74 protein-coding genes and 3 tRNA genes (2 of these 77 running past the window's edge) are annotated in these 50,403 nt (G+C 56.3%); 17 read left to right on the forward strand and 60 right to left on the reverse strand.

What is annotated here, in order from left to right; genetic code table 11:
• The 47 genes from A3L10_RS05340 to A3L10_RS05570 all read right to left on the reverse strand — a co-directional run.
• Positions 1 to 52, reverse strand: partial view of a DNA-directed RNA polymerase subunit K gene (locus tag A3L10_RS05340; RefSeq protein WP_055430129.1) — the start only. It extends 122 nt beyond the left edge of the window; 52 of the gene's 174 nt are visible here — the first part of the coding sequence; it begins with the start codon at positions 50 to 52; its stop codon lies beyond the left edge, outside the window.
• 21 nt (positions 53 to 73) lie between these two features.
• Positions 74 to 151 (reverse strand) — tRNA-Pro (locus A3L10_RS05345).
• A 16-nt stretch (positions 152 to 167) separates the two neighbouring features.
• Positions 168 to 365, reverse strand: a complete 198-nt coding sequence (locus A3L10_RS05350) for a DNA-directed RNA polymerase subunit N (protein ID WP_055430130.1) — start codon at positions 363 to 365, stop codon at positions 168 to 170.
• 38 nt (positions 366 to 403) lie between these two features.
• Positions 404 to 811, reverse strand: a complete 408-nt coding sequence (locus tag A3L10_RS05355; RefSeq protein ID WP_055430131.1) for a 30S ribosomal protein S9 — start codon at positions 809 to 811, stop codon at positions 404 to 406.
• Positions 812 to 822: 11 nt separating this feature from the next.
• The gene (rplM, locus tag A3L10_RS05360) at positions 823 to 1,251 is read right to left on the reverse strand and encodes a 50S ribosomal protein L13 (RefSeq protein WP_088179877.1); all 429 of its coding nucleotides are present in this window, start codon (positions 1,249 to 1,251) and stop codon (positions 823 to 825) included.
• Positions 1,252 to 1,257: 6 nt separating this feature from the next.
• Positions 1,258 to 1,623: a 50S ribosomal protein L18e gene (locus A3L10_RS05365; RefSeq protein WP_088179876.1), complete on the reverse strand. Its 366-nt coding sequence runs from the start codon at positions 1,621 to 1,623 to the stop codon at positions 1,258 to 1,260.
• A 68-nt stretch (positions 1,624 to 1,691) separates the two neighbouring features.
• Positions 1,692 to 1,779, reverse strand: a tRNA-Leu gene (locus tag A3L10_RS05370).
• Position 1,780: 1 nt separating this feature from the next.
• Positions 1,781 to 2,566 (reverse strand): DNA-directed RNA polymerase subunit D, encoded by a 786-nt coding sequence (locus tag A3L10_RS05375; protein ID WP_088866703.1) that lies wholly within the window; start codon positions 2,564 to 2,566, stop codon positions 1,781 to 1,783.
• Positions 2,567 to 2,596: 30 nt separating this feature from the next.
• Complete coding sequence (locus tag A3L10_RS05380; protein WP_088179874.1) at positions 2,597 to 3,019, reverse strand: 30S ribosomal protein S11; 423 nt, start codon at positions 3,017 to 3,019, stop codon at positions 2,597 to 2,599.
• A complete protein-coding gene (locus A3L10_RS05385; protein ID WP_088179873.1) occupies positions 3,016 to 3,558 on the reverse strand; it encodes a 30S ribosomal protein S4 in 543 nt (180 codons plus the stop codon). The genes A3L10_RS05380 and A3L10_RS05385 overlap by 4 nt, the downstream gene beginning before the upstream one ends.
• Before the next feature lie 10 nt (positions 3,559 to 3,568).
• Complete coding sequence (locus A3L10_RS05390; protein ID WP_088179872.1) at positions 3,569 to 4,018, reverse strand: 30S ribosomal protein S13; 450 nt, start codon at positions 4,016 to 4,018, stop codon at positions 3,569 to 3,571.
• Between the two features lie 39 nt (positions 4,019 to 4,057).
• Positions 4,058 to 4,144, reverse strand: a tRNA-Ser gene (locus A3L10_RS05395).
• Positions 4,130 to 4,717 (reverse strand): class I SAM-dependent methyltransferase, encoded by a 588-nt coding sequence (locus A3L10_RS05400; RefSeq protein ID WP_088866704.1) that lies wholly within the window; start codon positions 4,715 to 4,717, stop codon positions 4,130 to 4,132. Before A3L10_RS05400 ends, A3L10_RS05395 begins: the two co-directional genes overlap by 15 nt.
• Before the next feature lie 22 nt (positions 4,718 to 4,739).
• Positions 4,740 to 5,366, reverse strand: coding sequence for a hypothetical protein (locus A3L10_RS05405; RefSeq protein WP_232460946.1), 627 nt, complete (start codon positions 5,364 to 5,366; stop codon positions 4,740 to 4,742).
• A gap of 74 nt (positions 5,367 to 5,440) precedes the next feature.
• The gene (locus A3L10_RS05410; protein WP_088866706.1) at positions 5,441 to 6,445 is read right to left on the reverse strand and encodes an RNA-guided pseudouridylation complex pseudouridine synthase subunit Cbf5; all 1,005 of its coding nucleotides are present in this window, start codon (positions 6,443 to 6,445) and stop codon (positions 5,441 to 5,443) included.
• Positions 6,446 to 6,450: 5 nt separating this feature from the next.
• The gene (locus tag A3L10_RS05415) at positions 6,451 to 6,630 is read right to left on the reverse strand and encodes an NAD-dependent epimerase/dehydratase family protein (RefSeq protein ID WP_088866707.1); all 180 of its coding nucleotides are present in this window, start codon (positions 6,628 to 6,630) and stop codon (positions 6,451 to 6,453) included.
• 75 nt (positions 6,631 to 6,705) lie between these two features.
• On the reverse strand, positions 6,706 to 6,957 hold the full coding sequence (locus tag A3L10_RS05420; RefSeq protein ID WP_014012532.1) for a 50S ribosomal protein L14e: 252 nt from the start codon (positions 6,955 to 6,957) through the stop codon (positions 6,706 to 6,708).
• Positions 6,958 to 6,970: 13 nt separating this feature from the next.
• On the reverse strand, positions 6,971 to 7,552 hold the full coding sequence (gene cmk / locus A3L10_RS05425) for a (d)CMP kinase (RefSeq protein WP_088866708.1): 582 nt from the start codon (positions 7,550 to 7,552) through the stop codon (positions 6,971 to 6,973).
• Between the two features lie 10 nt (positions 7,553 to 7,562).
• On the reverse strand, positions 7,563 to 7,835 hold the full coding sequence (locus tag A3L10_RS05430) for a 50S ribosomal protein L34e (RefSeq protein ID WP_014788446.1): 273 nt from the start codon (positions 7,833 to 7,835) through the stop codon (positions 7,563 to 7,565).
• 42 nt (positions 7,836 to 7,877) lie between these two features.
• Positions 7,878 to 8,405 (reverse strand): DUF106 domain-containing protein, encoded by a 528-nt coding sequence (locus tag A3L10_RS05435; protein ID WP_088866709.1) that lies wholly within the window; start codon positions 8,403 to 8,405, stop codon positions 7,878 to 7,880.
• A complete protein-coding gene (locus A3L10_RS05440) occupies positions 8,398 to 8,988 on the reverse strand; it encodes an adenylate kinase (RefSeq protein WP_088866710.1) in 591 nt (196 codons plus the stop codon). The genes A3L10_RS05435 and A3L10_RS05440 overlap by 8 nt, the downstream gene beginning before the upstream one ends.
• 75 nt (positions 8,989 to 9,063) lie before the next feature.
• Entirely contained in the window at positions 9,064 to 10,509 is a 1,446-nt protein-coding gene (gene secY / locus A3L10_RS05445; protein WP_088866711.1) for a preprotein translocase subunit SecY, read from the reverse strand.
• 35 nt (positions 10,510 to 10,544) lie between these two features.
• Positions 10,545 to 10,991, reverse strand: a complete 447-nt coding sequence (locus A3L10_RS05450) for an uL15m family ribosomal protein (RefSeq protein ID WP_088866712.1) — start codon at positions 10,989 to 10,991, stop codon at positions 10,545 to 10,547.
• 11 nt (positions 10,992 to 11,002) lie between these two features.
• A complete protein-coding gene (locus A3L10_RS05455) occupies positions 11,003 to 11,470 on the reverse strand; it encodes a 50S ribosomal protein L30 (RefSeq protein WP_088866713.1) in 468 nt (155 codons plus the stop codon).
• 11 nt (positions 11,471 to 11,481) lie between these two features.
• Positions 11,482 to 12,189, reverse strand: a complete 708-nt coding sequence (rpsE, locus tag A3L10_RS05460) for a 30S ribosomal protein S5 (RefSeq protein WP_088179860.1) — start codon at positions 12,187 to 12,189, stop codon at positions 11,482 to 11,484.
• Positions 12,186 to 12,791 (reverse strand): 50S ribosomal protein L18, encoded by a 606-nt coding sequence (locus A3L10_RS05465; RefSeq protein ID WP_088866714.1) that lies wholly within the window; start codon positions 12,789 to 12,791, stop codon positions 12,186 to 12,188. Before A3L10_RS05465 ends, rpsE begins: the two co-directional genes overlap by 4 nt.
• Positions 12,792 to 12,801: 10 nt before the next feature.
• Entirely contained in the window at positions 12,802 to 13,248 is a 447-nt protein-coding gene (locus A3L10_RS05470; RefSeq protein ID WP_088179858.1) for a 50S ribosomal protein L19e, read from the reverse strand.
• A 5-nt stretch (positions 13,249 to 13,253) separates the two neighbouring features.
• Positions 13,254 to 13,637 (reverse strand): 50S ribosomal protein L32e, encoded by a 384-nt coding sequence (locus A3L10_RS05475; RefSeq protein ID WP_088866715.1) that lies wholly within the window; start codon positions 13,635 to 13,637, stop codon positions 13,254 to 13,256.
• 10 nt (positions 13,638 to 13,647) lie between these two features.
• Positions 13,648 to 14,202, reverse strand: a complete 555-nt coding sequence (locus A3L10_RS05480) for a 50S ribosomal protein L6 (RefSeq protein ID WP_088866716.1) — start codon at positions 14,200 to 14,202, stop codon at positions 13,648 to 13,650.
• Positions 14,203 to 14,212: 10 nt separating this feature from the next.
• On the reverse strand, positions 14,213 to 14,605 hold the full coding sequence (locus A3L10_RS05485) for a 30S ribosomal protein S8 (protein WP_088179855.1): 393 nt from the start codon (positions 14,603 to 14,605) through the stop codon (positions 14,213 to 14,215).
• A gap of 11 nt (positions 14,606 to 14,616) precedes the next feature.
• The gene (locus A3L10_RS05490; RefSeq protein ID WP_014012546.1) at positions 14,617 to 14,787 is read right to left on the reverse strand and encodes a 30S ribosomal protein S14; all 171 of its coding nucleotides are present in this window, start codon (positions 14,785 to 14,787) and stop codon (positions 14,617 to 14,619) included.
• Between the two features lies 1 nt (position 14,788).
• Entirely contained in the window at positions 14,789 to 15,340 is a 552-nt protein-coding gene (locus A3L10_RS05495; protein WP_088179854.1) for a 50S ribosomal protein L5, read from the reverse strand.
• An 11-nt stretch (positions 15,341 to 15,351) separates the two neighbouring features.
• Entirely contained in the window at positions 15,352 to 16,083 is a 732-nt protein-coding gene (locus A3L10_RS05500; protein WP_088866717.1) for a 30S ribosomal protein S4e, read from the reverse strand.
• A complete protein-coding gene (rplX, locus tag A3L10_RS05505; protein ID WP_088179852.1) occupies positions 16,083 to 16,448 on the reverse strand; it encodes a 50S ribosomal protein L24 in 366 nt (121 codons plus the stop codon). Before rplX ends, A3L10_RS05500 begins: the two co-directional genes overlap by 1 nt.
• 10 nt (positions 16,449 to 16,458) lie before the next feature.
• On the reverse strand, positions 16,459 to 16,884 hold the full coding sequence (locus A3L10_RS05510; RefSeq protein WP_055429656.1) for a 50S ribosomal protein L14: 426 nt from the start codon (positions 16,882 to 16,884) through the stop codon (positions 16,459 to 16,461).
• 5 nt (positions 16,885 to 16,889) lie between these two features.
• Positions 16,890 to 17,225, reverse strand: a complete 336-nt coding sequence (locus A3L10_RS05515; protein ID WP_088179851.1) for a 30S ribosomal protein S17 — start codon at positions 17,223 to 17,225, stop codon at positions 16,890 to 16,892.
• The gene (locus A3L10_RS05520) at positions 17,222 to 17,599 is read right to left on the reverse strand and encodes a ribonuclease P protein component 1 (protein ID WP_088179850.1); all 378 of its coding nucleotides are present in this window, start codon (positions 17,597 to 17,599) and stop codon (positions 17,222 to 17,224) included. The genes A3L10_RS05515 and A3L10_RS05520 overlap by 4 nt, the downstream gene beginning before the upstream one ends.
• Positions 17,485 to 17,751 carry a stress response translation initiation inhibitor YciH gene (gene yciH, locus A3L10_RS05525; RefSeq protein WP_206204009.1) on the reverse strand — a complete coding sequence of 89 codons (267 nt, stop codon included), beginning with the start codon at positions 17,749 to 17,751 and terminating at the stop codon, positions 17,485 to 17,487. The genes A3L10_RS05520 and yciH overlap by 115 nt, the downstream gene beginning before the upstream one ends.
• A 36-nt stretch (positions 17,752 to 17,787) precedes the next feature.
• Positions 17,788 to 17,988 carry a 50S ribosomal protein L29 gene (gene rpmC / locus A3L10_RS05530; protein WP_088179849.1) on the reverse strand — a complete coding sequence of 67 codons (201 nt, stop codon included), beginning with the start codon at positions 17,986 to 17,988 and terminating at the stop codon, positions 17,788 to 17,790.
• Positions 17,975 to 18,607 (reverse strand): 30S ribosomal protein S3, encoded by a 633-nt coding sequence (locus A3L10_RS05535; protein WP_088179848.1) that lies wholly within the window; start codon positions 18,605 to 18,607, stop codon positions 17,975 to 17,977. Before A3L10_RS05535 ends, rpmC begins: the two co-directional genes overlap by 14 nt.
• Positions 18,608 to 18,612: 5 nt before the next feature.
• Positions 18,613 to 19,083: a 50S ribosomal protein L22 gene (rplV, locus tag A3L10_RS05540; RefSeq protein ID WP_088866718.1), complete on the reverse strand. Its 471-nt coding sequence runs from the start codon at positions 19,081 to 19,083 to the stop codon at positions 18,613 to 18,615.
• Positions 19,084 to 19,093: 10 nt separating this feature from the next.
• On the reverse strand, positions 19,094 to 19,495 hold the full coding sequence (locus A3L10_RS05545) for a 30S ribosomal protein S19 (protein WP_088179846.1): 402 nt from the start codon (positions 19,493 to 19,495) through the stop codon (positions 19,094 to 19,096).
• Between the two features lie 2 nt (positions 19,496 to 19,497).
• On the reverse strand, positions 19,498 to 20,217 hold the full coding sequence (locus A3L10_RS05550; protein ID WP_058937894.1) for a 50S ribosomal protein L2: 720 nt from the start codon (positions 20,215 to 20,217) through the stop codon (positions 19,498 to 19,500).
• 13 nt (positions 20,218 to 20,230) lie between these two features.
• Positions 20,231 to 20,491 (reverse strand): 50S ribosomal protein L23, encoded by a 261-nt coding sequence (locus A3L10_RS05555; RefSeq protein WP_088179845.1) that lies wholly within the window; start codon positions 20,489 to 20,491, stop codon positions 20,231 to 20,233.
• Between the two features lie 6 nt (positions 20,492 to 20,497).
• Positions 20,498 to 21,265, reverse strand: a complete 768-nt coding sequence (gene rpl4p, locus A3L10_RS05560) for a 50S ribosomal protein L4 (protein WP_088866719.1) — start codon at positions 21,263 to 21,265, stop codon at positions 20,498 to 20,500.
• A 10-nt stretch (positions 21,266 to 21,275) separates the two neighbouring features.
• Complete coding sequence (locus A3L10_RS05565; RefSeq protein WP_088179843.1) at positions 21,276 to 22,319, reverse strand: 50S ribosomal protein L3; 1,044 nt, start codon at positions 22,317 to 22,319, stop codon at positions 21,276 to 21,278.
• Position 22,320: 1 nt separating this feature from the next.
• Entirely contained in the window at positions 22,321 to 23,091 is a 771-nt protein-coding gene (locus tag A3L10_RS05570; RefSeq protein ID WP_088866720.1) for a putative RNA uridine N3 methyltransferase, read from the reverse strand.
• Positions 23,092 to 23,615: 524 nt separating this feature from the next.
• Between A3L10_RS05570 and A3L10_RS05575 the strand changes: the two genes are divergently transcribed.
• A complete protein-coding gene (locus A3L10_RS05575) occupies positions 23,616 to 24,698 on the forward strand; it encodes an AAA family ATPase (protein ID WP_088866721.1) in 1,083 nt (360 codons plus the stop codon).
• Positions 24,699 to 24,891: 193 nt separating this feature from the next.
• On the opposite strand, the gene A3L10_RS05580 is transcribed toward A3L10_RS05575, so the two are convergent.
• The 3 genes from A3L10_RS05580 to A3L10_RS05590 all read right to left on the reverse strand — a co-directional run bounded on the left by A3L10_RS05580 (position 24,892) and on the right by A3L10_RS05590 (position 27,959).
• A complete protein-coding gene (locus tag A3L10_RS05580; RefSeq protein ID WP_088866722.1) occupies positions 24,892 to 26,034 on the reverse strand; it encodes an RNA ligase in 1,143 nt (380 codons plus the stop codon).
• Positions 26,035 to 26,152: 118 nt separating this feature from the next.
• A complete protein-coding gene (locus tag A3L10_RS05585) occupies positions 26,153 to 26,701 on the reverse strand; it encodes a 50S ribosomal protein L16 (RefSeq protein WP_088179840.1) in 549 nt (182 codons plus the stop codon).
• Between the two features lie 91 nt (positions 26,702 to 26,792).
• Positions 26,793 to 27,959 carry an MFS transporter gene (locus A3L10_RS05590; protein WP_088866723.1) on the reverse strand — a complete coding sequence of 389 codons (1,167 nt, stop codon included), beginning with the start codon at positions 27,957 to 27,959 and terminating at the stop codon, positions 26,793 to 26,795.
• 165 nt (positions 27,960 to 28,124) lie between these two features.
• Here A3L10_RS05590 and A3L10_RS05595 point away from each other — a divergent pair, with 165 nt between their 5' ends.
• Both A3L10_RS05595 and A3L10_RS05600 read left to right on the forward strand, forming a co-directional pair.
• Positions 28,125 to 29,279 (forward strand): pyridoxal-phosphate-dependent aminotransferase family protein, encoded by a 1,155-nt coding sequence (locus A3L10_RS05595; RefSeq protein WP_088866724.1) that lies wholly within the window; start codon positions 28,125 to 28,127, stop codon positions 29,277 to 29,279.
• A gap of 29 nt (positions 29,280 to 29,308) precedes the next feature.
• Positions 29,309 to 30,094, forward strand: coding sequence for a hypothetical protein (locus A3L10_RS05600; RefSeq protein WP_088866725.1), 786 nt, complete (start codon positions 29,309 to 29,311; stop codon positions 30,092 to 30,094).
• Here the strand turns inward: A3L10_RS05600 and A3L10_RS05605 are convergent.
• The gene (locus tag A3L10_RS05605; protein ID WP_088866726.1) at positions 30,087 to 30,668 is read right to left on the reverse strand and encodes a P-loop NTPase family protein; all 582 of its coding nucleotides are present in this window, start codon (positions 30,666 to 30,668) and stop codon (positions 30,087 to 30,089) included. The genes A3L10_RS05600 and A3L10_RS05605 overlap by 8 nt on opposite strands.
• A 199-nt stretch (positions 30,669 to 30,867) precedes the next feature.
• Between A3L10_RS05605 and A3L10_RS05610 the strand changes: the two genes are divergently transcribed.
• Together A3L10_RS05610 and A3L10_RS05615 are read left to right on the forward strand one after the other, a co-directional pair.
• Positions 30,868 to 31,770, forward strand: a complete 903-nt coding sequence (locus tag A3L10_RS05610; RefSeq protein WP_088866727.1) for an asparagine synthetase A — start codon at positions 30,868 to 30,870, stop codon at positions 31,768 to 31,770.
• A gap of 69 nt (positions 31,771 to 31,839) precedes the next feature.
• Positions 31,840 to 33,024, forward strand: a complete 1,185-nt coding sequence (locus tag A3L10_RS05615) for an aminotransferase class V-fold PLP-dependent enzyme (RefSeq protein ID WP_088866728.1) — start codon at positions 31,840 to 31,842, stop codon at positions 33,022 to 33,024.
• On the opposite strand, the gene A3L10_RS10300 is transcribed toward A3L10_RS05615, so the two are convergent.
• The 4 genes from A3L10_RS10300 to nuoE all read right to left on the reverse strand — a co-directional run bounded on the left by A3L10_RS10300 (position 33,005) and on the right by nuoE (position 38,364).
• Complete coding sequence (locus A3L10_RS10300) at positions 33,005 to 33,172, reverse strand: hypothetical protein (protein ID WP_157726901.1); 168 nt, start codon at positions 33,170 to 33,172, stop codon at positions 33,005 to 33,007. The genes A3L10_RS05615 and A3L10_RS10300 overlap by 20 nt on opposite strands.
• A 72-nt stretch (positions 33,173 to 33,244) precedes the next feature.
• A complete protein-coding gene (locus A3L10_RS05620; RefSeq protein ID WP_088866729.1) occupies positions 33,245 to 36,103 on the reverse strand; it encodes an NAD(P)-binding protein in 2,859 nt (952 codons plus the stop codon).
• Position 36,104: 1 nt separating this feature from the next.
• On the reverse strand, positions 36,105 to 37,907 hold the full coding sequence (nuoF, locus tag A3L10_RS05625) for an NADH-quinone oxidoreductase subunit NuoF (protein WP_088866730.1): 1,803 nt from the start codon (positions 37,905 to 37,907) through the stop codon (positions 36,105 to 36,107).
• Complete coding sequence (gene nuoE / locus A3L10_RS05630) at positions 37,900 to 38,364, reverse strand: NADH-quinone oxidoreductase subunit NuoE (RefSeq protein ID WP_088866731.1); 465 nt, start codon at positions 38,362 to 38,364, stop codon at positions 37,900 to 37,902. Before nuoE ends, nuoF begins: the two co-directional genes overlap by 8 nt.
• A gap of 167 nt (positions 38,365 to 38,531) precedes the next feature.
• Here nuoE and shyB point away from each other — a divergent pair, with 167 nt between their 5' ends.
• From shyB to A3L10_RS05675, 9 genes are all read left to right on the forward strand, one after another.
• Complete coding sequence (gene shyB / locus A3L10_RS05635; protein ID WP_088866732.1) at positions 38,532 to 39,536, forward strand: NAD(P)-dependent hydrogenase/sulfhydrogenase 2 subunit beta; 1,005 nt, start codon at positions 38,532 to 38,534, stop codon at positions 39,534 to 39,536.
• A complete protein-coding gene (shyC, locus tag A3L10_RS05640) occupies positions 39,533 to 40,408 on the forward strand; it encodes an NAD(P)-dependent hydrogenase/sulfhydrogenase 2 subunit gamma (protein WP_088866733.1) in 876 nt (291 codons plus the stop codon). Before shyB ends, shyC begins: the two co-directional genes overlap by 4 nt.
• Positions 40,405 to 41,145 carry an NAD(P)-dependent hydrogenase/sulfhydrogenase 2 subunit delta gene (shyD, locus tag A3L10_RS05645; protein WP_088866734.1) on the forward strand — a complete coding sequence of 247 codons (741 nt, stop codon included), beginning with the start codon at positions 40,405 to 40,407 and terminating at the stop codon, positions 41,143 to 41,145. The genes shyC and shyD overlap by 4 nt, the downstream gene beginning before the upstream one ends.
• Complete coding sequence (gene shyA / locus A3L10_RS05650) at positions 41,142 to 42,389, forward strand: NAD(P)-dependent hydrogenase/sulfhydrogenase 2 subunit alpha (RefSeq protein ID WP_088866735.1); 1,248 nt, start codon at positions 41,142 to 41,144, stop codon at positions 42,387 to 42,389. Before shyD ends, shyA begins: the two co-directional genes overlap by 4 nt.
• A 118-nt stretch (positions 42,390 to 42,507) precedes the next feature.
• Positions 42,508 to 43,173 (forward strand): DUF257 family protein, encoded by a 666-nt coding sequence (locus tag A3L10_RS05655; RefSeq protein WP_088866736.1) that lies wholly within the window; start codon positions 42,508 to 42,510, stop codon positions 43,171 to 43,173.
• Positions 43,173 to 43,874: a DUF257 family protein gene (locus tag A3L10_RS05660; RefSeq protein ID WP_088866737.1), complete on the forward strand. Its 702-nt coding sequence runs from the start codon at positions 43,173 to 43,175 to the stop codon at positions 43,872 to 43,874. Before A3L10_RS05655 ends, A3L10_RS05660 begins: the two co-directional genes overlap by 1 nt.
• Positions 43,865 to 44,191, forward strand: a complete 327-nt coding sequence (gene pbp11, locus A3L10_RS05665; RefSeq protein WP_232460947.1) for a tRNA-binding protein Pbp11 — start codon at positions 43,865 to 43,867, stop codon at positions 44,189 to 44,191. The genes A3L10_RS05660 and pbp11 (A3L10_RS05665) overlap by 10 nt, the downstream gene beginning before the upstream one ends.
• Positions 44,192 to 44,258: 67 nt before the next feature.
• Positions 44,259 to 44,567 carry a tRNA-binding protein Pbp11 gene (gene pbp11, locus A3L10_RS05670; RefSeq protein ID WP_088866738.1) on the forward strand — a complete coding sequence of 103 codons (309 nt, stop codon included), beginning with the start codon at positions 44,259 to 44,261 and terminating at the stop codon, positions 44,565 to 44,567.
• Positions 44,568 to 44,576: 9 nt separating this feature from the next.
• A complete protein-coding gene (locus A3L10_RS05675) occupies positions 44,577 to 45,422 on the forward strand; it encodes a TatD family hydrolase (RefSeq protein ID WP_088866739.1) in 846 nt (281 codons plus the stop codon).
• On the opposite strand, the gene A3L10_RS05680 is transcribed toward A3L10_RS05675, so the two are convergent.
• The 3 genes from A3L10_RS05680 to rtcA are packed head-to-tail and all read right to left on the reverse strand — an operon-like array spanning position 45,398 to position 47,181.
• Entirely contained in the window at positions 45,398 to 45,718 is a 321-nt protein-coding gene (locus A3L10_RS05680) for a nucleotidyltransferase domain-containing protein (RefSeq protein ID WP_088866740.1), read from the reverse strand. The two genes, A3L10_RS05675 and A3L10_RS05680, sit on opposite strands and share 25 nt — an antisense overlap.
• Complete coding sequence (locus A3L10_RS05685) at positions 45,693 to 46,106, reverse strand: HEPN domain-containing protein (RefSeq protein ID WP_088866741.1); 414 nt, start codon at positions 46,104 to 46,106, stop codon at positions 45,693 to 45,695. The genes A3L10_RS05680 and A3L10_RS05685 overlap by 26 nt, the downstream gene beginning before the upstream one ends.
• Positions 46,107 to 46,152: 46 nt before the next feature.
• A complete protein-coding gene (gene rtcA, locus A3L10_RS05690; RefSeq protein ID WP_088866742.1) occupies positions 46,153 to 47,181 on the reverse strand; it encodes an RNA 3'-terminal phosphate cyclase in 1,029 nt (342 codons plus the stop codon).
• An 89-nt stretch (positions 47,182 to 47,270) separates the two neighbouring features.
• Here rtcA and A3L10_RS05695 point away from each other — a divergent pair, with 89 nt between their 5' ends.
• Positions 47,271 to 47,861, forward strand: coding sequence for a hypothetical protein (locus A3L10_RS05695; protein WP_088866743.1), 591 nt, complete (start codon positions 47,271 to 47,273; stop codon positions 47,859 to 47,861).
• Here the strand turns inward: A3L10_RS05695 and A3L10_RS05700 are convergent.
• Together A3L10_RS05700 and A3L10_RS05705 are read right to left on the reverse strand one after the other, a co-directional pair.
• Positions 47,842 to 48,684, reverse strand: a complete 843-nt coding sequence (locus tag A3L10_RS05700; protein WP_198362064.1) for a hypothetical protein — start codon at positions 48,682 to 48,684, stop codon at positions 47,842 to 47,844. The genes A3L10_RS05695 and A3L10_RS05700 overlap by 20 nt on opposite strands.
• Before the next feature lie 107 nt (positions 48,685 to 48,791).
• On the reverse strand, positions 48,792 to 49,304 hold the full coding sequence (locus tag A3L10_RS05705) for a metallophosphoesterase (RefSeq protein WP_088866745.1): 513 nt from the start codon (positions 49,302 to 49,304) through the stop codon (positions 48,792 to 48,794).
• A 155-nt stretch (positions 49,305 to 49,459) separates the two neighbouring features.
• On the opposite strand from A3L10_RS05705, the gene A3L10_RS05710 reads away from it, so the two are divergent.
• A complete protein-coding gene (locus tag A3L10_RS05710; protein ID WP_088179817.1) occupies positions 49,460 to 49,954 on the forward strand; it encodes a hypothetical protein in 495 nt (164 codons plus the stop codon).
• On the forward strand, positions 49,954 to 50,403 hold the beginning of the coding sequence (gene mcm, locus A3L10_RS05715) for a minichromosome maintenance protein MCM (RefSeq protein WP_088179816.1). It continues 1,602 nt past the right edge of the window; the window shows 450 of its 2,052 coding nt (coding positions 1–450); the start codon lies at positions 49,954 to 49,956; its stop codon lies off the right edge, out of view. Before A3L10_RS05710 ends, mcm begins: the two co-directional genes overlap by 1 nt.

Here is a 50,403-nt window from a genome sequence, read left to right on the forward strand (position 1 = left end):
GGGCCCTTGCTCCAATTATACGGGCCTTTTCAAACCTCGTGTACCTGAACATTCCAACCACCCGTGCAAATTTTGGTGGGGCCGCCGGGATTTGAACCCGGGTCTCCGGCACCCCAAGCCGGGAGGATAGACCAAGCTACCCCACGGCCCCCCAGAAATGTGGTTTTTCAGTATACTCTGTAAACCATTACCTGGTCGATGAGCTCGACGTGGCTCAGCAGGGTTCTCCTGCAGCAGTACCTCTCGATCCCGAGGTCGTCGAGGACCTTCTCGGGATCCTCGCCCTTCTCAACCCGGGCCTTGAATTCATAGTATTTGTCCCCTATGACCTTTCCACACGTGAAGCACCTGACGGGAACTATCACCCGTATCACCTTCTCGAATGAATATTAAAGGAAAGCCATCAGCGGTAGGACTTCTGCCTCTTGGCGCGCGGACCCTTGGTTGAGCGGTTGGGCTTGTGCGGCTCGGTTCTCCTGCTGTCCCCGACGAGCATGGTCCTGTCGTACTTCATAAACTTTTCCTTGAGGTTCATGTCGTTCGTCCACTCGACGAGAGCCCTTGCTATAGCAACGCGGGCAGCCTCGGCCTGTCCCATGAAGCCTCCGCCCTCGACCTTAACGTCTATGTCGACCTTGCTGACTATCTCCTCGCCAGCGAGGACGAGCGGCTCCATGATGGTGAAGCGCGCTATCTCGGGCTCGATTATCTCAACGGGCTTGTGGTTGATCCTGACGCGGCCCTTTCCTTCCCTTATGGTGGCCCTCGCGATGGCCGTCTTTCTCTTACCAGCAGTCTGGATGACCTTCATTTTCTCTCACCTCAGAACTTTCCACCGAGGAACTTGGCAACCTCGCCAACGGTAACGTACTTCGGAGTTGCGAGCCTTGACATGTGGGCCTCGATTATGGTCTCAAGCTCCTTGCCCTCGAACTCCTTCGGAACTCCGGCGTAAACCTTGAGCCTCTTGAAGGCCTTCCTTCCGCGGTCGGTCTTCCAGGGGAGCATTCCCCTGACGGTTCTCCTGACTATCTCGTCACTCCTCTTCGGATAGAACGGACCCTTCCTCGGGTTGGTCCTGGTTCTCAGCTCGGTTCTCTGCTTGTACTTGGCGAAGATGTCCTCGCGGTTTCCGGTGATGATGGCCTTGTCAGCGTTGACTATGACGACTTCCTCGCCCTCGAGGAGCATCTTGGCAACCTTCGAGGCGAGCCTTCCGAGTATGAGTCCTTCAGCGTTAATTATCCTCATGGCCCATCACTCCATTATGATTACTCCACTACCCTTCGGGTTCCTCTCGATGAGCTCCTCAATAGTGAGGACCTCTCCACCGGCCTCGACTATCTTCTTCTTGGCCGTCTCGCTGAACTTCCAAGCGGCAACGGTGACCTTGTGCTCAAGCTTTCCTGCACCGAGGACGCTTCCCGGGACGATGATGGTGTCGCCCTCCTTGGTGTAGCGGTTGATCCTGCTGATGTTTACTTCAGCCCTCTGCCTCCTGGGCCTCTCAAGGCGCCAGGCTATGTCCTTCCATATCTTAACCCCTTCTTCGTTAGACTTCTTTCTGAGGTAGCGGATGAGCCTCCTCAGGTTGATGTCAGTGGGTCCGGTTCTCTTGACCATGAACATACCTCCTTAACGCTCTCTCGCAGGTGGGAAACCGACAGGTCCAACGGGGTGAGCGTAAATACTGGTGCGGGGGCGGGGATTTGAACCCCGGAACCCCTACGGGACGGGACCCTGAATCCCGCGCCTTTGACCAGGCTCGGCAACCCCCGCGTCAGTCGGACGCTAATTTATGGAGTTCGCTTATAAATCTATCGCTCTTCCTCATGAGGATTTTGAGGGCTATGGCCACGATTTCCTCAACGGGGAGCTCTCCGTTGGTCTCCACGGTAAACACGAACGCCCCGGGAACTACCTCTTCCCGTATCTTATCACCTTGGTAGGCCTCGAACTTTCTCGGCAGGTAGAAGGCCTTGGTGGTCGTGATGATGAACTCCTCCTCGGTCTCCTCGACCGGAAGGCCGCGCCTCTCGGCGAGCTTCTTAAGCTCCTCCCAGTCGGGAATCTCCTTGCTCACGTGAATCTTCGTCAGGTACTTGTAGTAGACGAAGCCGGGCTGCCACTTGGCGTGATCCCTGCCGCGGCCGAGCTTGGCGTAGGCGTTGAGCGTAAGCCTCTGCCCCTCCGCGAGCTTGACTATCGGTATGTCAGGGTTGGCGGGCTTGACGCCCTCATCGTCGCTCTTGAGGTCACCGGAGTAAACCATTCCCGGCCCTTCAGCCTCAAGGGAGAGCGTGACGGTGTAGTCGTCGAGCTCAAGGGCATCCAGCGAGAATCTCTCAACCGGGGTGGTGAGCGGAATCATCGCCAGCCTGTGGGCGATTATCTCGTCAAAAAGGGCTGAATCGTTCTCGAAGAACTCGACCTCGTCAACGGCGAAGGTGGGAACCTCGGCAAGGATGGTTCTCCTCAGGGCGTTGGCGAAGGGAACGTCAACTCCCTCGACGAGGAACTTAATCGAGTCCTCCCTTTTCTCAAGAATCTGAAACTTTGGCTCCATCGGCATCACCAAAAAAGAAGTTGTTGGGGGTCAGACGCGCCTGCCCCTTCTTCCGCCCTTCGGCCTGGTGCCGTCGTGCGGAATCGGAGTGACGTCCTCAACCCTTCCTATCCTCAGACCGGCCCTAGCGAGCGCACGTATGGCTGCCTGGGCACCCGGTCCGGGGCTCTTGCTCCTGCTTCCACCGGGGGCGCGAACCTTGATGTGAACGCCGACGAAGCCCTTCTCCATGGCCTCCTCGGCGGCCCTTCTGGCGGCAATCATGGCCGCGTACGGGGAGGGCTCGTCCCTGTCTGCCTTGACGACCATACCACCGCTCCACCTGCTGACGGTCTCGGCCCCGGTGAGGTCGGTGATGTGGATGATGGTGTTGTTGTAGGAGGAGTAGATGTGGGCAACTCCCCACTTCTCCTTCTTCTTAAGGTTAACCTGCTGCTGAACTTCCTCACTCATGAGGCCTCACCCTGCTTAGCCTGTTCAATAACCATCCTCTCGGGGTGGCTCTCCTTCGCGAAAGGAGAGGTCTTCGAGTAGGTTATGGCGTCTTCCTCCTCCCTGAGGACGAGGTATCCCGGGGAGCGGATGATCTGTCCGTTGACCTCGATGTGGCCGTGGACTATGAGCTGCCTGGCCTGCCTGATGGTCCTGGCGAGGCCCTTCTTGTAGACGAGGGTCTGAAGGCGCCTGTCGAGGACGTCCTCAACGGTGAGTGAGAGAACGTCATCCAGGACGGCATCGGCCGGAAGGAGGCCAAGCCTGTTGAGCCTCTGGAGGAGCTGAACCCTCTCGACCTCTGCCTGCTTGCCGCGGGCAGCTAGTAGGCGCCTGGCCCTACGCCTGAACTCCTTGAGCTGGGTCTCGTGGCGCCAGAGCTCCTTCTTGTTCTTGAGGGCGTACTTCCTCATGAGGACTCTCTCGCGGTCGAGCCTCTCCTTAATCCAGGGGTGAGAGGGAGTCTCGTACCTCTTCCTCTGCCTCTTAGGGTCTCCCATCTAAACCACCTCACTTCTTCTTCCTTCTCACGCCAATGGTCGAGCCGTGCCTGAAGTTCGACCTGGTCCTCTGTCCGCGGAGCGGAAGGCCGAGCTCGTGCCTTATGCCGCGGTAAGCGCGTATTCTCCTGAGTCTGTTGACATCCTCACGCCAGGCCATGACGAGCTTGGCGGTGATGAGGTGCATGTCCTTGCCAGTCTCGTAGTCCTTCGGCCTGTTGACTGCCCATGCGGGTATACCGTGGGCGATCGGGTCTTCGAGCACCTTCTCAATCTTCTTGACCTGCTCGTCGGTGAGGTAACCGGTCTTCATGTACGGGTCGATTCCTGCAACCCTGAGCACCATCGTAGCGAAGTTTATGCCTATACCCCTAATGCCCGTAAGGGCCCATCTCAACTGCTTATTTCCGTCCAAATCAACTCCCGCTACACGGACGATGTGTCTGAAGTTGTCCGTCATTACGAATACACCTCCATCTCAATCCTTCATAGAGGATTTTGGCGCCGGGACGGGGATTTGAACCCCGGTGTCCAAGCGGACACGGGCTCTCAAGGCCCGCGCCATCCCAGGCTAGGCGATCCCGGCATACACGCGGTAGCCGCTCCCCTTCGCCAGCTCTCTCACTTCGGTGAAGTGGTCATCCATTAGAGCCTTAATATACTTTGCCCCCTGCTTCGTCTTAATTACCAGTTGCAGGAGGCCTCCATCGTTGAGATGCCGGGGAGCGTTTATAACTATTTCCCTCAGCACTTCCTTTCCCGCGTGCACCGGGGGGTTAGTGATGATTGCGTCGAACTTTTCGCCCCTAACGGGTTCGTAGAGGCTTCCCCATCTCACCTCGGCGTTTCTAACGCCGTTGATTTTTAAATTTTTCCTCGCCATCTTCACGGCCCTTCTGTTCACGTCGGTCATGACGACGTAGTCCACGAAGCGCGATGCAACGATTCCTACCGCCCCGTAGCCGCAGCCCAGATCGAGGATGCGCCAGCCCTTGTCAAGTATCATGCTCTCTATGAGCAGTTCGGTTCCCCTATCAAGCTTCCCGAAGGAAAAGACCCCACTGGCGGTTATGAACTTGAAACACTGTCCCCTAAGGCAGACCTCTATGGTCCTCGTCTTCAGAGGGACGTTGGGCTCCTCGGAGTAGTAGTGGCTCATGTGCGGTGGTTCGTTGAGGGGTTTATAAAGATGAACCCCCGGCCAAACGCCAGAGGGTGTCCCCAACCACGGCCCCAGCGAGCATGAAGGTCGCTCCGAGTGCCATAACGATTAGGACCTTCCTAACCCCCAGCGGTGCCGGACTATCCGTCCCCGGAGTATAAGCCGACAGTATCATGCCGTAGAGGCCCATCGCACCCCCGCCGAGCAGCACCAAACTGCTCCAGGCACCGTTCAGGACTATCTCAACGAAGAATCCAAAGAGCGCTCCAAAGAGGAAGAACTCACCGCGCGACATCGGCGCCATACGATGAGCCAGGTAAAGCCCCGTTCCAATCCCCATGAAGACCGGAACGGCTATCGTCAGGTCGTGCGCTAGGCTCGTCGCTTTTCCACCTAGGCCGCCGCCGTTCAGGGTCACTAGGGTTTCCTCAAACAGGGCCATCAGAAGAACGGCAAGGAGATACGTGAAACTTGGATGGTCCTCAAACCACTCCGATTTTCCAAAAACCTTAGGTAAAGCCACCGCCACGAGCCACATGAGGAGGAGTATCCCCGAGCTGAGAACGTTTCTTGGGGAGTGCTCAAGAAGGCCGAGGAGCAGAAAGAGCAGAACATCGAGCCAAAACCAGAGGAGGACAAACCTCACGGAAAGCCGTACCCCTCGAGTCTCAACCGGGGAAGAAAAGACATCGAGAAAGTGAAAAAGCCGGGACAAGTGCCTCACCACAGCTTCGGATACCAGTCCCTCGGCATGAAGACCTTGTCCACGTCGACCGCTATTCCCTTGCTCCGCTGGAGCATCTCGCCGCTCGTCATAGTGGCCTTTCCGAGGGCAACCAGCTCATCTTTAAGGGTCATGACGGCGACGAGGTCACCCTTCTTGATGCCCTTGTTGAGCTTCACTATTCCCGGAACGGCCAGATCGGCGCCGTAGGTTACGGCGGCAACGGCAGAGTCCCTAATCCACACCTTGGGGAGATGCTCAACGGCTTTCTCCATCGGCTGGATGGCCTTCCTGAAGTACTCTTCGATGCCGTCGTCCTTCCAGAAGTGGTAGTAGTCTATGAGGTCGTGGAGCGTCACGAGGGTTTCGTCCTCCTTGAAGGGACCGCTCCTCGTCCTCCTCAGCTCGGCCATGTGCGCTCCAACGCCCAAGGCAAGGCCAATGTGGTGGATGAGTGACCTTATGTAGGTTCCGGCCTCGACCCCAACGCGGAAGAGAACGTCCTTTCCATCTATCTCCAGGATCTCGATATAGTAGACCTTTCTCGTCCTCAGCCTTCTCTTGACCGCGCTCCTAAGGGGCGGCCTCTGGATTATCTCACCCTCGAATTCCTTCATAACCGCGCGGATTTTGTTCTCCGGAACGTCACCGTGGAGGTGCATCAACGCGACGTACTCCTTTCCAGCAGGCAGGAGGGCCTGGACGACCCTCGTTGCCCTCTCAAGCGCCACCGGCAAAACGCCGCTGACCTTTGGGTCGAGGGTTCCGCCGTGGCCGGCCTTGTTCAGGTTGAACAGCCTCTTGATCCATGCAACTACCTCGTGGCTCGTCGGCCCTGGGGGCTTGTCGAGGTTTATTATCCCGAACTGCATGTGCATCTCCATAGGCCTCTTCTCCGGCGGAAAGCCCCACTTCGGATTAGTTTCGGCCTTCTCGTCCTTAACCAGAACCTCTCGCTTTATGTCAGCGGGAAGGATCCTCCTCACTTCGTCCCTCGCCATGAACATCACCCGATGAGCGTTATCGCCCTAAGTTTGGAATAGCGCCTTATAAACCTGAGCTTAGTATTTGAACCGGTAGGTAAATACCGAGCAATCCCTATAACGTGGTATCCATTCCCTACAAATCCCTCGACGAGAAGCCTCCCAATATTGCCAGTGGCACCGGTAACGAGTGCCGTTCTCATGCAACCACCGGGAGAAATTCGAAAAGCGACTTAAAAGCGTTGAGAAGTAAGAAGAGGCCAGAAGGCCTCGACAATTCACTCGAGGCTGATTCCAGCCTGCTCAAGGGCGGCCTTGACGGCCTCGTCGTCGGCACCGCGCTCGATGCTGACCTTCTCCGGAAGGGGCTCGAGGTGCTTGACGTTCATCCTCCTGCGCTTGACCTTGTTGAGGCCAGCGCCGGTAACGAGGACGAAGTTCCTGTCGATGACGTCAACGACGACGACCTTCTCTCCGGCCCTCCTTCCGGCGATTATAACGGCAAGCCTTCCGACTTCCATAGCTGGCATTCATCCCACCTCCTCATCTTTTGTTGCCCGGGTTTGCACCCGACCCCGCGTCACCGTCGGGGTAAAGGTGGTCGATGGCGGCCTTCACGATCTCGAAGACCCCATCGGGACCCCATTTAGCGGTGTTTATTATCAAGTCGTAAATCGACTTGTCGTCGATGTCAATTCCATAGAGGTTTAAATACCTTTTCCTGTTGCCCTTCTCACGCTCGGCGATTCCCACGAAGGCCTCCTCGACGGAGACCCCCTCACGACGGGCAACTCTCCTGGCGCGCTCCATTATCGGAGCGTCGAGCCATATCTTGAGATCGGCATCCTTGACCATCCAGCCGGCGAGGCGGCCCTCAATGACGACGTTGCACTCCTTGGCTGCCTCCACCTGCCTCCTGTCAACCTCGCGGTCGATTTCGGGGTGAAGCTCGGCGTACTCCTGGAACTCCTCGAGCGACATGCCCATCTCCTTGGCCATCTGGCGGAAGATTAAGCCAGCGTAGATGTGCTTGAACCCGTAGTGCTTGGCCAGGTTCCTGCAGAGCGTCGTCGTTCCCGAACCTGCCAAACCGCTGACCGTTATGACGAGGCAGCCCTTCGGCATGATTACACCTTCAGAGGGCTATGCCGGCTCTTACCTGCGCCTTCATGACCTTCCTCATGCAGCTCGGGCAGAGGTTCGGGTATGGCCTCTCGGGCCTCTTTGCCGTCTTCGGGAGCTTCCTGAGCTCGCTGGGCCTGCCGCGCGGAACGCCGTTGAGCGGCCTGCCGCACATGGCACAGTGGGCGACCTTGGGCTTTCTGCGCTCGAAGTGTATGACGGTCCTTCCGCCCGGAGTCCTGACGTACTTCCTTCTCCATGACCTTGACCTGTACATCGGCTTCATTTCTCTCACCTCGCAACCCCTATTTTCAGAGTGTTTTTAAATTTAACCCATGTCGAGCAGCTTCCTGAGGATGTAACCGGTTATCATCGACGTCATTATGTACCAGCCGACGTAACCGAGCTCGTTTGCGGGCAGTCCGGAGTGATAGAGCCTGTGGAACCAGTCGAAGATGAAGAAGTTGAAGGGCGATTTCACTATGCCAACCTCAACGTACCATCTCCTGAGCCAGCCGAAGAATATCCAGAATATCGGCAGCGTTAGCAGGGTGACCTTGAACATCTGATCCTTCATGACCTCGCTCTGGAGCTTCATAAGCTCCATCTGCTCCTGCTGGAGCTTTTTGAGCTTCTTTTCGTCCTTCGCAGCCTGGGCTTCCTTGTACTTCTTCTGGAACTCCTTGCTCTTCTTCTGCAGTCGCTTCATTTTCTCCTGGTCAACCATGATGTAGTTAAGCAGGGTGAAAAACCCACCTAGGATTATGCCTGCAACGGTAACCACCACTATCGGATGGTGGGCCTGTATCAGGGGCCCAAACAGATTGTCAAGGAAAGCGTATATTCCCTCAATCATACTCTCCCACCGCCAGGTTAAGTACTTCAACAAGCTCATGAACGGCCTCTTCGAGGCCCTTATCCTCATGGTTCTCGATTATCTTGATGAGCGCGTTCGAGTGCATGGCGTAGCTCACGGCAGCGGCACGGTTTAAATCCTGGTGCCTCTGTATCTGCTCCTCCGTCTCAACGTCTCTATCGCGCTTCAGGTCGCGGAGGCGCCTTCCGAGTATCTCGCTCGGTGTGGCCTCGATTATGACTATGAAGTTGGGGTTTATGACCTCAATAACCTCCCTGGGGAAGCCTAGGAGGTATCCCACCGGCGTCCTTATGGTTGCGTGGGTGTCTATGAGTATCGGCTCGCTCTTGGACATCTCGACTATTCTCCTAGCAGCTTTCATCTGAAGCTCCTTCTGTATCTCGGGGTTTAATTTCCTCATCTCATCCCTGTGGCTCACAAGCCCAGCCGTAACTGCCTCCTCGAACATCAGGTCGCCGAAGTTGACGAGCCTGAACCTAACCTTCGTCTTCCTGAGGGCCAGCCGGGTTATGGTGCTCTTTCCCACCCCTGGAATCCCTGTTATCATGACCACAAACGGCATCACGCTCACCCAAGGAGGTTTCTGGAAGAAGTAATCGAACCGGGTTTAAAAGGTTTTGTGAAAGAAAAGAAAGGCTCACTTGGTGAAGAACTTCCTCAAAGCCGGGAACATCTCGGTGGCCTGTTCCCTCGCTATCTCCTCGTAGAACCTGTAGAGGATACCGACCGTAAGGAGGATTCCGGTTCCGGTACCCAGGGCTCCGAGGAAGTCCGCCAGCACTGCGACTACTGCCAGGGTGAACGAACCCCAGAAGGTAACGTATGGGATGTACCTGTTGAGCACCCTCTCCAGTATCCTCGGGTCGCGCCTGAATCCCGGAATCTGCAGGCCGGCGCCCTGGAGCTGTCTGGCGATGCTCCTGGCGTCGAGGCCGGTAAGCTCAACCCACAGGAATCCGAAGAGTATCGCCCAGAATATCGTCATCAGCGCGTAGACCAGGGCCCTTCCCGGGTCGGCTATGACGTGATAGATGTCTCTTGGTGGGTAGAGGTATGTGACGAATCCGGTCAGCGGATAGCCGTTCTCGTCGAAGGTTCCAAGGAAGGTGTAGCCGAAGTTGTTGAGGAGCCTGGCCCAGAGCTGGATGTTGGAGTAGAGGGCAAACGTCAGGATGATCGGTATGTTGCTGACGTACATGAACCTTATCGGGTACCTTCCGCGAACGGTAACGCGGCCGTAGCTCAGCGGTATCTCAACGCGCATGCTCTCGAGGTAGACGACCACCAGGAAGACGACTATCGTCGCCATCAGGTCCATCATATCCGGCAGCGTTCCCCTGTAGAGGGCGCCGGTTAAGTCGCCGTAGAACAGGTGCTGTATGAACGCTGGAATGGCACCTATTATCGCGGGCCCTCCCGTGACTGGGTCGATGTAGTCTGGAGTCGTTGCCGGGTTCAGGGCCTTCGTGATGACGGTCTGGGAAACACCCGCGGCGATGAAGAGACTGATACCGCTTCCGATTCCCCACTTGCTGACCAGCTCATCGAGGAGGATGAGCATCACGGAGGCGAATCCGAGCTGGAGTATGATGAGTATCGCCAGGCCGAGTCCAATGTACGCCTCACCGGCGGGTGTCGTGACGGTCTGGAAGGCGCCGATGCTGGTGTCAACCCTACCGAAGGCACCAGCGAAGACGTAGATGGCTGCCTCAAAGAAACTCATGAATACTGCGAACAGCTTCTGGGCGGCCTGGTAAAACCTTCTATCCTCATGATTGGAGAGATCGAGGTGAACTATCTCGGAACCGACGAGAAGCTGCATGATGATGCTCGCGGTGACGATTGGTCCGATACCGAGCGTCAGAAGAGAACCGCTCCTTCCGGCAAGGACAAACCTGAGCGTGGCGAAGTAGTCCTGGATCTGGGCGGGAATTCCGTAGAGAGGAATCTCCGCGAGGACGAAGTACAGCAGTAGAACGATTCCCGTCCACATGAACTTCTCCTTGAGCGGCACGTGTCTCTTGGGCCGCTCAACCTCGGGGAAGTACCTTTCAATCGCGAACACTACGTTTCTGAACCCCATGATTAACACCCGCCGAAAGTTAAATTAAAGGGAAATCAGGCGAGGAGAACCTCGCCGCCAGCGGCCTTGATCTTCTCCTCGGCCTTCGGGGTAACGTAGTAGGCCTTGATGGTAAGGGGCCTGGTGAGCTTTCCGGTTCCGAGAACCTTGTCGACGCCGAGCTGGGTGGTGTCAACTACGACCTTTCCCTCCTCCTCGTAGGCGACGCCCATGTCAAGGAAGAGGGTGAGGTTCTCGTCTATGTCGCTGAGGTTTATGGTATTCGGGGTGTACTGGACGGCCTTGGGCCTGTGGAAGCCGCGCTTGCCGAGGTGGTCCGGGGCGTACTTGATGACCCAGGTCCACTTGGTGTTCTTCCTCTTTCCGGTTCCGGCCATTCCCTTACCGCCCTTGCTACCGCCGCCGCGGTGCTTCTTCTTGCAGCCCCATCCGTGAGTGTGACTTCCGCGGAGCTTCCTAACCTTCTTCTTTCTCCTTATCATCTCTCGCCACCTCAGAGCATTCTCTCAATGAGGTCGTTTATCCTCTCGCCGCGGTAGCCGAGGGCTCCGCCTTCCTTAAAGCTGCGCTTCTTGCTGCCCTTGAGGCCGCCCCTCGGCGGGTGAAGCCTGAAGACCGGCTTGATGTTCGGCAGGTCGGTGAGCTTCATCTCGCCGGCAACGACCTTCTCCGCGAACTCCTCGATGGTCATTCCAAGCTTCTCCTTGACGTACTCGTCGGTTATCGGCCTGTTGCCGATGAGCCTGCCCCTCTTCCTGAGGAGCTCCGCGAGGGTCTCGGCGTCGATCTCTCCCCAGGTGATGTAGTCCTTGACCTTCTGAACCATTCCCTTGTAGCTCGGGTTGTCGTCAACGAGGACGAGGTGGTTGATCCTGTGGAGGCGGAGCATGGCGAGGGTGTCCCTCACGTCCCCCTTCGCCCTTATCCCGCTCCTAAGCCTGATGAGTGCGAGCTTTGCCATCCTCTCTCACCTCACTCCAGCTCAAAGTTCGCCGGCATCTCCCTTCCGACGATGATACCGTACTTCTCCTCCATGCCCGGCTGGATTGCGACGCGGTTGGTGTTGTAGAGCGCGTTGAAGACTGCCTTGGCGAAGTTGACGGTGGTCCTCGTCTCACCCAGGCTCTGTGACCAGACGTCCTGAACGCCGGCGAGGCTGAGTATCTTCTTGCCAACGTCACCGATGACCAGTCCGAGGCCACGCGGTCCCGGCATGAGCTTAACGCGGACGCTTCCTTCCTTGCCCTCGACGGCGAACGGAATTGAGTGCGGCCTCCTGCACCTGCACTCCCAGCTTCCACAGCCGCGCTTGATCTCGATGATGTTCATCTTGGCGTAGTTGATGGCCTTCCTGATGGCTATTCCAACCTCCTTTCCGTGGCCGATTCCGAGGCCGACGTAGCCGTCCCTGTTGCCCACAGCGGCGAGAACCCTGAAGCGGATCCTCCTGCCGCTGTCGGTCATCCTGACGGTGAGGGCTATGTCGAGAACCTCCTGGTTCTCCCTCATGTTGACCTCCGGAAGGAGGACGTCCACTATCTCCGGCTCCTTGATCTGGTATCCCTTACGGAATATCTCGTGAATGTCAGTTATCTGGCCTTCTTTGACGAGCTGGCCGAGCTTGGTTCTCGGCTCCCACTCCTCCAAAACCCTCTGGGCGATCTCCCTCGGGTCGCTCATTCTCTCGCCTCCTCAAACTTCTCGATTATCCTCGCCTTGACCTCCTCAAAGTGCTCGGGGAGCTTCTCGGGCTCGAGACCCTTGACGAGGTATCCCGAGAACTGCTTCCTATAGCGCTCCTCGTCCTCCTCCTTGAGAGCCTTGGCGTAGTTGGCTATGTGTTCGCCGTTTATCCTGTAGTCCTCTGGGTAGATCTCCTCGCTGTGCGGGACGTTGAGGCCGGCATCTACTGCGCCTTTGAGGACGGCGAAGATGCTCGAACCCCTGGTCGGCGGGTGGAGGCCTATGTCAAGGATGGCCTCTTCAACGCCGGCCTTCTTGGCCTTGTAGCCTATGAGGAGACCGAGCAGGTAGGCTGAAGGCGTGTTGCCGCCGTGTCCCTTCCAGCCGAAGTCCCTCATGAGCTCCCTGGTGTGGGCTGAAACCACGGTCTTGTCTCCCTTAGGGTCGTAGACGACGATCTGAGCCACGTGGTGGTTGAGGGTCTTCCTCACAACAAGCCTGGGCTTTCCAGACTTGAGGAGGGCGAGCCTCTTGTGATAGTTAGTCTTACCCTCTCTCCTTCTCCTGAACGGAACCCTATACCTCGGTCCGTGTGCCATCTCTCTCACCTCACTCCTTCAGTATGTCGTGCTCCTGCATGAACATGTAGAGCTGCCTCTTGTTCTTGAACTGGCCGCCCTTGGCGCGGATGTAAAGCCGCCTGTAGGTGTGCTCATCGAGCTTGCCCTCGGCCTTGAGCTTCCTGAGCTCCTTCCTGAGTGCCCTGATGGTCATCATCCAGCGCTCCTTCTTGCCCATCCTGGCGGTCTTCTTACCCTTCCTGCTTCCGGGGCCCCTGTGGCGTCCCTTCTTCCTGGCCTCCTGGTAGGCCCTGGCGCGAGCCCTGCTCTGGCCCTTAACGGGCTTCTTCTTGATGACGCCATCGTTGATGAGCCTCTTGATGTCCTCCCTGGTGATGGCAGCCGCGACGTCATCAATCCTCTCCGGGTCGATCCAGACCCTGTTCTCACCGCACTTCAACAAATCAGCGGCAATCCTTCTCTGCATCTTGAGCATGAGTCTCACCTCGCGTTAAGAACCTTCACACCGAGCTCCTTCGCCCTGGCAAGTATGGCCTCCCTCTTCCTGGCGCCAACGGTTCCGGCTATCCTGGCGGCCTGCCTGGTCGGGTCTATGGCCTCAAGCTCCTTGACGTTGTGGACGAGGACTTCCTCGTAGCCGCTCGGGTGGAGTCCGCGGACGAGCCTCGGTGAGCTCCAGCCTATGCTCGGTGATCTGGCCTTGCCCTTCTTCTTGAGCCTCATCTTGCTGTCAATTCCCTTCGGCCTGCGCCACTTCGGGTCGTTCTTGAACTTGGGGAACCTCCACCACTCCTGGCGAAGGAAGCGGGGCTTCTTCCTCTTGATCTTGGCCCTTATCCTAAGGAGTCTCGCCTTCTCGTTCATTTCTCACACCTCAGAACTTTATCGGCTTACCAGCCTTCTCAACGATGTAGATTCCATCCTGGAAGACACGCCTGTCCCACTTGGTTATCCTGGTCGCCTGCTCTATGTTCGCTGCGGTCTGGCCAACTTTTTCTTTGTCGATGCCCTCGACGATGACATCGCTGCCCATGACCTTGACGGTGACTCCCGGAAGTATCTTGGCCCTCCTCGGGTTCTTCTCACCGAGGAAGTTCTCGATGACGACCTCGTCACCCTGAACCTTGACGGTCATGGGGAAGTGGCTGTAGACGACCTTGAGCTTGTAGGTGAAGCCCTCGGTTACTCCCTTGATCATGTTGGCTATGTGGGCCTTGAAGGTTCTGGCTATGGCTATGTCGCGCTTCCTCGGGAACTCCTTGAAGACGACGACCTTACCGTCCTCGGTGAAGATCCGAACGCCCGGGTACTTGAGCTCCCTCTCGAGCTCGCCCTTCGGGCCCTTGACCTTGACGACGTCCTTCTCAACGGTGACCTCGACTCCCTCTGGAATCTCAACCTCTTCCCTTACCCACGCGTCTATCGGCATCTCTCTCACCTCAGTAGACGTAGGCTATCAGCCTTCCGCCGATTCCCTTCTCGATGGCCTCTTTGTGGGTCATGACGCCCTGGGAGGTCGAGACGATGAGGATACCGAACTCGAAGGCCGGAAGGAACCTCTTCTCCCAGGCCTCGTACTCCCTGGCCTTGACGGGGAACCTCGGCTTTATCGCTCCAGCCTTGTTGATCTTTCCTATGAGCTGCACCCTGTAGATGCCTGCCCTTCCGTCGTCTATGAACTCAAACTCACCGATGTAGCCGTTCTCCTGCATAACCCTGAGAACCTCTCCCATGAGCTTGGAGGCCGGCTTGAGGTAGACCTCCTTCTTTCCGACCCTCTCGCTGTTGGTTATGTGCGAAAGCGCGTTTGCCAGCGGGTCAAGCAAAGTCATCTCCTCTCACCTCACTCGTACTTCTTAAAGCCCAGCTTGGGGGCTATCTCTCTAAAGCAGTGTCTGCAGAGCATAAGGCCGTGTATCCTGATTATCGGGCCGTACTGGCCGCAGCGCATGCACCTTCTCGCACCCTTCCCAAACTTCCTGGGCTTCCTCTTGTTGTAGTCAGCCTTCGCCATCTCACAATCCCTCCACGGTAACCTTAAACTCCTCCATAGCGAAGACGATACCTTCCTCCTTGGTCAGCTTGTGCCTGTTCGGTATCTTCTTCCTCTGCCTCTTCCTCTTGGCGACCCTGAAGCCGGGCCTCTCGAGGGTGACGCAGACGTCCATACCGAAGATGCCTATCTCTGGGTCGTACTCGACGCCCGGTATGTTGATGTGCTCGTCTATTCCAAAGCAGAAGTTGCCGTGCTCGTCGAAGTTGCTCGCCTTGAGCTTGTTGTCAACCGCAGCGAGGAGTCTCTTGAGCATCTCCTCCGCCTTCTCGCCGCGGAGGGTGACCTTGACCGCTATCGGCTCTCCGCGCCTGATTCCGAAGTCCTTGTTGGTCTGCTTTGCCCGTCTCCTTATCGGCTTCTGGCCGACGAGTGCCTCGAGCATCTTCTCGGCCTTGGTGAGCCTCTCACCGCTCTCGCCAACTCCGATGTTTATTGTGACCTTGGCAATCCTGGGCTTTCTCATCGGGTGAGCTTCCCAGTCTGCAAGGATAGCCTCTCTGTTGATCTGCATCTCATCTCACCTCACGGAAGGGAAATCTCCGGCTTCTCCTTACCAACGACGAAGGCGTACTCCTTCAGGGTGTCGAAGAGCTCGCCGTTCTCGTCCTCGATGGTGACGACGTCCGGCCATCCCATCGGGAATCCCCTGACCTCGACGACCTTACCCTTCCTCGCAACGTTCTTACCCTGGGTAACGAAGACGTAAGCGCCTACCTCGAACGGGATGACCTCGATGACCTCCCTGTCGGGAACCTTCATGAGGACCGTGTAGGCCGTCCTGTACTTGTCCTTCTCGTCCATGGTGACAAGGTGGTTGCTTCCGTCGTGGAGGTTGAGCTGAACCTTCGCTCCCTTGACCATGCGCTTGTTGCTTATCCTGAGCGGCTTGATGTTGGCTTCCTTCTCGCTTATCGGGTGGAGTATGAGCTTGCCAATCCTGTTCGGAAGAACCCTGTAGTGCTCGCCGGTCTCGGGGATGGAAACGACGTCCATGATTCCGACCGGGAACTTGTAGTCCTTCCTAACGCGGCCGTCAACGAGGACCTTGCCCTCGTTGAGTATCTTCCTCGCCTCACGAGCGGTCTTGGCGTAGCCGAGGTAGTCCCTGACTATGTAGAGCAGCGGGATCGAGGTCCTCATGCTGTGCGGACCCGGTCTCGGCCTGACCGCCCACTTGTAGGTCTTCCTTGAGATGTACCACTGATTCGGAGCGGCAAGCCTCTTAAGGTGCCTCTTGGCTCCTTTCCTCGCCATCAACCAGCCCTCCTATTAATTATCTTCTCCCTCTTCTCGTCCTCAAGGTTGAGGTCTATTATCATGACGTTCGACGGGTGAACCGGGTAGAAGACCTCGGTGCCGTCGACCTTCTTCTGGGTGACTCCCTCGACGTGTATCCTGTACCTCTTGAGGTCAACCTCAAGGACCTTGCCTTCCTTGCCCTTGAAGTCGCCGCGCATAACGCGAACCTTGTCGCCCTCCCTGATCGGAAGGCTCCTCACGCCGTACTTGTTCCTGAGCTCCGGGCTCAGGGTGGCAGCCATTATCTTGCTCCTAAGGTGAAGGGGAGCGTTGTAGAGGAACTTCCTCTGCTTCTTGGGCTGTCTCGTCTTCAACTTCATCATTCTCACCTCACAACACTATGCTCGCTATGCTTCCGAGCCTGACCCAGCGCTCGGCGGCTTCCCTGGCTATGGCACCCCTGATCTCGGTTCCCCTCGGGACACCCTCGGGGGTGACTATCGCTGCCGCGTTGTCCTCGAACTTGACGCGCATGCCATCAAGGCGCCTGTACTCCTTCCTCTGCCTGACGACAACGGCCCTAACCACCTGGTGCCTAATGTCCGGCCTTCCCTTCTTGACGGCGGCGATGACCATGTCGCCGACACCGGCTGAGGCGAGCCTCCTCCTGGTGCCCTTGTAGCCAACGACGCCGATTATCTGGATGACCTTGGCGCCGCTGTTGTCGGCAACCTTGAGGTAAGCGCCTATCGGAAGAGCGCGAGTCGGCCTGACCGGGCTAATACCTCTCGTAGCACCTGCACCCTTCTTCGCCATTTAGATCACCTCTCGCCAGCCCTCTTGGTAACTGCAACGACAACCCAGCTCTTGGTCTTGCTTATCGGCCTGGTCTCGGCTATGAGAACCTTGTCGCCGACCTTGGCGTCTATGCACTCCGGGTTGTGAGCGTGAACCTTGCTCCTCCTGAGCTCATACCTCTCGTACTTTTTGAGGTAGTGGTAGTGCTGCCTCTCGACGACGACGGTCTTCTTGCCCTTGTCGCTGACGACTATTCCCTCGAAGTATCTGCCGTGTATCTTGAGGTGCCCGTGCCAGGGGCAGTGCGGGTCGTCGCACTTCTCAGCGGGAGGCTGAACCTTCAATCCGATCTCTCTCATTTTCGCCACCTCTTCTTCAATCTCATCTCGGGTCTTCCAATCAGCTCTTTTCCGTTGATTCGGATCCTTTTATCGCCAACTTCAAACTCGAGCTCCACCACGTCCTTCGGGATAACCCAGACCCTCTCACCGCCGATGGTGAGGGTGTTCCTCGTCTCGTCAAGGACGTAGCCCTCGATGCCAACCAGCTCTGGATGAGATGCCCTTATAATTTTTGCTTTCAGCCCTATGAGCTCGCTCCAGATGATGTTCTTTGCCGTTACTCGATTTCTATCAGGTCCTCTGAAAATCCAAGGTCTCCTAGCAACTTCTTGACCCTTTCTCTGTGGTCTCCCTGGAGCTCTATCCTTCCCTTCTTTACCGTTCCGCCGCATGCCAGCTTCGCCTTCAGCTTCTTTGCTATATCTTCGAGGTCGAACTCCTTTTCGTCTATGCCCTCGATTATGGTTTTAAGCTTTCCGTAGCGGGCCTTCTCTATGTAGACTCTAATTCTCTGCTGCTCCTTCAGCACTTCTTTAAAGAGCATCTCATCCAGAGGGTTAACAATCCTAGGCACTAACCATCACCTTTTCTCCCTAAGCTTCTCCTTCTTTATGGTCAGCAGGCGCGCAATGTCGCGCCTGATGTTCCGGATGACCATGGGGTTCTCAAGCGAGGCCCCCATGGTGAGCACACCCCTCTCCTTGGCGAGCTCGAGGCGGAGCTCCCTGAGCTTCTTCTCGATCTCCTCGATGCTCATCTCCCTAATCTCACTCGGCTTCATTGGTGCTCACCTCTTCCTCGACGGGCTTCTCTATAACCTCTATCTCGTCCGGGAGCTTGGCGTCGGGCGGCATGATGGAGACCTTAACTCCGATGACACCGAGCTTGAGCTTGGCCTGGGCGTAGCCCTTGCTGACGAGGGTCTCGGCGGGGTTTCCGACCTTGGCGAGGTAGCCCTGGTAGAACCTGACGCTCTTGGCCCTCTCACCGGTGAGCTTTCCGCTCAGGCGAATCTCAACGCCCCTGGCGCCGTTCCTCATTATGGCCCTGATGGCTGAGTAGGCTGCCCTCCTGAAGTGGATGCCCCTCTCGAGGGCCTGGGCAAGCCTGACGGCCTGAACCTTGGCGTTGAGGTAGGGGTTCTTTATCTCCTCAACCTCGATCTGCGGGTTCTCAAGGTTGAACTTCCTCTCGAGGGTTCTGGTGAGCTCCCTGATGCGCCTTCCACCCCTTCCAATGACGTAGCCGGGGTTGGCGGCGAAAATGACGACCTTGGTTCCGAGGGGGGTCTTCTTGATGTCTATTCCACCGTAGCCCGCTCTGCGGAGCTCTTTCTCAAGGTACTCGTCGATGAGCATCTCCTTAACGCCTTCCTTGATGAAGTATCTCTCGATCGCCAAAAGTCTCACCTCCTAACTTCCTCAACGACTATCTCGATGTGGGTGGTCTGCTCGTTGAACGGTGTGGCCCTTCCGAAGGCCCTCGGTATGTATCCGCGAAGTACTGGTCCGCGCTGGGCAGCCGCGTGGATTATCTTGAGCCTGTCCGGGTCGAGGCCCTTCTGCTCGGCGTTGTTCTTGGCGTTGAGGAGGACTTTCTTGACGGCCTTGGCGACCTTGACCGGGTACCTTCCGGGGCCGAAGCCCTTGCCAGGCTTGTGACCCTGGCTGTCGTTGAAGCGCCTCATCGGAACCGGCCTCTTGAGTGCTATAACGTCGTCGAGGTAGCGAAGCGCGTCGTTGAGCATCATGCCCTTTATCTCCCTGAGGAGCTCGATGCTGTGCTTGGGGGAAATTCTGAGGTCCCTTCCGCTGGCGCGAGCCATCCTGTCCGGGTCAAAATTTTGGAATGAGTAGGAAAACCTGCCCCTGCTCATCTATACCACCTCACTTGATGGCCACGAACATTGACGACCTGGTCGCACCGACACCAGGTGAGCCGTGCTGGACGATTCTCCTCGTGAGGGCGAACTCGCCGAGGTAGTGGCCTATCATTTCCTCCTTGATCTCTATCGGGACGAACTCCTTTCCGTTGTAGACATGGATGGTCATGCCGACCATCTCGGGGAGAATGACCATGTCCCTGCTGTGGGTCCTTATGGGCTTCTTGTACTTGCCCTTCTTGGCAAGCCTTATCTTCCTGAGGAGCTTTTTCTGCTCCGGGCTGAGGCCCCTCCTGAGGCTCCTCCTCTGCCTGCTCGGAAGGAGCTTGGCGAAGTCCTCGAGTGACATGTTGAGCAGTTCCTCGAAGCTGTAACCCCTGTACTTAAACTCCTTCTTTCTCGCCATCTTCACTTCCTCCTACCAGTTCTTCTCGCGGCTATGTGACCGACCTTCCTTCCGGGCGGGGCGCGCCTCGAAACGGTGCTCGGCCTGCCGATGTGGTGCTCCTTACCACCGTGCGGGTGGTTGACGGCGTTCATCTTGACACCCCTCGGCTTCGGCCAGAACCTGTTCCTTGCCTTGGCGATGTAGTAGGCCTTACCAGCCTTGACTATGGGCTTCTCGAGCCTACCACCGCCGGCGACGACACCTATGGTGGCCCTGCAGGTCGGCTTGAACTGCTTGAGCTCACCGCTCGGAAGCTGGACTATGACCTTGTCCTTCTCCCTGCTGACGACGAGTGCGTAGGCACCGCCTGCTCTAACGTACTTTCCACCGTCGCCAGGAACGCCCTCGATGTCGTAGACGTAGCTTCCCTCGGGTATCATTGCCAGCGGGAGGGTGTTGCCGATCTTAATCGGGGCGTTCGGCCCGATGGCTATCTCCTCGCCGACGAGGATTCCCTCGGGGGCTATGATGAGCTTCTCCATGCCGTTCTCGAACTTGACGCGAGCCACTGGGGCAGTCCTTCCCGGGTCGTGGAGTATCTCGACGACCTTGCCGACGAGGGTCTTCTCCTTGGTAAGGTTGAGCGGAACGTACCTAACGGCACCCCTGTACCTGTGGGAGGGGGCCCTAAAGGTCGTGGTTCCCTTACCTCTCCTCTGCTGAATCAAACTCTTTCCCATCTCACTCACCCCGTCAGAACAATCCTATCCTGGCAGCAACCTCACTTGCGCTGTACTCAGGCTTGAGCTTCACGTAGGCCTTCTTCTCTCCCCTCATGGTTATGAGGGTGTTGACCTTCTCGACCTTGACCTCGAACATCGCTTCCACGGCCCTCTTGATGTCCTGCTTGGTGGCGCGCTTGTCAACTATGAAGGTGAGCTTGTTCTCGTTCTCTATCATCGCCACGGCCTTCTCCGTGACGACCGGCTTGATGATGACTTTGTACGGATCCATCTCTCATCACCCGTAAATCTCCCTAAGCCTCTCTATAGCTCCCTTCGTCCAGATGGTAAGCCTTCCGGGGTGGGTACCCGGAGCGAGCAGCTCGGCACTGAGGTTCTCGACGGTGACGACGTCAACACCCGGGTGGTTCCTGGCTCCCTGGACGATTCCCTCGTTCTTGGCGACGACGATGAGCGGTCCCTTGGCCTTCTTGTAGCGCCTTCCGCGCATCTTACCCTTACCTGCCCTTATCTTGGTGTTCTTCTTGGCCCTCTCGATGTCGTCCCAGACGCCGAGCTTCTTGAATATCTCCCTGGTCTGGGCGGTCTTGAAGACCTTCTCGAGGTCGTCGGTGACGACTATCGGAACCTGCGGAATGTTGTCAACGATGTGGCCCCTGGCCCTGACGAGGTCGTAGTTGGCGGTTGCAGCTATGGCGCTCATTATAGCCAGCCTGCGCTCCTTCTTGTTGATGTCCTCCCAGATGACCTTCTCAACCTTGGGCGGGTGGGTTCTCCTTCCGCCCCTCGCGAAGGGAACGAAGGCAGCAAACCTCGGGGAGGTCTTTATCCTCTCAACCCTCGCCATGCCGTGGCCCTTTCCGATGTTCTCGGTGACCCTTCTCTTACCGGCCATTGGGTCTCTGCCCTGCGGCTGTATCCTGTGGGTCCATGAAGCGATGACGGCACGCCTGATGAGGTCGGGCCTGAATGGAGTGGCAAAGACCTTCGGAAGCTCTATCTCCTCCACAGGCTCGCCTTCGAGATTGAAAACCTTAACCTTCATCTATCTCACCTCACTGCTTGGATTCCCTACTGACGTAGGTTATCTGCGGCCTCTCAACCGGCGGCTTCTTCTTCGGCGGCCTAATAGCCGGCCTGACCCTGATGATCCTCTTGAAGGCTCCCGGAACGGTGCCCTGTATCATGAGGAAGTCGCTCCTTATGACTCCGTAGTGCGGGAAGCCACCCTTCGGGGTGACCTCTACCTCGTTCTTCTCGTCGAGCTTGAGCTTGCCGTTCTCGCCTATCGCTATGAGCCTCTTGTTGAACTCGGTCCTGTGGTGGAAGCCCATCTGACCCGCCTGCGGAACCGTCCACATGACCCTGGTCGGGTGCCACGGGCCGAGGTTACCGACGTGCCTGGCCTTTCCAGCGCGCTGGGCCTTGTGGAACTGTATCTTAATTCCCCAGCGCTTGACCGGGCCCTGGGTTCCCTTACCCTTGGTGACGGCTATGATGTCGAGGAGCTCGCCCTCGTGGAGAACCTCGCTCGCTCTAAGTTCTTTGCCTATCTTCTCCTTGGCGTACTCGAACTTGGCCTTGACGTCGTCGCCACCGATGGCGTACTCCATGACTTCCGGCTTCTTCTTGAGTTTGATGAGCCACGGCTGGGTGTGAACGAGAAGGCGAACGTCAACTATCTCGCCGTCGTTGACGAGGTCCTCAAGCTGGCCGAGCTTGGCCTTGAAGGCATCCTCGCCGTACTCCTTTGGCAGGGTCTTTATCCTTCTCTTAACGTAGTCGTTGAGCTCGTGGAACCAGACCTCTGTGGCGGTCTCGAGACCGAGGTAGCCCTGCCTGTAGGCCCTGATTCCGTAGACGAAGAGCGGCGGGACCTCGACTATCGTGACCGGCATGAAGATCTCCTTGCCCTTGGTGAGCCCTGGCCTGTCGTCTATCATGAGGATGTGGGTCATGCCAGCCTTATAGCCGGCGAAACCGAGCATCCTGACTTCGCTGTCCTGTGGCCACTTCCTGATTCTCGGGACTATGCTCTTGGCCCTCTTTCTAGGGGAGTAAGCCAGTGAACCTCTCCTTGGCCTGTGTATTTTTCCCATCTCAATCCCTCCTTATGAGATTAAACACCGCGAGTGTGGCCAACACGGCCTCCTCGGTGCGGACGGTTTTCGTCCGCTGATTCGGAACGGTGTTGAGGATTAGATCAAAGTCATATTCCTCCTCGCCGAGGAGCTCCATCACACCTTTCCTCGGTGAGCCAAACACGAATCCGACCTCCCCCTCGAGCGGGGGAAGCTTCACCTCTCGAATGTCACGCCCCTTCCTGGAGGTGGCAATCGCCAAATCCAGCCTGGCCTTTTTAAGTGTTTTTGCCAGTGACTTCCCTGTTAGATGCACCCTGTACCCCCAGTATTCCTCTGGCTTCGCTGGTATCACTCTGAGCGGCCTTACCGAGACTATTCTGAACGTTGCACGCCCCTCAATGTCCCCCTCCACCATCGCAAGATCGTCGAGGCCTATGTCCGCGTAGGTTCTCCTCCCTTTCCGGAAGGCGAAGCCCTCACGGATCTCCCCCACCTTTGGTTTCCCCTTGAGCTTGTGGTGAGGGGTTCTCAGCGGCGGGATGACGCCGACGTACTTGAGTTCCGGCATGAGGGGGAACAGCCTCTTTCTGAGGTACTGGGGCGTTTCCGCGTACTCCAGGATGGTCTTGATGAACCTTCCGTCCCTGCCGCCGGCCCTGTAGATCCACACGTGTTCAACGCCGAAGATTGCGCAGGCCCTGGCTATCTGGCCAACCTTGTACGTTCTGATTTTGGGGTCGTCGGTCTCTTCGAGGAGCGAATCCGGAATGAAGACGTGCCAGGCCATTTTTCCGTCATCCTTCGCTATGGTAACTTCAACGCTGAAGTGGGGTCTATGGAGAGTATTTAAAAGGCTTTCGAACCCTTCCACCCTTTTTTGGGTTCGAAGGTGTACAAATTTTTTGCAATCAGCCCTTTGCTTCGCATGTTGAGACTTTCGTCTCAACACGTCGGGAAGCTTCGCTTCCCACGAAGCGCTGGCGGAATGTTTTTGAGCGTGAGATTTGGAATTTGGTATGTTGCATGCACTTTTAATGTATTTCCTAGGAAGGGGTTTATCTCCAACCTGCTGTTTTTAATCGTGTTTTCTTATTGTTAGCGCCCTTCGGGCGCTGAGTTGGAGTAAAACACACGCTCAAATTGATGAAATTTGGTGCAAACCCATTAAAACGCACCTCATTAAAATGGCATGCAAACATTTCCATGTCCTTCTAACGGTGAAGACTTTTTGATCAACCTTTGCTTGCGCAAAGGTTGAGGGAAAGCCTTTTAACTTGCAGGGGTGCAAGTAACTTGTGGGGGTGCAAGTTAATGCTGTTTTCACCTTACCCAAAGACTAAGAGGGAAGAACTCTTTGACCGGGAAAGGGAACTCAAAGAGCTTGAGGAGGCCGTGAAGAGGAGAGAAAGGCTAATCCTCCTTCTTGGCCTAAGAAGGCTTGGAAAAAGCTCACTTCTCAACGTCGCACTCAACGAGCTCACCTACCCCTCAATAAAAGTCGACGTGAGAAAAACCTACTCCGAGTTCTCATCCGTCAACAGGTACGTAATCGGGAAGATGCTCCTTTCAGGGATGAGCGGAAGAAAAAAACTAGTTGAGGAGGCAAAACTTTTCCTTGAGAGGGTCAAGGGAGTAAGCGTTTCCGGGCTCAAGCTGGAGATAACCTCAAAAGACTTCTCAATAACCGAACTCTTAGAAGCGCTCAACGAATACGGAGAAAAAGCCGGGAGGGTCATCATAGCCTTCGATGAAGCCCAATACCTTCGCTTTGGAGGGGCAACGAGGTATGACGGGATTCTCGCATACGCCATCGACAACCTCGAAAACCTAACCTTTATCCTCACTGGCTCCGAAGTTGGCCTTCTCTTCGACTTCCTTAAGTTTGATAACCCGGAAGCGCCACTCTTTGGCAGATACCACCACGATGTAATCTTAGATAGATTCAGCCCAGAGATAAGTGCTGAGTTTTTGAGAAAGGGATTTGAGGAAGCCCATTTCGAAGTGAGCGGACGGGAGATCGAAGGTGCTGTGGGAGAACTCGACGGGATTCCCGGTTGGTTGGCTCTCTACGGATATACACGGGTCACAAAAAACCTTAGACACGAAGAGGCCATAAACGAAGTTCTGGGAGAGGCCAAGAGTTTAATCCAAACTGAGCTGTCGAAGCTCTTCGCCTACAGCCCAAGGTACAGGGTTATTCTCAAGGCGATAGCCCTTGGGTATTCACGGTGGAAGGACATCAAGGACTATTTAACGCTCAAGCTCGGCTACATCAATGATTCGAATTTCTCAGCACTCCTTGAAAACCTCGTGAAGTCGGGCTACGTGGAGAAGAAAGAGGGAAGGTACATCATCCCTGATCCTGTACTTGAGAAAGTGTTCCGAGAGCTCTAACTTGCACCCCCGCAAGTAACTTGTAGGGGTGAAAGTTAAGTGACCAACCGCCATTAGCACTGAGCTGGATTAGTGTCTGGAACTTCATCCGCCAGAGCTCAAGATAGAAAAATCAGGGCACGGGCAAACTTTCGACCTGTGAAGATTATCCTCCCCAAGATAATCCTCACAGGCATAATTTTTGAAGCGTTGCTTAATCCACAAACGCCAGCCCGTTCCACAGCTCCCTCATCTCGCGTGTGGCGTCTGGATAGACCCTCTTGAAGGTTATCCGCCAGTAGCCGTTCCTGAGGTCCTCTATGTCCTCGATGTGGATTTTCACGCCGAGCCTCTCGAAGTGGGTCACCATCCTGTGGGCGGTGCTTATGTTCTTCACCCTCACCGTGAAGACCTCCTCAACCTCGCCGCCGTTGGCGACCTCGTGGATGCTCTCGACAAACGGCCGGAGGATGGCCTTTCCAAGGGCTTTAGCATATTCGTCGAACTCCTCACCCTTGACGTGCTTTTCGGCCAGGTAGAACGCGAGGCGTTTAATCCTCCCCATGAAGTAGCCGTGCGGCAGGTCAAAGAATATGTGGGAACCTATCCGGATGTCGTTAATGTTGGCGTATGGCGTTACGTATTTCGCGATTCTCTTCATGTCGGGCGTTTTCATGACGATACCCTCTCTCCTCTCCCGGCTGAACCTTTCGATCAGCTCATGCAGCTCTTCAATTTTTGAACGGTCGTAGAGGCCGAAAGTTTCAACGTGACGAATGCCGTACTCCTCGGCAAGCTTGAGCCTCTCCTCCACCGGAAGGCTCCTCCCCGTTCCCTTCTCCTGGATGTCAAAGAGGAAGAACTCAATGTCCTCCTTCACGTAGGGTGGCCCCTCCACGATGTACGGGCTTTCGGGCCCGGCCATCTCGCCGGCCAGGACTAGGTTGGGGTAGTCCCTGAAGAACTCCTCGTTCACGAAGTCAAGTATCCTCTCAGTCGTGAAGGGGCAGACAAAACCTCCCCTGGTGAGGGCGAGAACCCTGTCTCGAACCTTGACGACACGGACGTTGTAGCCGTCCACTTTCTCCTCGACGTAGAAGGGTTTGTTCTTGAAGACCCTCTTTATCCCCCTCTCCAGCTGGACAACGCGCTTTATGTGAGGAAACCCCAGGACAACGTCACCGTTCTCAAAGACAACGGTTCCACGCCGGAAGCCCTTGGCAGAATCGCGAAAGCGAACGTATCTGATGCCTTCGAATTCACCCTCCACCACTCCACCCTTACCCTCGAGAACGGCCAGCCTGTCCTCAGGAACGCCAAGCTTGAGAAGCATTGCCCTAAAGCTTGAGCTTACCATCATCCCACCACTCTAAGTTGGACTGCATCGTTAATAATCATTATGAATATATGGCAAAAACCACTGGGTCGAGGTACAAACGCAACAGGTTATGAAAATGTAGAAGAGGACAAGCGCTTCAGCGCTTCATGGTCGAGAGAACCTTGCTGGTGATGTCGTTGCCTTCCTTGTCGTATATTCTGTAGTAGGCGCTGTAGGGCAGCTTCATCTTGGCCCTGTGCATGGCGCCGAGGGCGAACTTGAGGTGGTTCTCGTTCACCCAGACGGTGAGTATCTTCTGGTCCTTCTTGACGCGGGCGGCGAGGCCTATCGGCTTTCCGAAGGGCCTGCGCATACCGTTTCCGTAACGGTCGGCCTTCCTTCCGGTGGCCATCGGGTTCTCACGGAGAACCTGGAACGGGTAGACCCTTATCTTGAAGTGGAAGTTGCTCCTTCCAACGTTCTTCTGGAGGTACCTGTTCACCTGGATACGGATGGCCTCGAGGGCGTTCTGCCTTATCTGCATGGCCTGCTCGGCGTGAAGGCTGACCTCGTACTGGAATTCAGCCGAAAGGTTGCCCATGTCGAAGATCGTTATCTTCGGACCGGGCGCACCGCGTATGTATTCCCTCCTCGTGTAAGCGGGCTTGTCAACGTCCCTATCAATCTTGGCTGGTCTCAGTCCCATACTCTCACCTCCAAATGAGCGTAAGCTAAGCCTAAACTTAGGCGAGTGCTCTCTTTTATAAAAGTTTTGGAGTGCTCGCCTGCATCAAAGGTTATTCACCACGACCTTTAAGCTTAACGCTCTGCCAGAGCAGGGCTATCGAAACGGGTGTGAAGGCCAGCAGGGCGAGATTGAGCGTTACAATCCCGTGAAGCTCCCCCAGAGAGTAGGCAAAGCCGAACAGCATTCCGCCCAGGAAAGTGGAGAGGTTCTGGACGCCGTTGACGCCCCCGATGGCAAGGGAAGAGCGGTGGTAGCTCGCCAGAACTTTTCTGGAAATTGGCCTGAAGCTCTGGAAGGCGAAGAGGGCAAGGAATATCCCCAGAAAAACCGTCGGGGCGGTCTTCACCGCCGCAAGGAGCGGCGAAAGTGCTGCCATCAGAGAGGTGAGCAGAACCATCCGCCTCTCGCTCCTCACATCGGCGAGCCAGGAGACGCCATAGCTGAGCATCGCGGCGAGAAAACCCGCCCAGCCGATGAGCGTTGCGGTCGTTGCCTTCTCCATACCCAGGGCCTCGGAGACGTAGACGTAGGTTATCTCGCCGGACGTGAAAGCCACTATCACCGCCATCAGCGAGGCGATGATTAGAACCCTCTTGGGTTCGAGGCTCGGCTTTTCACCGTCGGGGGTTTTCTTCCTCTTGGGCGTTATTCTCTCATAGAGGAGAACGTAGCTGGCCACCATTATCAGGCCGGTCAGGATAAAGAACGCGGAGGAAATCCACATCTGCCCGCCCAGCCCGAGGTCTATCGTGTAGGCGTAGACGTAGTTTCCGAGGAGGGAAGCGATGCTGCCAAAGAAGAAGTAGACAGCGGTAACCCTCGCCCTTATCTTCTTCGGGGTCGCCACGGCTATGACGAACTGTGCCATCGGCCAGCTCAGACCGTTGAGAAAACCGTTGAGGAGCTTTATCCCGGCAACCTGGAACCACGTCGAGGTCAGGGGATAGAGCTGAACCGCCAGGGCGTTTCCCATCATGGCCACTGCACCGATGTAGACCAGTCTCTTCCCGCGCTCGAGCATCAGCCCGCCGAAAACTGAGGAAAACGCCCTCGCGAGCACGAACGACATCGAGACGATTGAAACCGACAGCATCGAAGCCTTGAGTATGTCGCGCGTGTAGAACGCTATGGCGGGGGTGGCGAGGCGGAAGGCTATCGTCCCGGTGAACGCCGAGACTATGAGAAGGATTATTCCAGCGAGGCGTCTTCGTTCCATCAGACCACCTTCTAAGCGTTAGGGCGAAGCTTTTAAAAGTGTTGACTATGCCGAAGATTTTTCAGTTATCGGTGGAATAAATGAGTGGGACTTCAACTAATCGGTACACACTCCCAGCGAACCCTTTTTATATTTCCCCTCCGAACTCCCGCCGAGGTGATGCTGATGGAACTCAGGTTCGAAATGGAGTATGAAGAAGCCTACAGGGAGGTTTACGAGCTCGTCAAGCCGAAGTACAAGCTCTTTACCGCCGGTCCAGTTGCATGCTTCCCAGAGGTTCTCGCGATAATGAGCGTCCAGATGTTCAGCCACCGCTCGGCCGAGGCCAAGGAGGTTCACGTTGACACCCTCAACAGACTCAAGGCTTTTCTTGAAGCTGAGAAAGGCGAGATAATAATGTTCCCCAGCTCCGGAACCGGCTTCATGGAAGCCGCTGTGAGAAACACCGTGCCGAGGGGAGGAAAGGTTCTCGTCACGACCGTGGGAGCCTTTGGAGACAGATTCGCCGAGGTCGTCAACTCCAACGGCAGGAAAGCGGTTATACTGAGGAAGGAGCCCGGCTACGCCGTCAAGCCGGAGGAGCTCGACGAAGCCCTCAGAAAGAACCCCGACGTCGTTGCGGTGACCATAACCTACAACGAGACCTCGACCGGCGTGCTGAACCCGCTCCCCGAGCTGGCAAAGGTCGTTCACGAGCACGACAAGCTGCTCTTCGTTGACGCCGTTTCCGCCATGGGCGGCGCGGACATAAAGTTCGACGAATGGGGCCTCGACATGATATTCGCCAGCTCCCAGAAAGCCTTCGGCGTCCCGCCCGGCTTGGCCATCGCCGCGGTCAGCGATCGCGTTTTCGAGATAGCCGAGAAGATGCCCGAGCGCGGCTGGTACTTCGACCTACCGCTCTACAGGAAGTTCAACGAAAAGAAGAAGGGAACCCCATCAACTCCACCGCTTCCGCAGATATTCGGCCTCAACGTCGTGCTCAGGATAGTTGAGAAGATGGGCGGCAAGGATGCCTGGCTTGGAATGTACAAGAAGAGAAGCGAGACCATCCGCGAGGGCGTCAAGGAGATGGGTCTCGGAATTCTCGCCGAGCCCGGCTACGAGAGCCCGACGATAACCGCTGTCGTCGTCCCCGAGGGGATGAAGGGCGTCGACGTCTACAACGCTATGCGCGAGCGCGGCTTCGAGCTGGCCAAGGGATACGGAAGTGTTGCCGAGAAGACCTTCAGGATTGGAAACATGGGGTACATGACCTTCGAGGACATCGAGGAGATGCTCGCCAACCTCCGCGAGGTCATAGAAAAGCTTAAGGGCTGAGCCCTTTCCTTTTTATTCTAGTGAAGGTCATGGTCTCGAAGAAGTGGATAGCTGCATGGCTCGTCCTGAACTTCCTCATCTTCTGGTTCGTTGGACTGGCCTCAAGCGGTTATTCCATGGAAGGATACATGCCGGGCCAGAGTGAGAAGATAGACCTCTACACACCGATCGTTTATACCGCTCCCGAGGATAGACCGGTGGGAATCCTCTACATGGTGGACTACGACGGCGTTCTCTACTACTACATCGTCTGGGAGGACGAGTACTTCAGCAACTCGCTGATAGACAAGCTCTACCGCTTCTTCCGGGGCCTCGTATACGGCGGGGCGACGCAGGACATAGAGGTCGTGAAAGTAAGCCCGGACAACGGCACCTTCTACTTCCAGACCTACGAGCACACCAACGTCCACGGAAAGCTCCTGGAGAACGGGAGCTGCCTGTGGGTGGATGAGAAGGAGGTCATTCCGAACTGTACCGTTAACGGAACCCACATCAACGTCTACGTTGTAACCTGGAACCACATGCTGTCCCTAATCCCCGCCGAAGATACCGAGAGGGCGGTTCTACCCATGAAGCACATGACCCCCAACGACTACGTTGCCCTCGGAATGTTCAGGAGGACGCAGAAAACGATAGCCGGCGTTGCCGTCAACTCCCTGCTTCTGGCGGTTGTGACCACGCTCGCGTTCAACGGCTTCATGTACGTCGCGTGGAGAAAGGGCTACCTCACGAGGGAAGGGCAGAGAAAGGTCAGAAACGAGATAAGAGAGGGTTGGAGAAAGTTAAAGGAGTGGCTGAAAAAGCGCTCTAAATAAGGGGCCTGAGCTCCCCGTTCTTTACCTCGTATATGCGGTTTATGCTCTTCCTGCCCGTTCTGAAGTCCCTCTTGAGCTCTACGACTATGTCGAACTTGTCGAAGGTTTCGCCGCTTATCCTGAGCCAGTGTCTGACCTCATCCTTTATATCGTCGGTGAGGGCGAGGGAGGTCACTATAAAGGCGTAATCATCTATAAGCTCGCGGAATATCCTCGCGGCGTCAACGGTGTGAATGGTGTCGATGACGACGTAGTCGGGATTCAAAGCTTTGATTTTTGAGATAACGTCCGATGTGCGCCTCTCAAGTGGCTGGCTGTCGAACTGAGTATCTATGACGACGATGTTCGGCTTGAAGGGCTTGAACTCGCCGTAGGCGGTTATAACGGCCACCTTCCAGTCGTCGGGTATGAAGTGCATCAGCGCCTCAACGAGCTTGGTCTTTCCGGAGCGGCTGGAACCAACCACTAGGATGTCCTTCTTGGAGAGAATCGCGTTCTTCAGAACTCCCAACTGCTCCTCGGTTGCGGCGCCGTAGCGTATCAGGTCCTCAGGCGTGAATATGTACACTCCCATGCTTTACCACCATACAAGGTTCTCGACTGGCGTTATAACGCTATCGCCGGAGGGCTTTGATAAACGTCAAATAAAGCACAATATATCGTCGTATGTCCAAAAATTATCGCATTTAAATGTCATATCTTGCCCAAAATCCAAAAGTTTTTGCACAAAGGCCATAAAGGGGAAAGTCAGTGACAAAAACTAGGTGATAGATATGAACGCTCTCCAAATTGTGACCAGAAAAATTGAACCGGTTATGGAAGTACAGACGAGAGTGATTGACTATATGACAAGATACATGGTGGGCGAGGGCTTCAAGTGGATGCTCCCAGTGATGCTCAGCTCCATAACGGACCCCCTCTGGCCCGACCCAGCGGCGGAAGAGGCGCTCAGACCGCCAGAGGTCGAGGTCTACGGCTCGAGGCTGAGACTGACCCACAGCATGATACTCCACAAGCAGATGGCGGTAGCGATGGGGATAGATAAGCTCTTCATCCTCTCGCCGAACGTGAGACTTGAGGGACGCTCAGCTGACGACGGAAGGCACGCCTACGAGTTCACCCAGCTCGACTTCGAGATAGCTCATGCCAGCATGGACGACGTGATGAGCCTCATCGAGGGACTCATCAGTGGGCTCTTCAAGGAGGCGAGAAGCTGGGGGCTCGAGAGGGAGGTGCCCAGAGTCAAGCCGCCCTTCAAGCGCTTCACTCTGGAGGAGATAAAGGAGGAGTTCGGAGACGAGGACGAGGCCAGCAAAGTCATGAAGGAACCCTTCTGGGTGACCGACATCAAGAGGGAGTTCTACGACAGGGAGGACCCCGAAAGGCCGGGGCACTTCAGGAACTACGACCTCTACCTGCCGGAGGGCTACGGCGAGGTCTCGAGCGGCGGCGAGAGGGAGTGGGAGTACGAGGTCATCGTCCGGAAGATGAGGAGCGCAGGAATAAGCCTCGAGGCATTCAGACCGTACCTTGAAGTGGCCAAGGCAGGTCTCCTGAAGCCCAGCGCCGGGGCCGGAATTGGCGTCGAGAGACTGATCCGCTACATGGTGGGGGCAAAGCACATAGCCGAGGTACAGCCGTTCCCGAGGATTCCAGGTGTCCCCGCGGTCATCTGAGGCCTTTTTACATCTTCCCCTCTCAAAACCCATTTAAACGATTCCTTCCCTATTTCTTCGGGGATTTCTATGAGGAGGACTCTGTTTCCGGCACTGGAGAAGTTTGGGGCATACCTCAACACCGCGAGCCTCGGTCTGATGCCTTCAACCGTGGTTCTCGAGGCAACAAAGCTTCTCAACGACGTTATCGAGTTCAAAGGGGAGGTCAACTCGGTTGACTACATGGACGAGGTCGTTCTGAAGCCGCTGTTGAACGAGGCGGCGAAACTTATGAGGGTTAGTCCTGAAAACGTCGGCCTCTCAATACAGACCACAGAGGGCCTCAGGAGGATTCTGCTGGCACTCGAACCCGAGAGGGGGCAGAACATCGTCTCGCTGGACACGGAGTTTCCAACCGTGCCCGCGCTTCTCAAGAGCTACGCAAGGCGTTTTAACCTCGAGCTGCGCGTTGTGAAGAACAGGAACGGGGTTCACAGCCTTGAGGAGGTCGAGAAGGCCATAGACGACGACACCTTTGCGGTGGTTCTCAGCTCGGTGAACTGGGTCACTGGACAAAGGCTCAACCTGAGAGAGCTCTCGAGGATGGCCCACGAACACGACGCCTGGCTGATAGTTGACGCCGTCCAGCACCTTGGAGCCCTGAGGCTGTTCCCTGAGAAGGAGGGCGTTGATGCGCTCTCGGCTGGCGGTGAGAAGTGGCTCCTAAGCCCGGACACGGGGGCCGGCCTGATATACGTCTCGGACGAGCTCCTGGAGGAGGCCAAGCCGATAAGGGGACTCCTCAACAACGAACCGCCGACAGGTGAATGGGGCAGCTGGTGGGGCCTACCGGAGAAGGACCCCTGGGGGGAGCTGAAGCCTGCCAGGGGCGTCAAAAAGCTCGACTTCGGCGGCGGGCCGCCCTACCTCGTTGCGGCTGCCTTCACCGCCTCGCTGAAGCTCATAAATGAGATAGGCATCGAGGAGATAGAGCGCCACAACCTCAGGCTGGCGGGCAGGATAAGGGACGAGGTTCTAAGTGCGGGCCTTGAGGTTTTCGCGGAGGGCTCACCGATAGTCACTATAAAGACGGGATTGAGCTACGAGGAAGAGGAGAGATTGCATGGGAAGCTCGCCGCGAAGGGAATCTCGGTCAGCCACCGCGGCGTTCTCGGCCACTACGGGATACGGGCCTCACCGCACCTGTACAACACGCCCGAGGACATCGAGACCTTCCTCGAATCGCTGTTCGGGGCTATGGGGGCTGGGGTATAACTGTAAATTCCTCAGCCTTCTCGATCTTTCCCTTCTTGGCGAGCTTCAGGACGGTGATATAGAGGCCTATGAGTTCGAGGTTTTCTCCGGGGTTCTCGATCAGCCTGTCAATGAGTCCTTCTCTTTCCCCAAGTTTTCGAATCCCCATAATATAATCGCCGGTAGAAAAACAGAATAGGAGGCTGTTTGATTCCCCACTGGCCAACATCTAAAAAGAAAATCACGAGAAAAGCTCCAGCGGCGAGTAGCCTTCCCTCGCCCTCTCCATTTTCAGCTCCATTCCGAAGGCGTTGGTGACGGTTCCGCTCTTTTCGGCCCACACCCCCGCTGGAACCACGAGGACGTCGCCCCTCAGGTTGTCCACCGGCCTTCCGATCACGACGTAGGCCTCGCTCTCCGGGATTTCCCTTATTCCGGCCTTCAGCAGTCCAGCGGCGTTGACCCCCTCATGGAGGATCAGCGTTGGGACGTCGAGCGGTTCAGCTGGTCCCTCAAGTATCGCAACGTCGTAGCCCTCCTCGACGATTTCCTTGCCCTTCAGGAGTATCTTGAGCAACGGGAACTTCTCCGGGTCCGCCTTTAGGAGAACCCTCTTGGCGTTCCTTACCTCGTCCAGCGTGGCCGTGGAGATACCTCCGCTCACGGTGGAGCCCACTTGAATACCCCTCTCCTCAGCGAAGGCCTTGAGCCGGGCGATTTCTTCATTCGTCAGCTCCGGCGTTAAAATCAGGGCGTAGCTCCTCTCAGCTATAAAGTGCTTGGCCTCCTCCCAGCTCACGGGCTTTCCGTTGAGGAGCGGCCCGGTAAGGTCTTCGGCCCATGGTCTGGAAAACCTGCAGTAGTCGCAGAGGTGGCTGTTCCAAGAACCTTCCACCCTCGAAGCCCTCACGAGCATGTCGTCGTAGACCTCCACGTTCATCTCGCAGGCGAAGGAACAGCCGTTGCAAACGGTTTTGACGGGCTTCGTCTTCCAGGGCCCGGGCTTGACGAAGGGAAGCTTCTCGGTTATTGCCCCAACCGGACAGAGGTCTATCATCTCCCCGATGAACCTGCCCTCCACCTCTCCGAGGCTCTCCCCGAGCGGCGGCGAGATTCTCGTCTTAAATCCGCGGAAGAGGTAGTCCAGCACTCCCTCTCCGGCTATCTCGTGGGTGAAGTTGACGCACTGGCCGCAGAGGACGCACTTGTTGTTGTCGAGGGTAACGAACGGGTGGCTCTCGTCTATCTCGAACTTGTTCCCCTCACCCTCGAAGGCGTCCTGCCTGGAGTTGTAGAGCGTGGCGTACTCCCTCAGCTTGCAGCGGAAGACCTCCATACAGCCGCAGCTCATACAGCGCTGGGCCTCTTCAAGAACCTGCTCCTCGGTTAGGACCGGTTCGACCTCATCAAAGGTTCTCTTCCTCTTTTCCGGATCGAGGAGCTTCACCTTCGCCCTCGGCTTTCTTTCAACATGCTCATAGTCCTTCTCGGTTACTTTCTTCCAGTGGTTGTAGGGCCTGAGGTCGAAGAGAACTCTATACAGGTCGTCGTCGCTTAATACTTCCTCGATGTGCTTCTCAGGCTCGGTGAGAACGGCTTTGGCCTTCTCCAGCTTGCCCTTGAGGTAGAGGTCTATCATTATCGCGGCCCTTCTTCCGGTGGCTATGCTCTCGATAACCGTTGACGGCCCGAGGACGAGGTCGCCGCCGGCGAAGACACCGGGAACGCTCGTCTGGAGCGTCACCTCATCAACGAGGGCCTTTCCGCGCCTCGCCTCGATGCCGAGGCTCTTCAGGAACTCCTCGTCGCAGTACTGGCCTATGGCGAGGATAACGTTGTCCGCTTTGACTGTAAACTCCGAGCCCTCAATCGGTATCGGCCTCCTCCTTCCGCTGGCGTCCGGCTCGCCGAGGCGCATCTTGATGAGCTCTACCTCCTCGACCTTCCCGTCTCCGATAATCATCACCGGGTTCGTGAGGAACATGAACTCGACGCCTTCCTCCATGGCCTCTTCGACTTCGCGTTCGTTGGCGGGCATCTCTGCCTTTGAACGGCGGTAAACGACGGTAACCTTTGCACCGAGCCTCAGAGCCGTCCTTGCAACGTCCATGGCGGTGTTTCCGCCGCCGACGACTATGACGCGCTCCCCAAGCTCGACCTTTTCGCCCATGTTAACCTTCCTGAGGAACTCTATGCCGTGCATAACGCCTTCAAGCTCCTCGCCCGGAATCCCCATTTTCCTGCTTCTCCAGGCCCCGACGCCGAGGAAGACGGCATCGTACTTCTCGCGGAGCTCCTCAAGGGTCACGTTCCTTCCGAGGGCGGTATTTGTTTTCACTTCGATGCCCGTGTTTATCACTGTCGCGATGTCCTTGTCGAGCACATCCCTCGGGAGCCTGTAGGGCGGAATGCCGTAGCGCATCATCCCGCCGAGCTCCGGCATCGCCTCGATTATGGTAACCTCGTGTCCCATCGTCCTGAGGTAGTAGGCGCAGGCAAGGCCGGCCGGCCCGCCGCCGACGACGGCAATCCTCTTTCCGGTTGAGGGCGGAATCTCTGGCATCCACGGGCCGTGCTCAAGGTCGTAGTCCGCGGCAAAGCGCTTGAGCTGCCTTATCGCAAGGGGTTCATCAACGAGGTTTCTCCGGCAGGCCTCTTCGCAGAAGGCCGGGCAGACCCTTCCGAGGACAGCCGGCAGGATGTACTTCTCCTTCATCAGCTTGACCGCTTCGTGGTACTTGCCCATCGCTATGAGTGCGAGGTATCCCTGAACGTCGCTGTGGGCCGGACAGGCATTCTGACAGGGACCTATGCAATCGCCGTAGTGGTCCGAGAGTATGAGCTCAAGTGCCGTCTTCCTCATCGAAACGACTTCGTCGCTGAGGGTCTCTAACTCAAGCCCCTCCACCGACTTGAGGGTGCACGAGGTGGTGACTCCCCTCTTTGTGGAGACGAGACAGAGCCTGCAGGAGCCGTAGGGATCGAGCTCGTTCGTGTAGCAAAAGCCGGGAACGTGCTCACCAATTTCACGGAGGAAGTCTATGAGCGGCTTTCCTTCAGGAGCGTCGAGTTCCTTTCCGTTGACTATGATTTTGACCATCTCACTCACCCCCCGCATCAACTATCTCTATGGCGTTGAACCGGCACACCTCGTAGCAGGTCCCGCACTTGATGCAGGCAGACTGGTCAATGACGTGGGGCTTGAGCTTCTCGCCTTCGATAGCTTTCACCGGGCAGAATATGGCACATGCCGTACAGCCGGTGCACCTGTCTGCGATGATGACGTACTTGATGAGCGGCTTGCAGACCTTGGCGGGGCATTTTCCTTGGATATGGGCAAGGTATTCGTCCCTGAAGTAGCGGATGGTCGTTAGAACGGGATTAGGTGCCGTCTGCCCGAGGCCGCAGAGAGAGCCAGCTTTGACCTGATAGGCGAGCCGTTCGAGCTTTTCGAGGTCTTCCTCCGTTGCCTCGCCCTTGGTGAACTTGTCGAGTATTTCCCACATCCTTTTCGTTCCGAGGCGGCAGAAGGTGCACTTTCCGCAGGATTCCTTCACGGTGAAGTCGAGGAAGAACTTGGCAACGTCCACCATACAGGTGTCCTCGTCCATGACGACCATTCCACCGCTCCCCATTATCGCACCGGTCGCGTCCACGCTCTCGTAGTCAACGGGCGTGTCGAAGAGGTACTCAGGAATGCAGCCTCCGGAGGGACCGCCAAGCTGGACGGCCTTAATCTTCTTACCCGTCTTCGTCCCACCGCCTATCTCGTAGAGTATCTCCCTCAGCGTCATTCCCATCGGGACTTCGACGTTTCCGCCGTGCTTTATCTTGCCCGAGAGGGCAAAGACCTTCGTTCCCTTGCTCTTCTCGGTTCCTATCGAGGCGTAGGCTTCCCAGCCGTGTTTGATTATCCACGGCACGTTCGCCCACGTTTCCACGTTGTTGATGTTGGTGGGCTTGCCCCAGAGACCCTTCTGAGCCGGATAGGGCGGCCTCGGCCTCGGCATTCCGCGCTTGCCCTCTATAGAGGCTATCAAAGCGGTTTCCTCACCGCAGACGAACGCTCCGGCTCCTTCCTTGATGACGATGTCGAATGAAAAGCCGCTTCCAAGGATGTTCTCGCCGAGGAAGCCCCTCTCCCGCGCCTGCTTCAGCGCTATCTTCAGCCTCCTTATGGCGAGCGGGTACTCTGCTCTCACGTAGATAAAGCCCTTCGTCGCTCCAATCGCGTATGCACCGATTATCATGCCCTCTATTACCCTGTGCGGGTCGCCCTCCAGGACGTTCCTGTCCATGAAGGCTCCGGGGTCACCCTCGTCAGCGTTGCAGACGATGTACTTGACGTCCCCCTTCGCCTCACGGGCGAACTTCCACTTCAATCCCGTCGGGAACCCTGCACCGCCCCTTCCGCGAAGCCCGGACTTCATGATGACATCTATTATCTCCTCCGGCTTCATTTTGAGGGCCTTTTTGAGGGCTTCGTAGCCCCCAGCGGCGATGTACTCGTTGATGTTCTCGGGATCTATGTAGCCAGAGTTTTCGAGCACTATCTTCCTCTGCTTGGCGAAGTAGCCGTCAACGTCCCAGGTCTTCCTCTCGCCGTTCTCCCACCAGTCGCGCTTGACTATCCACTCCTCTATGGGCTTTCCGTTGATAACGTGCTCCTCTATGATCCTGGGAACCTTCTTGGGGTCAACGTGACCGTAGGTGATTATCTCCTCATCGGTGATGATGTCCACGAGGGGCTCGCGGTAGCACATACCGACGCAGCCAACTATCTTGAGCTTGACATCAAGGCCCCGCTTCTTGATCTCGGCCTTTATGGCCTCGTAGGTTTCCCTCGCGCCCGCTGCTATCCCACAGGAGTTCATGCCGACCGCTATCGCTTTAATCTCAGACATCGAGCTTCCCCTCCCTTAGCTTTCTCATAAGTTTCCTGACTTTATCCGGCGTGAGCTTGCCGAAGACCTTCTCGTTTATCATTATGACCGGTGCCAGGCTACAGCATCCGAGACAGGCGACGCGCTCCAGCGTTACGAGACCGTCCTCCGTCGTTTGCCCTTCCTCAATCCCAAGCTCCTCCGTTATGGCCTGGGATATATTCACCGCACCGTTGACGTGGCAGGCCGTCCCGTGACAGATTTTGACGACGTATTTTCCGAGGGGCTCGAAGCGGAACTGGGCGTAGAAGGTGGCCACACCGTAGACCCTGCTGAGGGGAATTCCAAGGTAGTTCGCAATCTCCTCAAGGGCCTCCCTGGGAAGGTAGCCGAACTTTTCCTGAGTTCTCTGAAGAAGAGGGATTAGAGAACTCGGTTCCGGCGGATAAGAGTGCATGTAATCGAACGAGGCTTCCATCTTGCATCACCGCAAGTATTTTTCGGAAAAGTTTCGACGTTAATGTTTATAAGAGTGCACTAAAGTACAAGTTTGTAACATCTGGTTGGCAACCATTCGTTTGAAAAATTCTTAAATCAATCCTTTACAAACTTAAAATTGCAAGCCCATTCAAGGCGGTGATGCCCTTGAGATACATAAAACTACCTTCCGAAAACTTTGAGAGGTTCTTCAAGTCACTTGAGGCCTGGGGTACCCTGTATGCCCCGGTAAAAAAGGGTGGCATCTATTCTTTCCAGGAAGTCCACGACCCGGCGGAGATAGCGCTGGACTACACCAGGACCATGCTTCCGCCGAAGAAGTTCTTCTTCAGGCCCAGAGAGGCTATTCTCAGGCTGAAGAACGGCCGCTGGGAGGAAGAAGTCGAAGCGGAACCGATGGTTCTCTTTGGACTCCATTCCTGCGATATTCACGGTCTGAAGATACTCGACAAGGTGTACCTCAACGAGCCGGCCGACCCGTACTACAAGAGCAGGCGCGAGAAGACCCTGATAATAGGGATAAGCTGCATGCCCGACGAGTACTGCTTCTGCAAGAGCCTCGGAACGCACTTCGCAATGGACGGCTTCGACCTGTTTCTCCACGAGCTTCCCGACGGCTGGCTGGTCAGAATCGGGAGCGTCCGCGGCCACGAGATAGCCTGGGAGAACGGCGAGCTGTTCGAAGAGGTGACCGACGAGGACCTCGCCAACTTCAAGGAGTTTGAGGAGAAGCGCGCGAAAGCCTTCCAGAAGGAGCTCCCGCAGGAAGGCCTCGCCGACATGCTCGATTTAGCGTACAACAGCCCCGTGTGGAAGAAGTACGCCGAGATATGCCTCGCCTGCGGCAACTGCAACATGGTCTGTCCGACGTGCCGCTGCTACGAGGTCTGCGACAGCTGGATGGACGCATACAGCTCGGTGCGCGAGAGGCGCTACGACTCGTGCTTCATGGAGAACCATGGACTCGTCGCTGGAGGCCATAACTTCAGGCCCACCCGTCTGGACCGCTTCAGGCACCGCTATTACTGCAAGAGCTACTTTGACCCCACTGCCGGCTATAACTGCGTCGGCTGTGGAAGATGCGACGAGTTCTGCCCGGCGAAGATAGAGCACGTTAAGGTTCTTGAGGAGGTAAGGGGGTCCCTGCAATGAGCGAGAACCCGTACCAGACGTATGACGCAAGGATTCTCGAAGTGAAGGACTTAACGTCGAGGGAGAAGCTCTTCACACTGCGCTTCCTCGACCCCGAGGTTGAGGCCAAGTTCGACTTCAAGCCGGGACAGTTCATCATCGTCGACATCCGCGGCTTCGGAGAGTTCCCGATAAGCATCTGCTCCTCACCCACGAGGAAGGGCTACTTCCAGCTCTGCATCAGAAAGGTCGGCAGGATGACCAAGTTCGTCCACAAGATGAAGGAAGGGGACGTCGTGGGGATCCGCGGGCCCTACGGAAACGGATTCCCCATGGAGAAGATGGAGGGCTCAAACCTAATCCTTGTCGCGGGCGGTCTCGGAATGGCACCCCTACGCTCGGTGCTCTGGTACGCCATCGACACCGGCAAGTACGAAAACGTCTGGCTGCTCTACGGAACCAAGGCCTACGAGGACATACTCTTCCGGGACGAGATAATACACCTCTTGAAGCATGGCGAGGCCATGAACTGCTCGGTAAAGCTTGCCTATGAAGTTGAGAGCCCCTCGTGCATCTACCTCGAACAGGGCTTCTCGGACAGGGTGTGCAAGGGTGTCGTCACAGACCTCTTCCGGGGCGAGGAGTTCGACGTCGAGAACACCTACGCCCTCATCTGCGGCCCGCCGGTCATGTACAAGTTTGTAATAAGGGAGCTCCTGGATAGAAAGCTCTCACCGGGCAGGATTTACATGACCCTGGAGAGGCGCATGCGCTGCGGTGTCGGCAAGTGCGGCCACTGCGTCGTCGGAACCAGCGTCTCCATGAAGTACATCTGCCAGGACGGCCCGGTCTTCACCTACTGGGACGCTCTCTCCACGAGGGGGTTGATATGATGGACAAGCTTAAGCTGGGGGTTTTCGAGCTTACCGACTGCGGCGGCTGTGCCCTCAACATACTCTTCCTCTACGAGAAGCTCTTCGACCTCCTCGAATTCTACGAGATAACCGAGTTTCACATGGCGACGAGCCTCAGCGAGGAGAACCACTACGACGTCGCCCTCGTAACCGGAACCGTCTCGACCCAGCGCGACCTGAACCTGCTAAAAGAGGCAAGAAATCACTCCGAATACCTCATAGCCCTCGGAACCTGCGCAACCCACGGCTCGGTTCAGGGGAGCGTTGAACTCCCCATCAGGGAGAAGCTGAAGGCTGTCTACGGGGACGATGGCAACCCAATGCGCGCCCTCGACTCCAAGCCGGTCGTCGAATACGTCGCCGTTGATTTCGCCCTGCCCGGCTGCCCGTACGACAAAAACGAGGTCTACCAGGTGCTCATGGACATAGCCAAGGGCATTGAGCCGGTTAGAAAGGACTACCCGGTCTGTCTCGAGTGCAAGCTCAACGAGTACGAGTGCGTCCTCGTCAAGAAAGGCCTTCCCTGCCTCGGCCCAATAACCTACGGCGGCTGCAACGCGGCCTGCATCCGCTCCGGCCTCGGCTGTATAGGCTGCCGCGGACCGCTACCCGGGGAAGTGAATCCAGCCAGTGAGTACGAGATACTCAAGGACCTCGGCTACGATGACGAGTACATCATAAGAAAGTTCAAGACCTTCGCGAGGTGGGAGCCATGATAATCGAGCTCCGCGAGTTCACGCGCGTTGAGGGCAACGGAAAGGCCGAGATAGTCATCGAGGACGGCGAGGTAAAGGACGTCAGACTTAAGATCATCGAGGGGCCTAGATTCTTCGAGCTCCTGACCCTTGGAAGGCACTACTACGACGTTCCTGACCTCGAGGCCAGGATATGCGCCATCTGCTACCTCTCCCACAGCGTCGCTTCCGTCCTAGGAATCGAAAGGGCCTTCGGCGTTGAGGTTCCGGAGGAGATAGCACTGATCAGAGAGCTCGGGCTCATAGGTGAACTGCTCGAGAGCCACGCGCTGCACCTGTACCTCCTCGTTGCGCCGGACGTGTTCGGCTACCCAGACGCCATAAGGATGGCCACGAAGCACGGGGAGCTGGTAAAGGAGGGCCTCGCCCTGAAGGCCTTCGGCAACAGGATAAGGGTGATGGTAGGCGGCAGGGAGATACACGGAATAAACGTCAAGCCCGGCGGCTTCGGCAGGTATCCAACGGTGGAGGAGCTCGAGAGGGTGGAGAAGGAAAGCGAAGCCCTCCTCAGGCTGGCGAGGAGAGCTGTAAGACTCTTCGCCCAACTGGATCCATATGGCGCCCAGGCAAAGCACTTCGTCGCCACCGACGGCTACCTCTGGGGTGAAAAGCTGGTCTCCGACGAGGAAGGTGCCTTCCACTACACCGAGAGGATAGAGGAGCGCTCCCTCGTTTACAGCTTCGCCAAGCAGAGCCTCTACAAGGGCGAAATCTTCTTTGTCGGAGCGCTGCCGAGGTTGCTCCTCAAGTCGGAGATGCTCACACCTGCCGCCAAGAGGCTCTTCGAGGAGCACAGGGAGAAACTGGAGACCGGCTACGTCAGCTACAACAACCTGGCCCAGGCGATAGAGCTCGTCTATTCCCTCGAGAGGGCAAACGAGATAGCGAAGACGCTCCTCGATAGGGGCATTGAAGGGGAGAACGTCCCGGTTGAGCCCAGGGAGGGCGAGGGGATAGGCTACGTCGAGGCCCCGAGGGGTGTTCTGATACACCATTACAGGATAGACGCCAACGGTAATGTCGCCTACTCCAACATAATAACCCCAACAGCGCTGAACCACGCGATGATGGAGGCCAGCCTGCTGGAAGAGGCAAGGAAACTGTACGGCGAGGCCGAGGAAAGGGCGATGATAGGAAGGCTTGAGGAGACCGTCAGGGCATTCGACCCATGCATCTCCTGCTCCGTCCATCTGGTGAAGCTCTAAGCAGGCACAAAAAGTTTTCCATTTTTATTTTCCGTACGTCCCCAATAAAGGGTGCTGGACCGAGGATTCTTCCAAAATGTTTATATCCCTCCCAAATAACCTTTAAAAGGTGAGAGCCATGGAACAGGGAAAGGTCGCCGAAATCATCGACTCTGTTCTGCCCGGCGAAACGGTTCTGGTAACATACACCACATCCTACATCCCCGAATTCGCCCTGAAGTTCTTCATTGAGTACTCAAGGGAAAAGGGCATTCCCCTCGTTATTGATGATAATTTCGACACCCTTCACGCCATTATAATCCACGCCAAGACCATGGGGCTTTCCCTGGACTTAGACAACGTCTACGTTCTGAAGACCGGGGGCAAATTCGAGACGGGAAACGTCCTGACGAGGGTTCCGTTTCACCCGGATCCGAGGGTTTACATCAAAAACTACGAAGAGAGCAGCGTTAAAGTCTTCAGGGAAATTCCATCCCCGATGATAAACCTCGTCCTCGGCCTGGAGAACCTCTTCCTCGTCACGAGAACTCCCCTTGACACGTATCGCATCATACTGGCCATGCAGAGGTTCACAGGAAACGAAAGGAGAAAGGCGTTCTACCTAATCAACGAGGGAATAATGAAGAGCCTCCCCCTTAAGAGCCTTTACGAGCTGGAAAGGATCTCCACGACGGTCATCAGGCTGAGACCGTACCACACGGGAGCGGAGGTTAAAGTCCTGAAGAGCATCAACCCGAACTTGGTTGGCCTGGAGACAACGATAGACGCAGGGGAGTGGAGCTGATGGAGGCCCTCAAAAAACCCGTTCTGATTACAGAGAAGGACCTCGACGAACTGCTGGAGCAGATCTGGCCAGGGGGTACCACCATAGTCGAGAACAGGGCATCGCTGGGAATAGAGTTCACACTCCATGCATTCATCCAGTACTCAAAGAAGAAGGGAATCCCCCTGATAGTCGAGGACATATTCGACACACTGCCGGTCTACATGACGCACCTGAGACTGATGGGGGTTCAGGTGAATGATTCCGACGTGAAGGTCATCAAAGTCGGCGGAACCCAGGAAACAGGGGACGTAATAGCCAAGATAAAGTTCGGAAACGACCCCTACGTCTACCAGGAAAAGATCGATAGAGAGCTCCGGAAGATAACGGGCGACTCCATGTACGTACACCTCGTCCTCGGCCTGGAGAGACTGCTGGTCCTTCAGGGCGACGTCCGCAGTATCTACACCCTCATGGGGCTGATAAAGCAGAAACTGGGGGACGAGAGGAGAATCAACCTGTACCTGGTGGAAACGCCAATTATAGAAACCCTCGACTTCAACCCCCTCCCGATGCTTGAGGACCTTGCGACGTCGGTGATAGAACTCCAAGATGAGGACGAACTCATAGATATAAAGTTGAAAAAGTCGGTGTTCACACTGCTCATGCACAGGGATCACCTGCTCGTCTCCCCGAGGGAGATACTGCGGTGGTGGATGTGAGCTTCCTCAGCAGGCTGCTTGGAGGAGACGAAAGGAAGGAAGAGCCAAGCACTCAAGGGGTTTCTGGAAAGCCCATAGGAAAATTCAGAGTGGACAGCGTGCTCAGGGTATTCACCAGACCTGTTCTCATCGGAGAAGTCCTCGAAGGTACAGTCTATCCAGGCTGCAAACTCAAGGGGAGGGGAACCGGAAAGATCGTTAGAATGGAGCAGGAGAGACGGGAGGTAGAATTCGCCGCGAGCGGCGATAGAGTGGCCCTCATGCTGGAGAACGGGATGTCCGTCGAAGAGGGGGATGTGCTGGAGATATACCCGTGATGATACCGCAGAAGCAACATGGGGCAAGTTTTAATTCCCCTTCACCAATTTCTTCCGGGGGAAGAAGATGGGAATTTTCAAACGGTTCAGAAAGAAAAAGGACGAGCCGGAGATAGTCTCGAGGCACCCCGTTGGAAAGTTCAAAGTCATCGGGACGACCTACGTCCTCGGAAAGCAGGTTTTGGGTGGAGTCGTGCTTGAGGGGGTCATATACCCAGGCTACAAGCTCAAGGGCGGGGGGATAGCGCTCGTTAGGGAGATACACATCCGGAACAGGAAGGTGGATTTCGTCGTGGAGCACGACGAAGCGGCCCTGGTTCTCGAGGGAAAGATGAAGGTCAAAGATGGCGAAATCATAGAAGTTTACCGATCGTGAGGTGATGGTATGATAATCTGGGACGACCACTTCCACGTTGACCCATACAAGGGGCTCTTCCTTGAAGCAGTCAAGCAGTTCCACCGCGCTGGAGGGACTCATCTCGTCGTGGTCTATAAGACGGCCCACGACTACGGCTTCCCTGGGCTGAAGGCGGAGGACTTCATGAAGGCGATGGACTTCCACATCGAGCTCGTCGAGAAGATCAACAGGGAAACGCCCGTCAAGGCATATGCCGTCGTCGGTGTGCACCCCGCGGAGTTCGTTTATCTCGCAGAGCAGAAAGGCCTCGAATACGCCAAGGATGAGGTCATGAAGGCCCTCAAATACGCCCAGAGGCTCTGCCTTGAGGGAAAGGCCATAGCCATAGGCGAGATAGGCAGGCCGCACTACGAGGTGAGCGAGGAAATCTGGGAGGCGAGCATAGAGCTTATGAAGTACGGGATGGGCTTAGCGAAGGAAGCCGACTGCGCGGTTCAGCTTCATACCGAGAGCTTCGACGAGGAGAGGTTCAGGGAGCTTGGGGAATACGTGAGGGAGGTTGGAATAAAGCCGTACAAGGTCGTCAAACACTTCTCGCCGCCGCTCGTTAAGGTGGCAGAGGAGGTCGGGGTCTTCCCGAGCATAATAGCCAGCAAGAAGAACATCAAGGCGGCGATAGAGCAGGGCAACCGCTTCATGATGGAGACCGACTACATAGACGACAAGCGCCGTCCGGGAGCAGTGCTCGGGCCGAAGACCGTGCCGAAGAGGACGAAGGCGTTCCTACAGAACGGCCTCTTCACCGAGGAGGACGTTTACAAGATTCACGTCGAGAACCCGAGGAAGGTCTATGAGGTAGAGGTTGAGGAGTAGAGTACCTTTCCCTCCCTTAAAACCGTCTTTATGAAGCTGTCCTCCCTTCTTTTAAACTCCCCTGGCTTTATGACTACCGGGCTTATCAGCTCCCCGTATTCGAGGAGAATATCAGTAACAATATTCATCAGCTCATCGAAATCAACGTCACCCACGATAAGGACGTCTATATCGCTCTCCTCGTCGTAGTCTCCTCTCGCGTAGGAGCCGAAGAGCACGATATTTTCGATGGAATGGCCAAATTGATCCTCCACTCTCCTGAGGAATTCATCAAGGGCTGAGGCTTTCTTTCCCATGGGTACTCCCCTCCAATGCTCGCTTTATCCTCTCAAGGAAACGCTCGGCGTTTTCGACTACGCTCTCGGCTTCCTCTGTGGAGGGAGTGTAATAAACGTCGTAATCTGCTCGCGACCTTAAAGAAAAGGCGGAGGTCAAGTATTTAGCATAGACCTTCTCAATAAAGCCCTCATCTACAAAGTGAAGGCCAAACATCCTCACAACACCGGAATGCTTTTTAGGATTTACCCCCTTCATTAGAAGCAGGGCTCTTGCCGCATGAAACATGGAGTAGTAGGCGCGGCTTATAGCGTCCCTGAGTCTTCCATTCTGGAGAAGTAGCTGGGCGGAGGATAGCTCCTCCTCTGCAAGTTCAATATGCTTAGCGACCTCTTCCGGAACGGCCATCTTCCCACCACGGTAAATTTGGTCTACAATGTATTTAACCCCTTCGTCAGACCTCCACCCTCCTCACCACCCTCACAATCCCGGGCTCGCCGATTTCTCCCTCCACTTCAAAGATTTTGCCAAGGAACTGCTCCACGACCCAGACGTTTGTGACGAGGTGGCTGGTTATCTCCGTTACCCCTATCTCTCCACCAGCGAAAGCTAAGAACGGTATCAGCTGGTCGCCGAGGAACCTGTCAACCGCTTTTCCGCCGGTCAGCTGGTCGAGAAGCTCATCGGCGGCCTCCCTGCCAACAACCTCGGCGGGCTTTCCGCGTTTTCCAAGGGCATCCCCCCCGAGCCTCAACGAATCGGTTTCAGCCCAGAGAACGATGCCGCTTCCCGGCCCGAGGGAGCGAGAAACCTCGGTCTCTATCTCGACTGGGACGCTGTAAAGCTCTTCAAGCCTCTCCCTGGCAGCCTTTGCCTGTCTCTCGGCGACGTGGGCCGGCAGATTGGTGGCATGGCTTACCCCTGCGAAGCGCTCCACCTTGCCCCACTCAATGGCATTCAGGGGCTTCCTCTCCCCCCAGGGCTCAATCCTCCCAACCACCAGCCCTCCACCCTTCGGGTAGTGCCCTCTCCGTCTGATTTCAAGTTCAGCCTCAATCCCAATCCTCCCGAGGGCGTAGAGCGTTACGTTCTTCAGGTAATCAACCGGAGGGCTCCACGGAACGTCGGTTCCGCCGGTTATCTCAAAGCTCCCGCCCGTGAAGGCCATCGCAGGGAGCAAAGCCTGAAGCACGAGGGTTATACTACCGGCGGTCTTTATGGGAACGCGGACGTGCCTTGGCTCGGCCTTTCTGGGTATAAACTCAAGGACGGTAGAACCGACCTGGGCGCCCTTAACACTTGCGCCGCTCAGCTCCTTCAAGGCCAAAATCCCGTGGAGGTGCTGCGGTCTGAGACCGGGGTTTGGTCTGTTCGCGCGAATCTTGACGATTTTAACAGGCTTTTCGGTGATGACGGAGAGGGCTATGGCGGTCCTCAGTATCTGCCCCCCACCCTCGCCGTAGGAACCGTCTATCACTATCATCTCTCCCACCGTTAGGAGTTTCGATGGGAACGCTAAAAATTTTGCCGAAAGGCTTTTACTCGGTGAAGCCAACTCCAAGCGGTGTGAGTATGGACGAACTTGAGTTCTGCATCAAGAGCATGAGCTATCCCCTGGGCATGCCCATCGAGAACCTCCGGAGGGAGAGGGGCCCCGTTGCCACGATTTCGGGAGATACACTGGTTGTACCGGAAGCTCCTCTGGCGGTCGGGTGTTACCTCACTGCGCTGGTCGTCTTCGCAAGTCTCGACGTGGTGGACAGGAAACGCCTGAGTGACGATTACCAGAGGTTCGAAGAGTTCAGGCTGAAGATTCTGGGCTCAGAGCTGGGGAACGTCGTTGGGGACTACCTCAGAGAACCCTGGGAGTACATCCGGGTGGAGACCTCAACGGCCATAGACTGGCTGGAGTTCGAGAGGCGGGAAGAGAAGGTACGACCGTACCTCAAAAGAATCGTGGAGCTCAGGGAGAGAACTTCAGACCGCTCCGAGTTTCTGGCCAAGGCGGACTTTTTGAGTGAGCTGAGCGTTGAGGATGCTTTGCTCTTAAGCTACCTGTCCGGGGAAGCCGGGCTCAGGGAGCTTGTAAACGCCGCCCTCGGCAAGCACAACAGAGATTTCCGCGGGATGGTCGTTCGCTACTTCAAGGCCCTCCGAGGTTGAGCCTCACAGCGAGGGAAAGGGCCTCCTCAGGAGAAAGCCGCTTCCGTGCCATGAGGGCCCTGACCAGCCTGGCCAGGGCATCAACGTTTCTCAGATTCAGCCTCTCAGGAGGATAGTCAAGGAAACGCTCCGGCTCAACCCTGAAGCCCAGTCTCTCCGATAGCTCTGCCGCGAACTCCTCGACGGTGAGGGGCGGAAGGCGGACGATGGCGGGAAAATCCAAGGAGGAATACTTCCCTGCGTCCTTCGTTTCCACAACAATTGGAAAATCCCTCTCCTTTTCAAGCAGTTCGTAGACTTCCTTAAGCGGCGGCTCCCTTAGAAGAACCGTGTCTGGAGGGAGGACTTCTCCCAGCTCGGTTCCCCTCAGATTCTCGACGAGAACGTCAACGCCGAGCGAGAACACATCCAGTGGCTCGAACTCGGGAACGGGCTCTTCCTTCACATCCTCCCCCTTTTCGAAGGTTATGCGCTGATAGAGAGCCTCACTGACGAGCGTGAACTGGTAGATCCTCTCAACGCCCTCCAGGTAGAGAACCCCGTTGGAGAGTAGCCTGAGGCCGAGCCGGGCGAGGGAGGCGCTGAGCGAGGCCTCACTCTTCGTTGTTATCGCCTTCCTCTCCCCGACTTCCTCGCTCCCCCTGCTGACGAGACGGTAGTCGCCGGGGAAGAGGCCCTTGGCACTGAAGAACTCCTCAAGGGTCTGCTTTGCCTTCTCCTCGCTGACCGCGTAGACCTTGATGAATTCCACGTTTTCACCGCGGTCAACCCCTATCAGCACGACCGCGTCGTGCCTTTCCTTCGGAATCAGTATGTCCTCCATACCCATCGCCGGTTCGTTTCTGCTGATTTGATGACCAAAAATCGAGAGCGCGGGAAGTTGGGAGGCCTTCAGAGACCCTCTTTAGAGACGCTCGTTAGAGACACTCTTTAGAGACTCATTGCCCCCAGGAGCTCTCCGGTGTCGAGGTTGACTATCTGCACCTCCCTCTTCCTGGTGTCGAGCAGGGCGACGCTCTTCACTCCTGTAACGTAACCGCAGACCTCGCCGGGGTTGACGAGTATGGTCCTGCCCTCCTCGCGTATCTCGTAGCGGTGGGTGTGGCCGACTATGACAACGTCGTATAGCTTGCTCCTGGCAAGCGCACGGACGATGCGCTCGTCGGTGCCGTGGGTTACGGCTATCTTCATGCCGTCGGCCTCGATTTCCAGTATCTCGTCGTAGATGCCCAGCGCCTCGTAGAGGCCTTTCCTTTCGCCGTCGTTGTTGCCGAAAACACCCTTAAGGGGCGCCTTGAGCTTCTTGAGTTCCCTAGCAACGAATGGGGCAACGTAATCACCCGCATGAATGACCAGCTCAACGTTCCTCTCGTTGAACAGCTCGACCGCCTTTGCAATGGCGGGCAGGTTATCGTGGGTATCGCTCATTATCCCTATCAGCATGCCCTCACCCATGAGGATTACACCCTCAAGGCTTATAGGATTAACCGTGAAAATATGTGAAAACTCCCAGATTTTTTCATAGAAAATCCGGGCAAAAAACAATAGCAAAATTAATAGGTCTTTGGGAGGATGGGTATATTCGAGAGGGTGATGTCATGTTCACCGGTAGAGCCGTCATAGCGGTTAAAATCCTCCGTCCTCTGGGAGACTGGAGCGCCGGCGACGTCGTTCTCCTTGAGGACTGGAAGGCGAAGGAACTCTGGGAGGCCAAGATAGTCGAGGTTATCGATGAGACCGACAAGGTCATAGGAGAGATAGACCGCGCGATAGCGGAGGAGCGTGAGAACGAGCCCCTGATGCCCCTGCCTGCCGGACTGTACGAGAGGGCCGAGTTCTACATGTATTACCTGGAGAACTACGTGAGGATGAACGCCGGAGAGGGGATAGAGACAATAAACGTCAAACTGACCAAGCTCGCAAACCTGAAGAAGAAGCTGGAGCACCTGAAGACGATACGCTTCAACAAAATCCTGAAGGCGGTTATGCTGAGGCCCAACAGCCTGGAACTCCTCTCACGGCTCTCGCCGGAGGAGAGGAGGATATACCTCCAGCTTTCCAGAATCAGAAACGAGTGGCTGGGTGAGGAGTGATGGACAGGGAGGACATGATAGAAAGGTACGCACGCTTTCTGAGGGAGTACGTGGACGACAGCGGAAACGAGGTCTACCTGAACAAGCTCAAGGATTTGCTCACGGTTACCCCAAAGCGCTCACTGGCGATAGACTGGACGCATCTCAACTCCTTCGATCCGGAGCTTGCTGGAGAGCTCCTTGAAAACCCCGAGGAGAGCATACTCGCCGCGGAGGATGCCATTCAAATAGTTCTCCGCGAGCCGCCCCTTCTCAAGGAGGAGGAGTTCAAGGTTCACGCGAGGTTCTACAACCTTCCAAGGACTCTCCTCGTCAAGGAACTCGGGAGCGAGCACATAAACAGGCTCATTCAGGTGGAGGGTATAATCACGCGCGTGAGCGAGGTGAAGCCCTTCGTCGAGAAAGCCGTCTTCGTCTGCAAGGACTGCGGCAACGAAATGGTTCGCCTC

Source organism: Thermococcus radiotolerans, from assembly GCF_002214565.1.
Lineage (GTDB): Archaea > Methanobacteriota_B > Thermococci > Thermococcales > Thermococcaceae > Thermococcus > Thermococcus radiotolerans.

What these genes read in the sequence shown, in the direction of transcription:
- A3L10_RS05580 (WP_088866722.1), bottom strand. Translation starts at nt 26,034, where the DNA reads ATGGTAAGCTCAAGCTTTAGGGCAATGCTTCTCAAGCTTGGCGTTCCT.
- A3L10_RS05440 (WP_088866710.1), bottom strand. Translation starts at nt 8,988, where the DNA reads ATGCCGTTTGTGGTCATGATAACAGGGATTCCAGGGGTGGGAAAGAGC.
- rpl4p (WP_088866719.1), bottom strand. Translation starts at nt 21,265, where the DNA reads ATGAAGGTTAAGGTTTTCAATCTCGAAGGCGAGCCTGTGGAGGAGATA.
- A3L10_RS05555 (WP_088179845.1), bottom strand. Translation starts at nt 20,491, where the DNA reads ATGGATCCGTACAAAGTCATCATCAAGCCGGTCGTCACGGAGAAGGCC.
- shyC (WP_088866733.1), top strand. Translation starts at nt 39,533, where the DNA reads ATGAGCGAGAACCCGTACCAGACGTATGACGCAAGGATTCTCGAAGTG.
- rplM (WP_088179877.1), bottom strand. Translation starts at nt 1,251, where the DNA reads ATGAGGATAATTAACGCTGAAGGACTCATACTCGGAAGGCTCGCCTCG.
- A3L10_RS05450 (WP_088866712.1), bottom strand. Translation starts at nt 10,991, where the DNA reads ATGATAAGGAGAAAGAAGAAGGTTAGGAAGCTCCGCGGAAGTCACACT.
- A3L10_RS05390 (WP_088179872.1), bottom strand. Translation starts at nt 4,018, where the DNA reads ATGACGGACAACTTCAGACACATCGTCCGTGTAGCGGGAGTTGATTTG.
- A3L10_RS05675 (WP_088866739.1), top strand. Translation starts at nt 44,577, where the DNA reads ATGATAATCTGGGACGACCACTTCCACGTTGACCCATACAAGGGGCTC.
- A3L10_RS05355 (WP_055430131.1), bottom strand. Translation starts at nt 811, where the DNA reads ATGAAGGTCATCCAGACTGCTGGTAAGAGAAAGACGGCCATCGCGAGG.
- A3L10_RS05585 (WP_088179840.1), bottom strand. Translation starts at nt 26,701, where the DNA reads ATGGGACTGAGACCAGCCAAGATTGATAGGGACGTTGACAAGCCCGCT.
- rplX (WP_088179852.1), bottom strand. Translation starts at nt 16,448, where the DNA reads ATGAAGTTGAAGACGAGACAGCCCAAGAAGCAGAGGAAGTTCCTCTAC.
- A3L10_RS05700 (WP_198362064.1), bottom strand. Translation starts at nt 48,684, where the DNA reads ATGGAGGACATACTGATTCCGAAGGAAAGGCACGACGCGGTCGTGCTG.
- A3L10_RS05380 (WP_088179874.1), bottom strand. Translation starts at nt 3,019, where the DNA reads ATGAGTGAGGAAGTTCAGCAGCAGGTTAACCTTAAGAAGAAGGAGAAG.
- rtcA (WP_088866742.1), bottom strand. Translation starts at nt 47,181, where the DNA reads ATGATAGTGATAGACGGTTCCTACGGCGAGGGTGGGGGGCAGATACTG.
- A3L10_RS05680 (WP_088866740.1), bottom strand. Translation starts at nt 45,718, where the DNA reads ATGGGAAAGAAAGCCTCAGCCCTTGATGAATTCCTCAGGAGAGTGGAG.
- A3L10_RS05660 (WP_088866737.1), top strand. Translation starts at nt 43,173, where the DNA reads ATGGAGGCCCTCAAAAAACCCGTTCTGATTACAGAGAAGGACCTCGAC.
- rpmC (WP_088179849.1), bottom strand. Translation starts at nt 17,988, where the DNA reads ATGAAGCCGAGTGAGATTAGGGAGATGAGCATCGAGGAGATCGAGAAG.
- A3L10_RS05575 (WP_088866721.1), top strand. Translation starts at nt 23,616, where the DNA reads ATGCTGTTTTCACCTTACCCAAAGACTAAGAGGGAAGAACTCTTTGAC.
- A3L10_RS05465 (WP_088866714.1), bottom strand. Translation starts at nt 12,791, where the DNA reads ATGGCACACGGACCGAGGTATAGGGTTCCGTTCAGGAGAAGGAGAGAG.
- A3L10_RS05520 (WP_088179850.1), bottom strand. Translation starts at nt 17,599, where the DNA reads ATGCGGCGGAACGGTAAAGAAGGGAAGGATAGAGCTCCAGGGAGACCA.
- yciH (WP_206204009.1), bottom strand. Translation starts at nt 17,751, where the DNA reads ATGCTCTTTAAAGAAGTGCTGAAGGAGCAGCAGAGAATTAGAGTCTAC.
- nuoF (WP_088866730.1), bottom strand. Translation starts at nt 37,907, where the DNA reads ATGTCTGAGATTAAAGCGATAGCGGTCGGCATGAACTCCTGTGGGATA.
- A3L10_RS05615 (WP_088866728.1), top strand. Translation starts at nt 31,840, where the DNA reads ATGAGGAGGACTCTGTTTCCGGCACTGGAGAAGTTTGGGGCATACCTC.
- A3L10_RS05685 (WP_088866741.1), bottom strand. Translation starts at nt 46,106, where the DNA reads ATGGCCGTTCCGGAAGAGGTCGCTAAGCATATTGAACTTGCAGAGGAG.
- A3L10_RS05420 (WP_014012532.1), bottom strand. Translation starts at nt 6,957, where the DNA reads ATGCCAGCTATGGAAGTCGGAAGGCTTGCCGTTATAATCGCCGGAAGG.
- A3L10_RS05475 (WP_088866715.1), bottom strand. Translation starts at nt 13,637, where the DNA reads ATGAACGAGAAGGCGAGACTCCTTAGGATAAGGGCCAAGATCAAGAGG.
- A3L10_RS05705 (WP_088866745.1), bottom strand. Translation starts at nt 49,304, where the DNA reads ATGCTGATAGGGATAATGAGCGATACCCACGATAACCTGCCCGCCATT.
- A3L10_RS05545 (WP_088179846.1), bottom strand. Translation starts at nt 19,495, where the DNA reads ATGGCGAGAAAGAAGGAGTTTAAGTACAGGGGTTACAGCTTCGAGGAA.
- shyD (WP_088866734.1), top strand. Translation starts at nt 40,405, where the DNA reads ATGATGGACAAGCTTAAGCTGGGGGTTTTCGAGCTTACCGACTGCGGC.
- A3L10_RS05595 (WP_088866724.1), top strand. Translation starts at nt 28,125, where the DNA reads ATGGAACTCAGGTTCGAAATGGAGTATGAAGAAGCCTACAGGGAGGTT.
- A3L10_RS05400 (WP_088866704.1), bottom strand. Translation starts at nt 4,717, where the DNA reads ATGAGCCACTACTACTCCGAGGAGCCCAACGTCCCTCTGAAGACGAGG.
- pbp11 (WP_088866738.1), top strand. Translation starts at nt 44,259, where the DNA reads ATGGGAATTTTCAAACGGTTCAGAAAGAAAAAGGACGAGCCGGAGATA.
- A3L10_RS05455 (WP_088866713.1), bottom strand. Translation starts at nt 11,470, where the DNA reads ATGGCAAAGCTCGCACTCATCAGGCTTAGGAGCGGGATAAGGGCGAAG.
- cmk (WP_088866708.1), bottom strand. Translation starts at nt 7,552, where the DNA reads ATGCCGAAGGGCTGCCTCGTCATAACGGTCAGCGGTTTGGCAGGTTCG.
- A3L10_RS05510 (WP_055429656.1), bottom strand. Translation starts at nt 16,884, where the DNA reads ATGGCGAAGAAGGGTGCAGGTGCTACGAGAGGTATTAGCCCGGTCAGG.
- A3L10_RS05600 (WP_088866725.1), top strand. Translation starts at nt 29,309, where the DNA reads ATGGTCTCGAAGAAGTGGATAGCTGCATGGCTCGTCCTGAACTTCCTC.
- A3L10_RS05435 (WP_088866709.1), bottom strand. Translation starts at nt 8,405, where the DNA reads ATGATTGAGGGAATATACGCTTTCCTTGACAATCTGTTTGGGCCCCTG.
- A3L10_RS05470 (WP_088179858.1), bottom strand. Translation starts at nt 13,248, where the DNA reads ATGCTCAAGATGCAGAGAAGGATTGCCGCTGATTTGTTGAAGTGCGGT.
- A3L10_RS05620 (WP_088866729.1), bottom strand. Translation starts at nt 36,103, where the DNA reads ATGGTCAAAATCATAGTCAACGGAAAGGAACTCGACGCTCCTGAAGGA.
- A3L10_RS05550 (WP_058937894.1), bottom strand. Translation starts at nt 20,217, where the DNA reads ATGGGAAAGAGTTTGATTCAGCAGAGGAGAGGTAAGGGAACCACGACC.
- A3L10_RS05495 (WP_088179854.1), bottom strand. Translation starts at nt 15,340, where the DNA reads ATGCAGATCAACAGAGAGGCTATCCTTGCAGACTGGGAAGCTCACCCG.
- nuoE (WP_088866731.1), bottom strand. Translation starts at nt 38,364, where the DNA reads ATGGAAGCCTCGTTCGATTACATGCACTCTTATCCGCCGGAACCGAGT.
- rplV (WP_088866718.1), bottom strand. Translation starts at nt 19,083, where the DNA reads ATGAGCAGGGGCAGGTTTTCCTACTCATTCCAAAATTTTGACCCGGAC.
- A3L10_RS05430 (WP_014788446.1), bottom strand. Translation starts at nt 7,835, where the DNA reads ATGAAGCCGATGTACAGGTCAAGGTCATGGAGAAGGAAGTACGTCAGG.
- A3L10_RS05605 (WP_088866726.1), bottom strand. Translation starts at nt 30,668, where the DNA reads ATGGGAGTGTACATATTCACGCCTGAGGACCTGATACGCTACGGCGCC.
- A3L10_RS05375 (WP_088866703.1), bottom strand. Translation starts at nt 2,566, where the DNA reads ATGGAGCCAAAGTTTCAGATTCTTGAGAAAAGGGAGGACTCGATTAAG.
- A3L10_RS05710 (WP_088179817.1), top strand. Translation starts at nt 49,460, where the DNA reads ATGTTCACCGGTAGAGCCGTCATAGCGGTTAAAATCCTCCGTCCTCTG.
- A3L10_RS05565 (WP_088179843.1), bottom strand. Translation starts at nt 22,319, where the DNA reads ATGGGAAAAATACACAGGCCAAGGAGAGGTTCACTGGCTTACTCCCCT.
- A3L10_RS05480 (WP_088866716.1), bottom strand. Translation starts at nt 14,202, where the DNA reads ATGCCGATAGACGCGTGGGTAAGGGAAGAGGTTGAGATTCCAGAGGGA.
- A3L10_RS05695 (WP_088866743.1), top strand. Translation starts at nt 47,271, where the DNA reads ATGGACGAACTTGAGTTCTGCATCAAGAGCATGAGCTATCCCCTGGGC.
- secY (WP_088866711.1), bottom strand. Translation starts at nt 10,509, where the DNA reads ATGGGGTTCAGAAACGTAGTGTTCGCGATTGAAAGGTACTTCCCCGAG.
- A3L10_RS05415 (WP_088866707.1), bottom strand. Translation starts at nt 6,630, where the DNA reads ATGAGAACGGCACTCGTTACCGGTGCCACTGGCAATATTGGGAGGCTT.
- A3L10_RS05365 (WP_088179876.1), bottom strand. Translation starts at nt 1,623, where the DNA reads ATGGTCAAGAGAACCGGACCCACTGACATCAACCTGAGGAGGCTCATC.
- A3L10_RS05385 (WP_088179873.1), bottom strand. Translation starts at nt 3,558, where the DNA reads ATGGGAGACCCTAAGAGGCAGAGGAAGAGGTACGAGACTCCCTCTCAC.
- A3L10_RS05500 (WP_088866717.1), bottom strand. Translation starts at nt 16,083, where the DNA reads ATGGCGAGGAAAGGAGCCAAGAGGCACCTTAAGAGGCTTGCCGCTCCG.
- A3L10_RS05655 (WP_088866736.1), top strand. Translation starts at nt 42,508, where the DNA reads ATGGAACAGGGAAAGGTCGCCGAAATCATCGACTCTGTTCTGCCCGGC.
- A3L10_RS10300 (WP_157726901.1), bottom strand. Translation starts at nt 33,172, where the DNA reads ATGGGGATTCGAAAACTTGGGGAAAGAGAAGGACTCATTGACAGGCTG.
- A3L10_RS05490 (WP_014012546.1), bottom strand. Translation starts at nt 14,787, where the DNA reads ATGGCGAAGGCTGACTACAACAAGAGGAAGCCCAGGAAGTTTGGGAAG.
- A3L10_RS05515 (WP_088179851.1), bottom strand. Translation starts at nt 17,225, where the DNA reads ATGAGAGAGATCGGATTGAAGGTTCAGCCTCCCGCTGAGAAGTGCGAC.
- A3L10_RS05590 (WP_088866723.1), bottom strand. Translation starts at nt 27,959, where the DNA reads ATGGAACGAAGACGCCTCGCTGGAATAATCCTTCTCATAGTCTCGGCG.
- A3L10_RS05410 (WP_088866706.1), bottom strand. Translation starts at nt 6,445, where the DNA reads ATGGCGAGGGACGAAGTGAGGAGGATCCTTCCCGCTGACATAAAGCGA.
- A3L10_RS05570 (WP_088866720.1), bottom strand. Translation starts at nt 23,091, where the DNA reads ATGGCCTGGCACGTCTTCATTCCGGATTCGCTCCTCGAAGAGACCGAC.
- rpsE (WP_088179860.1), bottom strand. Translation starts at nt 12,189, where the DNA reads ATGAGCGACCCGAGGGAGATCGCCCAGAGGGTTTTGGAGGAGTGGGAG.
- A3L10_RS05610 (WP_088866727.1), top strand. Translation starts at nt 30,868, where the DNA reads ATGAACGCTCTCCAAATTGTGACCAGAAAAATTGAACCGGTTATGGAA.
- shyA (WP_088866735.1), top strand. Translation starts at nt 41,142, where the DNA reads ATGATAATCGAGCTCCGCGAGTTCACGCGCGTTGAGGGCAACGGAAAG.
- A3L10_RS05485 (WP_088179855.1), bottom strand. Translation starts at nt 14,605, where the DNA reads ATGACTTTGCTTGACCCGCTGGCAAACGCGCTTTCGCACATAACCAAC.